Consider the following 56764-nt stretch of genomic DNA (forward strand, 5'->3'; position numbering starts at 1 on the left):
CTTCAGTACCCACAAGATGGCGGCGGCGTGGCGCCGGGTGAGCAGGGTGAGGCTGTCCTCGATCTGCTCGATCGCGGGCAGCGGGCCCTCCGGTGTCTCCAGGTACTCCTCGGCCCAGGTGACGATCACCGGCAGGATCGGCAGCAGGGCGGCGCCACGCTCGGTGTGGCCGTAGGTCACGTGCCGGGCGTCATGTTCGGCGCGCTCGACCAGGCCGGCGTCGCACAGTGACGTGAGCTTGGGGTGGAGCTGGCCGTCCCGGAGCCAGGGCAGTTTGGCCGCCAGCTCGCTGTAGCGCAGCGGCGATGCGGACAGAGCCAGGAGGATCCTCACGTTCCAACGCGGGGTGATCATGGCGAGGGCCTCGGTGACCCGTGCGATGTCGGCGTCGGTGTCAGGGGGCAGAGCGGTGGTGGCCAAGGGAGGAACTCCTGGGTGCTTGAAAGGGGGTCGCCTACGGGTCAGCGGCTGTGCACCGGGGCCGGCGCAGCAAGGGGCGGAGCCGGGGCAGGCGGTGCGGGAACGGACAGGACTGGCGTCGGGGCGGGGGCCGGGACGCGGGCCAGGCTCTGCAGGACGGCGGCGACCGAGGTGGCTTGGACGTCTCGGACGGCGACGGCCTCGGCGAGCCGGCGAGTGCCGTCGAGGAGATGGGAGACCTCGTGCGGTCCGATCTGCCGTTCGGGCTGGAGGAGCCGGGCGAGGTGGGCGCGGTGGACGTCGATGCTGCGCTCGGCCAGGGCAAGAGCTTCGTGCATTCCGAGCAGGGCGGAGAGCATGCCGGGCGGCTGGTCGCGTGCCTGGGCTTCGAGGTCGGCGAGCGGTGCGCCGTACAGGTCCTCGATCCGTCCGGCTATGTCGGTGGACGCGGGGCGGGGCAATCGGGGACTTTCACGGTCGGCGGGCCCGGGCCGCCCCGGCACGCGGGGGTGCTGGGGCGGCGGACGGGGACAGCGGTGCGGTGGCCCTGAGCTGCGTGGTGCGGACGGGCCGGGGCTGCTGGGCGGGCGGAGGCATGGTGCGCAGCAGTTCACCGAGGGCGGCGCGGTAGCCGTCACGGGCCTCCAGTGCTGCCTCCAGCCACTGTGCGTCGAAGCGGAGCTGATCCGCTGACAGATCACCCATGTCGCGGCCCGGGTCCATGTCCGCGTGCACGCGGTCACGGACACGTGCAACCTGCTCCTCCGTCAGAGCCAAGAAGGAGCGCAGCTCCAGAGCCCGGCCGAGAGCGGGTGAGGCATCCGGGTCGGCAGCCGCCTCATACAGCGCCGACACCGGGGCCCCGAAGACCTGTTGCAGCTCGTCGTCCACGCTGCTGGCCCTGTCCCGGCTCAATGGACGGACCATCCCGGCTGCCTCGCCGACGCCGGTGAGGGTGTGCCCGCAGGCCGGTGGGGGACGCTGGTTGGCACCGCCGGCCCGGTTCGGGGGCGCCGGCGGGCGAGCCGGTCAGCGGCGGGATCCTTGTGTCCTGGAGCGTCCGGGTCGAGCAGCCACCGTACGACCATGGCCCGGCCATCGCGCGTGGTGACGGCCGCGTTCACGCGGTGGGCGAGGCTCATCGTCGGGTCGTCGACCTCGCTGGGCTGGGTGTCCAGCGCGGCGAGAAGGTCGTCCTCCGCGCGGTCGAGCATGGACTGGGCTTCTGCGAGCAGGCCATGCCATTTGACGACGTCGGTGGCGGCAGGATTCGCCAGGGGCGCGGCGGCGACCGCGGCCTTCAGCCGGCCGATGTCCATGCCGAAACGCGCTTCGATCCGTTCGGTGAGGACGCCCAGGACATCCTTGACGTCATCGGATATACCGTCGGACAAAGCGAATACTCCTGTTCTGGGAATTCGGGTGGAGCGCATGCGGAAGTAGCCTCCGAGGAGACATAGGGATCGCGTGGCGCTGCGGGAGGGTTGTCCCGGCGGCTATAAGAGTCCGGGAAATCGGCGGTTTGGCTAACCGGCGATCGTCGGCTATGTTGCGCCGCCCGCGTCGGGCCGAGCACTCAGCGCGAACGGCCAGCCGAGCGCGAGGCGGGGGACTTCGCCACACCGGCCCGGCCCCTGGCGGCGGCTGTCGGACGGACCGGCGGGAGGGGTCCGGCCTCACCCATAAGGCGGTCCTCGCACCACTGCAGGGCCTCACCGACCGTGTCGAAGCCACCCTCACGCAGGGTGTGCGTCCAGGAGTCGGTATCGACCTCTTCGACCAGGACACGGAAAGCCGACAGGGCACTTTCGTCCAGCTCCCGCAGTGCCACGACGACGACCATGTCGTCCGGGTCGTCGCTGGTGTAGGAGTAGCCCATGGCGAAGTGGTCGCCGTCGCCGGCAAGGCGTCGCTCCAGAGCCCTCGTGGCCTCGTCCGCCGGTGGGGGGCCGCTCAGCTCCGGGTCGAGGCCGATGGCGTCGGGCGGGCAGCCCCGGTGGATGAGCCAGGACTGCGCCATCGCGGGCAGCGGCAGCGAGGTCTGGTCGAAGTCGAACGTCTTCTTCTCAGAGTCCCGTTGCAGATGGACGGCGAGCACCTGGGGCATGCCGGGGTGCCCCCAGGTCACGGTGCGGTCGAACAGGACGTAGTAGCTGTGCGGCCCGGCGTGGTGCTCGGCCAGGGGGACGAGCATGTCCTCGTGGATGGCGACCTTGCGGTAGAAGTCGAGGTACTTCCCCTCGTCGGCATCGAGGTCGTCCAGATCGAAGTCGACGTGGGGAATGGGGTTCCGGAACGGCGCCGGTTCGGCGGGAGACAACAAGGGCCTTTCGGAGAAGATCAACGCCGCTGCGCTGGAGCCGACGTCGAAGTGCCGGGTCCAGACGGCACCTTCGGTGCCTGTGTGGGGGTCCGGCCGGCGGCGACCAGCGCGGCTCGTCCCGTGTCGGTGAGTGCGACCGGCTGGCCCGCGTGCACGGGGTGACCTATGTCCCGGACGACCAGACCGGCGTCCTCCAACCGGAGCAGCTCGGCGTGCGGAATGCGCGTACCGGAGGCTGTCGTGACGCTCACTCGGCCGGTCAGAAGATGTTCGTAGAGCTTGGCACCGCCGGCGATGGCCAGCAGCGCCGCCTGATCGTCCGTCGAGAGCTGCTTCCCGTCTGGCGCTGCTGCGGCTTCGATGGGTTCCAGCGCGGCGCGTACCGCACGGGCGGCGGCGTCCCGCGTGTCGGCGGCCTCTGCCAGTTGTTCCACGGTGCGGTCGATACGTGTGAACAGGGCGTCTTCGACGTCGAACTCGCCGCTGGAGAGACGGTTGAGGAGGCGGAGGTAGAAGGTGACGCCGGTCTAGGCCGTGACCAACTCACGGTGCCGGTCGGACTGGCATGCGGCTCGTCGAGAACTACACGGTCGCGGTAGGCCCACAGCGTGTCGATGTCCTGGCCGGTGGCGGCTTCGATGTGGTGGTCGAGGGGGGAAATGGTTCGCAGAGCTGCAGGCAGTACGGGTGCAGGGGGCATGGGCGATGCTCCAGCGGGATCAGCGGGTCGGATGGTGCGCGGGGTTGGGCGCGGGACGGGGTAGGCCCGGTGCCGCGCTGCGCGGCGGGGCAGGCCGTGGCGAAGGAGTGCGGGGGATCAGCTGCGGGGAGCGGGAGCGGGCCGCGTGAGTGCGGGCGCTCAGCGGCCGACGGGTCATCCCCAGACGTCGGCCGACCTCGTCGTAGACGTCGTTGCCCGCGCGCGGCCGGATCGCGACCACGTGGATCTCCTTGAGGAGGGTGGATTCCGCGGGCGCCGGACGGACGGCGTAGACGACGCGCCAGTCTTTACGCGAGTCCACGAACAGCTTCCTGAAGCCCTCCAGGTCACCGTCCAGCCGTAGTCCGAAGCGCTGCGCGTTCACGACTTCCTGCAGGTAGGCGAGGGTGAGGTCGCGGATATCACTGGGCGCCTGGAGGAGATCGGTGAGCGCACGGGGGTCGAAGCTCAGTCCGAAGGCGGGCTGTCTCGCTCCGCTCATGACGCCGACTCGTCCGGCTCGGCGGGCCCGGCGGCAAGTGCCGTGGCGGTCGTCCCCGTGCGCACGGACGGCGGCGGGCCCGGCAGGAGACGGTGTGCGGGCCGGTCCGGCGAGATCATGCACGCCGACAGCGGGCCGCCCGGTGCGCGGATCGCCGCGACGGCGTGGGTGAGGAAGTCCCGATGCCACACGAAGAGGCCGGAGAGCCCGGATTCGGGGTCCTTGTGCTGCTGGTAGGCGAGCCACAGGGCATGGAGCCAGGCCACGACGTCGTCGTGCTCCTGCCACTGCAGGCACCACGGCGCCGCGGTGGTGACCTCCGCCCCGTAAACCGGGAGGAAGAAGTCATCGACCCAGTCGGACAGCGCATCGAGTTCGTCCTCGCGCTCCTCGCCGTCCAGCTCCAGGATCGGACGTGGCTCCGGCGGAGCGGCGGCCGGCAGGCCGCCGAGTCCCGGCATGCCGAACGCGGCGAACGGTGACCCGCTCGATGCCGGGGCCGAGGCGAGGTGGTCGAGCTGCTGAGCCTGTTGAGCCGACTGCTCCATGAGCCGCCGCACACTCGCCTCGATCCCTTCCAACTGCGGATCCGGAACACGAATCGGCTCCAACTCCCCTTCATCGGCCGGATTTACGGATTCGGGCATGGAGAAGTTCGGCCTCCTACAAGTCACGGAATGAGTGAGATGCCGGGCCCCGCGCGCGGTGCGTCCGGCGGTTTGCACGGTGCGCCGGCGGTCTTAGGCCGACGGCTGGGCGTGGGGACTCGCCTGCTGGGCGGCAGGCAAGGACGCGGTTCAGACGGTGAGAACCATGTCGTCCTGCGTGAGAGTCGAGCGGAGCGTCTCGGTGAGCCGCTCGGCCGCGATCGACGCATAGTGCTCGGTCTTCTCCACACCGATGAAGTCCCGGCCCTCCAGCAGGGCGGCCACGCCCGTGGAGCCGGAGCCGGCGCAGAAGTCGAGAACCGTGCCTCCCTCGGGGCTGATCTTGACCAGCTCACGCATCACCTCGACCGGCTTCTGCGTGATGTGCCGACGCTGCGCGCCCGAGGGCTGCGATGCCGAATACATGCCGGGCAGATAGACCGGGTTGCGGGAGCCGTCGATCGGCCCCTTACTGGCCCAGACGATGAACTCGCAGTTCTGGGTGAAACGGCCCTTCTGCGGCCTGGCCTGCGGCTTGTGCCAGGCCAGCACCCCGCGCCACAGCCAGCCGGCCGCCTGGATCGCGTCCGTCGTCGTGGGGAGCTGGCGCCAGTCGGTGAACAACAGCGCCGTGCCGCCGGTCCTGGCGAGGCGGTGGGCCTCGGTCATGATCTGCGTCAGCCAGAACGTGTAGGACCTCTGGTCCATGTTCTCGCCGGTGAAGTCGGCAAGGTCGTTCTTGGAGTCGGCGGAGGTGTACTTCTGCTTCGCGGAGCGGGTGGTGCGCTCCTTCGCGGTTCGGCCGCCGCTGTTGTACGGCGGGTCGGTGATGACGGAGTCGACGCAGCCGTCCGGAAGCCCGGAGAGAACGGCCAGAGCGTCGCCCTGGTGCAGGGAAAAAGGCAAAAAGGAACCCCGATTCGGGAGCGGAAATACGGAGGGGGGCGCCGCCTCGCAGGAGAGTCCTCGCGGGCCGGAAGCGGGCATGCAAAAGCCCAGGGCCGCAGACCGAGGAAGGCGAGGGGGAGTCCAAAAACTGTAGAGGCGAATCCGCCGACGACCAAGAAGTGCGCTGCCGGGGTGCCGGTTTCCGGCACCTCACGCCGACTTTTTGGTCAACCGCCGATCCCCGCGTACTGTTTTTGAACCGCCCGGCGTACACCGCCGCTGGCCACTCCCCCGCCACACCTCATGGAGGTGCCCCCTGCCCTGGCACACCTAGCTCACGGCCCGGCCGTACGGAACGAGCAGCAACTCACCGGTTCGGGCCGCCTTTGATCTCCCAATCCGGCTGCCGCGCCCTTGCGAGACGCCTCGCACGCGATACGCCGGACACCCCCCAAGGACACGTTTATGACGCCTCGCTGCCCACCCATGACCGAATTCCCTGACCGGCGAGCGGTCCGCTCGGATTGAAGGGGCTCGCCGCCGGCATCGGCGTCGTCTTCCTCTCCCCGATCCTCATCGCCGGCACCGGCATGATGCTGGCCTCCTCAGCCGACGCCGTGCGGAGCCACAGCTCCTTCAGCAACTGCCTGAGTGACATCGACAGCGACAAGGTCGCCGAACAGGTCGCCAAGATCCTCGACGGCGCCTCCGGCAAGGACGTGCACGTCGAGGGCCTGGACCTGCCCGCCGAGCAAGTCCCCAACGCGGCCACGATCGTGGCCGCCGGCCTCTCCCTGAACGTCCCCGCGAAGGGGCAGATCATCGCGCTCGCCACGGCGATGCAGGAAAGCAGGCTGCGCAACCTCGCCTACGGCGACCGCGACTCCCTCGGCCTCTTCCAGCAGCGCCCGTCCCAGGGCTGGGGCAGCGCCGAACAGATCCGCGACCCCACCCACGCCAGCGAGCAGTTCTACAAGCACTTGCTCAAGGTGAGCGGGTGGCAGCAGATGACCGTCACCCAGGCCGCCCAAGCCGTGCAGAAGTCCGGCCTTCCGGACGCGTACGCACAGTGGGAGAAGCTGGCCACCGCGCTGCAGGCCGCCATCGCGCGGACCTTCCCCGGCACCGGTGGCACCGACGGCCAGGACGCGGACCAGGGCAAGGAGCCGTCGACCGGTGCGACCGGCTGCGCGCCGGGCCAGGACGGTTCCGGGTTCGGCCGCATCCCCGAGGGCAGCGTCCCGAAGGGCTATTCGATCCCCAAGAACGCCGACCCGAAGGCACGCAAAGCCATCGCCTGGGCGATGCGGCAGCTCGGCACCCTCTACCAGTGGGGCGGATCCTGCACCGACGCGCACGGACCCGACCCCATGGGCCGCTGCGACTGCTCCAGCCTGATGCAACAGGCTTACGCCCACGCCGGCGTCACCCTCACCCGCACCACGTACACACAGGTCAATGAGGGCAAGGCGGTCTCCCCCGCGCAGCTAAAGCCCGGTGACCTGATCTTCAGCCGCGGCACCGCCAGCCGACCCGAGCACGTCGGCATGTACATGGGCGAGGGCCTCGTGATCGAGGCACCGCGCACTACCAAACCGGTCCGGATCACCCCGATCAAGGACTGGGCGATCCTCGCCGTCCGCCGCGTCCTCTGATACCAGCAACCGAGACCGCCACGACACACCATCTCCGAGCGAGATTCCCGAGAGTACGGAGAAGCCTTGATAACCCGCCACCGCGCCCTTGCAGCAGCCTCTCTGGGCCTGGCCGTCGCCGCCGGCGGCCTGGTCACCGCCACCACGGCACAGGCGTACGACACCGGTAAGACCACCATCAGCTGCAGCGCGGTCAACATCCGCAAGGCCCCGTCGAAGACGTCCACGGTCGTAGGGATCGGCTACCGGCACGACACAGTCGTCTACGACCAGTGGGCGTACAACAAGGCCCAGAAGACCTGGTACACGCGCGGCACGGTCACCCGGAAGTCCGACGGGAAGAAGGTCCGCGGCTACATGATCTACAACTGCGCGAACCCCTACGAGACCAACCCCGCGCCGAAGCCGTCGATCCCGAAGTAGTGCACCCGGCCACCGCCCCGGAGTATGACCCACTGTCCTGACACGAGCAGGGCAGTCTCCGGCCCGGTCGGTGTTCTCGCCCGGCCTCTGCACGCCGTCTGCGTGTCGTCGTACCCCAGGCTGCATGCCGCAGGTGTCTGCCAGGCCAGCCATTCCCGCACCGCTGTCGTGCTTCCTCTGCGAGGCAGTCGCCTCGTACCTCCCCCCTTTTTTCCCGTCGGCCCCCGCACGGCCTTCGTACGCAAGGAGTTCCTGCCGCACCTATGTCCGTCGCTCTTGCAGATCGCGTCGTCCAGCTCGCCTACGACCCAGGAATCTCGCCCAAGGGCGGTGGCCTGCCGGGTCTGAGCGTGCTGAAGAACGTCGTCAGCAGCATCAATATGTTCGGGATCATCGCCGTCGTCGGCGCCCTCGCCGTCTCGCTCGGTGTCTGGGCGTGGGGTCACCACACCGGCGGCCACCAGGCCGAGGCCAACGGCAAGAAGGGCGCGGTCGTGGCCGCCGGCGCCGCCCTCGGCCTGGGTGCCGCGAACGGCATCGTGACCTTCTTTTCCGGCCTGGGCTCGCAGGTCCACTGATGCGGACGCGATCCCCCTTCCGCACCCTGTCGTCGTACGGCACAAGGTGGTCTGCCAACCGGCGCATCGCGATCGTCGCCGCCGCCGTAGTCGTCCTGCTCGCCGCCGCCGGGGTGGTCGCCCTGCTGACCGGAGCCCGGAACAGCCGCCCGGCTCCGGACACCGCGGTGCCTGCGCCGTCCGGCAGCCCTTCCGCCTCCGATGCCGCGCCGAAGCCCTCGCCCGGATCCGGATCGGCGCCCAAGCCTCCGCAGATCGCCGAACCGGTCGCCTACGCCAAGGCCGCGGCCCGGATGCTGTGGTCCTACGACACCCGTGACACCAGCCGCGACCGGCAGCTCGCCGACATGCGCGCCTGGATGACCACCGAGCCCAAGTACACCGACTGGGCCTCGGTCTCCGGCCAAGTTCCCGATCCGCTCCTGTGGTCGCGGATGGCGGACCAGGACCAGCACGCCACCGCCCACGTCGCCGAGGCCCACTACCCCAGCGCGTTCAAGCAGGCCCTGGCCGAGGACCCGTCCGCGATCACGGAGGCGTACATCTACGTCGTCACCGTCAACGGCACACAGCAGATCGCCTGGAAGAAAGGCGGCGGCGGTGCCGAGGACCGGGCCGTGACTCTCGCCGTCCAGTGCCGCCCCGGTCACGACTGCACCCTGGCCGCCATCGCTCCGAGCGTCACGCAGTGACCCGCGCCTAACGACACGAAAGGAGAAGCAACTCCCCCGTGGGATTCTGTGATTACCCCCTGGCCGACAAATTGTGCACGGTCGGTGACGCGGTGGATTTCGCCTCGGATCCCGGCAAGGCCATCGGTGACTGGATGGCGAAGTCCGCCGGCGAACTGGCAGCCGCCGCAGCCGACCTCGCGGCTGAAGCCGTCGACACCACCACGAAGGTGGACCTGAACGCCGGATGGTTCCGTGACAACTACGAGACGCTGCTGCCACTGGGCCTGGTCCTGCTGGTCGCGACGTTCTGCGCACAGCTGGTCCGGGCCGCCATCCGGCGCGACGGGCAAGCGCTGACACAAGCGTTCACCGGCACCATGAGCGGCGTCCTGTTCGCCTTCTGCGCCATCTCGTTGACCACCGTGGCCATCGAAGTCGTCGACGCCGTCAGCGACGGCCTGTTCAAGGCCGCCCACCTGAGCATCGAGTCCGCTGTGCGCCGCATCGTGAAGGTGGATGAGATCGGCTCCCTGGCCGGTCTGGGCTGGCTCGTCCCGGTCGTCGCCGGGCTCGGCGCCGCCGTCGGCGCCTTCCTCTACTGGTGCGTGATGATGGTCCGCAAGGTCGGCATCCTCGTCATGGTCACCCTGGCCGTCTTCGCGTCCGCCGGCGGCGGCTGGGAAGTCGCCCGGCGCTGGCGCAAGGGCTGGATCGAAGCCACCGCCACCCTCGTGGTCTCCAAGCTGCTGATGACCGTGATCTTCGTGCTCGGCATCGCCGCCATGGGCAAGACAGAGGCCAAGGACGGCATCGCCGCCCTCGCCGACGTCATGTCCGGCATCGTGATCATGATCCTGGTGCTGCTGTGCCCGTACGCGGTCTTCAAGTTCGTGCACTGGGCGGCCGACGGCACCGACGGGGAGTCCATCCACCGTGCCGGCGGCGCCGGAGCCCAGATCGCCAGGGCGCACGCGGAGAAGGCAGCCCGAAAAGCCGCCGCTGCTGCGGCAACCGCCGCGACCGGTGGCGCTGCCGCCGGCGCAGGTGCCGCACCGCAGGGCCCCGACGCCGGCGGCGGATTCCCCGGCGATATCGCTGCCAACCCAACCGGCGGAGGCGGCGAGAGCGAGGAGGGATCGCAGAGCAGCGGAACAGGCGCCTCGCCCGGCGGCGACGCGGTCAGGTCCGGCGTAGAGAAGGCCGTCCAGCCCGCGCCCGTCAGCGTGTCCGGCGACACGAGCGGCCAGGTGGGAGGCAGCCCAGGACCCACCGGATCAGGCGCAGGTGCGGCGTCTGGGCCGAGCGGCGGATGGAAGTTCGCTCCGCCGACCACAAGCCCGCCACCGCAGGGTGCACCGCCGTCCTCCGGAACGCAGAACGCCTCGTCAAGTGGGGCAAGCGGCCCTCCGATGCCGCCTGCGACCGGCCAGTGACTCCCTGACCGACTCCCGGGGGCGGGAAGTGCACGCCCGCTCCCGCCCCCGGGTTCCACCCGCGCCCCAGGACCCGCCACTTGACTGATCTCCCCGTCGTCGCCCCGGTCACGGTGAAGTTCCCGCACCGGTCCCGCCGCGGCATCCTCCTCGGCCTCTCCTGGCCCCAACTCGTACTTGTCTCGTGCATGCTGGCGCTGCTGCTGATGACGGTGATCTCCACCGGACTGCTCGCCGCCGCCCTGGCACCTCTGTGGGCCACGGCCGGCGCGCTCGTCACGATCCGCCGCAACGGCCGCTCGCTGATCGACTGGGCACCGATCGCCGCCCGGTACGCGCACCGCCGCCACACCGGCCAGACGCTCTGGCTCGCCCGGCCCGTCACCCGGCCCCGGCAGGACGGCACCCTCCACCTGCCCGGCACCGCCGCATCCCTGACAGTGGTCACCCCCGGCGACTCCGCCAACGGCGCCGCGGCCGTCCACGACCCGCACCGGCAGACCCTGACCGCCGTCGCCCGCGTCACCAGCCGCGCCTTCGCCCTCCTCGACCCCACCACCCAGAACCACAACGTCACGACCTGGGGGCGCGCGCTCGCGGGCATCGCCCGCACCGGGCACATCACCACCGTCCAGGTGCTGGAGCGCACCGTCCCCGACAGCGGCGACACCCTCACCCGGCACTGGACCCACCACGGGCAGCCCCACGCCCCCGTCGCCGGCCAGATCTACTCCGAACTGGTCGCCTCGGCCGGACCCGCCGCCGCACCGCACGAGACCTACCTCGCCATCTCCCTCGACCTCAAGGCCGCCCGGCGCCTCATCAGCCAGGCAGGCGGCGGACTGCCCGGGGCGTTCACCGTCATGGAGCAGACCACCGCCTCCATCGCGCAGGCCGCCCGTACCGCCGGCCTCCAGGTCACCGGCTGGCTCAGCGCGCGGGAGATCGCCGCCGCCGTCCGAACCGCCTACGACCCGAAGGCCCTCTCAGCGCTCCAGCAGTGGTCCGAGACCGGCCGCGCCGAGTCCGACCCCGCAGCCGCCGGGCCCGTCGTCCAGGTCGAGGAGTACGACCGCCTCGCCACCGACAGCGCACGCCACGCCACCTACTGGGTGGAGAACTGGCCGCGCACCGAGACGAACGCCGGGTTCCTCCACGGGATCATGTTCACGGCCGGCGTGCGCCGCAGCCTCTCCCTCATCTACGTGCCGCAGGGACTCGAATCTGCGCTGCGGGACGTCCAGAGGAAGAAGGCGGCGATCATCGCCGATGCCAACGAGCGGGCCCGCCGGGGGCAGGTCGACAGCGAGGAAGACTCCGTCGAGTACGCCGACGTCAAAACCCGCGAGCGCCAGCTCATCGCCGGGCACGCGGACGTGGCACTGACCGGCCTGGTCACCGTCACCGCCGAGACCGACGCCCTCCTGGACGCCGCGTGCGCGCAGATCGAGACTCACGCCGTCACCTCCGGCGTCGATTTGCGTCGGCTCACCTACCAGCAGCCGGACGCTTTCGCGCTTGCCGCGCTCCCGCTCGCCCGCACCGCCCTGTGAACCCGCCACACCCGCGCGCACTGACCGTCGGCACTCCGGTTCAACCACAACGGGACGCCCCTCACTGCCCTGCCAACCGGCAGGAAGGATCACCACCTTGACCTCTGCCCTACACCCCGACGACGCGCACCCCTACCTCCGCGCCGCGAGCGCCGGAATACGGCACCACACCCGGTCCCTTGCCTCGCCGGGCGCTCGCCCGCCCCGGCGCGCGGACCGTCCGCACCTGGACGTGCTCCACGCCCACCTCACCGCCCTGCTCCACCTCCTGGACCACCTCGCCGAAACCACCCGGCCGCCGCACCCCACCGCCGGCCGTCACCTGGCCAGCGCACACACCCGTCTCTGGCAGGCAACCAGCGAGGTCCACTCCGCCTTCCACCTGCTGCCCGCCGACACACCAGCGGAAGATGCCGAGGCAAGCGCGTGCCATCCAGAACGGCTGCCCGAGGGCCCGCCCGTGCTGACGATCTGCCAGCGCCATCTCGCCGCGGGACACGTCGTCCGCCGCAGGACCACCCCCACCGACCTCCGCCCGCACACCACGGCCTGCGTGCGATGAGCACCACCCGCAAAATCGGGAGCCCCCGATGAGCCACCGGCCCTCCCGTCGCGCCCGCCGTGCCTCCGCCAGCCCGCTCTTCACTCCCCACGGCGCCGACCGCGCCAGCCGCAAGGCGGCCCGTCGCCAGCTCGCCGAGGCCACCGCCAAAGCCCGCGCCGAGGCCAGCAGCCACGAGAACGAGGGCACCGTCGCCGAGCACCGGATGCCCGTGGCGCTCTACCCAGTGGGCGGACGCCCCGGGCCCACCTCCGCTCGGGGGAACCGGCTGAAGCTCCCCGCCCACCGCATGACCACCGCCATCGCAGCCGGTGCCTATCCGTTCCTCGCCGAAGGCGGCCTCGGCGCCGAGGGTATCTACGTCGGCCGTGACGTCCACGCCGAAGCGTCCTTCGTCTTCGACCCGTTCGCTCTGTACGGCCGGGTCGAGGGGTTCACCAACCCGAACCTGCTGCTCGCGGGCGTGATCGGGCAGGGCAAGAGCGCGCTCGCCAAGTCCTTCGCGCTCCGGTCGGTCGCCTTCGGATACCGCGTCTACGTGCCGTGCGACCCGAAGGGCGAGTGGACACCGGTCGCGGAAGCCCTCGGCGGCCGGTCCGTCGCCCTCGGTCCCGGACTGCCCGGTCGCCTGAACCCCCTGGACGCGGCCCCACGTCCGGCGAGCGTGTCCGAGGCCGACTGGGTCGGCGAGATCCGCAAACGGCGTCTGCTCTTGCTCGGCTCCCTGGCCCGCACTGTCCTGGGCCGGGACCTGATGCCCATGGAGCACACCGCCCTGGACGTCGCCCTCGACGCCGTCGTCACCCACGCCGCCGACACGCACCGCACCCCGCTCCTCGGCGACGTCGCCGCCGCCCTGAACAACCCCCACTCACTCGACGACGCCGCCGGGATCATGGCGGGCCACCTCGGCAACGCAGCCCGCGACCTCGCTCACGCCATGCGGCGCCTGGTCCACGGCGACCTGGCCGGCATGTTCGACGCCCCCTCCACCGTCGCCTTCGACCCGAGCGCGCCGATGCTCACCATCGACCTGTCCCGCCTCGGCGGCAGCGGAGACGACACCGCCCTCGTCCTCGCGATGACCTGCGCGAGCGCCTGGATGGAATCAGCCCTCTCCGACCCGTCGAGCGGCCGGCGCTGGATCGTGTACGACGAGGCATGGCGCCTGATGCGGCACATCGGCCTGCTCCGACGGATGCAGGCCCAGTGGAAACTCAGCCGCGGCCTCGGCATCGCCAACCTCATGGTCATCCACCGGCTCAGCGACCTGCTCACCGCCGGCGATGCCGGATCACAGGGCCGGGCCCTGGCCGAAGGGCTCCTCGCCGACTGCTCCACGCGCATCATCTACCGCCAGGAGACCGACCAGCTCCACGCCGCGGCCTCCCTGCTCGGCCTGACCTCCGTCGAGATGGACGCCATCGCTCACCTCAACCGAGGGCGCGGTCTGTGGAAAGTCGCAGGTCGGAGCTTCATCGTGCAGCACTTCCTGCACAGCCACGAGCTGGCCCTCTTCGACACCGACGCCCGTATGCACTGAGAACAAGAGGCCCGTGACGTCCGACCTCCGACGCGACCTGATACCGAACGACGACGCCCTCCAGCTTATCGACGCACTCAACGCGATGAAGGAGCAACTGCGTGCTGCCGCCCAGGACTGGGAACTGCTCGACGAGAACGGACACGTACCAGCCGAGCCCTCGTACACCGCGCTGCTCCAACACGCGACCGACGCGCAGGACCTCTCCCGCGACGTCCTCGGACTCACCGCCGACTTCGCCCGGAGCCTGCACCGCGCCACCGGCATCGGCAGCACCGTTCTGAAGCGCCTCGGGACGGCGTCGACCATGTCGAGCCACGCAGCACCGCTCTTCACCCAGACCGCGGAGCACGCCCTGTCCCTGTCCCGGTCTGCCGACCCGACCGACCGGCACTATCTCGCGAACCGCATGGTCATCGACCATGCCTCGGCCCGTGCCTACCTGCGGCGCTCCTCGGAATCCCTTCGCGACGCGGCCAAGGAACTCGACGACCATCTGAGCATCCGACGCTTCCTCGCGACGCTCACCCGCCCGGCTGGACGGCCGGCGCCTCCGCCGCCAAGGCCGAGCAGTCGCCACCGCTGACCTCCCCGGCCCGGAGCCCGCCCACCCACGTCCCCAAGGAACACTCTGAACCGCCCCCCTCATTTCACCGACGCCGACTGGGCCGAGCACCAGCAGCGCCAGGCTGAGCAGGACGACCTCATGGCACAAGTCTGCTGCCGCGAAGCCGAGATGGAACACGATCTGATCGCCGGCGTCCCGCGGGAAAAGCCGTGGCCGCTGACGAGGCGAACTCCGTGACCACCCCGACGACTTCGCTCGCGCCGCTTCCCGACCACCGCGAGGTGAACATGCCGTGGTGGCAGGAGCTGTGGCGTCGCCACGCGCACATCACCACCCCGCTGCGAGCACGCGGACTCCTATGCGACATCGAGTTCGGCCTCAGCGCCTACATCGTCCGCGTTTCGCTTCCCGACGACAGCTACCTGATCATCAGCCCGCCGCAGGAGCCTCCCTCCGAGCGCCCGCCCGGCGACCCCGAGGGCTGGATCGTGACCCGTGAACATCCCGACGGCCTGGATTGCTTCGAGGTCCTCTACGACTCGACGCCCTGCGACGACCCCAATGCCTCACAGCGACCCGAGGCCCGCCACGGCGCCAGCGCCCAGCCTCTGGCCGAGGCTATCGACCACCGTCTCGACCAGCTCGGGCTGCTGCCCCATCCCGCCTCGCCCCCAGCCGGCGGACCCGGCCTGCAGCACCTGCCCAGCATGCCCACCGCCCCGGCACAGGGAATCAGCCCTCCGTCTCCCCCAGCCCCTCGCCCTCCCCGGCACTGACCAACCCATGCCGATAGCGGGCAGCACGCCCCAGCGACCTTGGAGTTCCTCCTGCAACATCCCGATTTCGAGCTGTACGACAACGTCGGTCGCACCGCGGAGCAGATCCGCGCCCACCAGACCGGGGCGGCCACTACAGACGACCTGCACCGATGGGCCAAGCGCGATGCGGAAGCCTTCCACGCCCGACACCCACTGACAGGCGCGCCCTTCCCCGTCCCGGACCTGAGCGCGTACCGGCAGGCGTTGGACTCCGCCGACACGCCGGCAGAGTTCAGCACCGTCCTCAACGCGCTGCTGGACGCGGTCGAGCCGTTCTTTGGCGAGGTCATCGATCACTTGGCTCTGGCCGCCCGCTGGCAGAACCAGAATCGGGGCGCTGAGCGCGGATCTCCGTCGTGGCTGCTGCGGGATGCCGCAAGCAGGGTCTCCTCCGCCCTCGCCATGGCGGCCGAAGCCGATCTGCGGATCCTTCGAGCCCACTACGATCCGCCCCCGGACATCAGCGCGTTCGTGGCCCGAGAACCAACTGGCAAGACCCCACCGCCTACTCCGCCTCCCCCCCGCACCGCCAGTCAGCCGCAAGCGCTGACCGCCCTGAGACCCATACCCTCCTCTCCACGCTCACATGGCTGGCCACCATCGGCATCGCCGAAGTCAGCGCCTGGCGACCGGCCGTACTCACTGCTCCCCCATACGCCCAGCAAGTCCTTGGAGACCTTTATCCGTACCGCTCGTCGCTTCCTGCCCCTGCTGACCGGCGCCGCCTGCCTCGCCCTGGCCCTCACCAGCTGCGCCGACGCGGACGGCTCCGCCCGTGCCCGGCAGTCGCCCAGCACCAGCACCGCCCCGAAGCCCTCGCCCGCTCTCCGTGCCACCCAGGCCCGCGACGTCATCAGCCGCTATTCGAAGATCAACAACGCGGCCAACGCCGATCGGAACCGGCGTCTGCTCGACACGGTCGAGGACGGCCCGCTGTACGCGATGTCCGTCTCCGGCTACACCGAGGCCGAAGGTCTCCCTGCCGCGGACCGCGAGCCGTACAAGCAGTGGTCCTACGACTCCGCGCACGCCAAGCTGTACATCCCCCGCATGGCCGCCGGACAGGACCGGTGGTTCGCCGCAGCCCTCTCGGACAAGAAGGGGAAGGCCCCCTCGCGGCTGGCCGTGTTCGCCGAACGCCCACAGCACAAGCGCTGGGAGATGGTCTCCGTCGTCGACCTCGACAGCCCTGACCTGCCGGCCATCGCCCTCGACCACGACGGATACGCGACAGCCGTGGCCACCGACGGCAACAAGCACCTCGGCGCGGGAACCGAACTGCTGCGGGCAGCGATCGTCGACAACTTCGCCACCGGGGGCACCAACACCGGGACGAAGGTCTTCGCCCCGACCAAGGCGAGCAAGCGACAGATCAAGATCCACGACAAAACCGGCACCCGCTTCGGAGACCAGGGCACCACCGTCTTCGCCGGTGTCACCAACCGCTACACCGATGCCTACGCTCTGAGGACCACCGATGGTGGCGCGCTGATCCTTTTCTCCCACGCGCACACCCAGACCGACGCCGTCGCGCACTCCGGGCTGCAGATCAACCCCGGCAAGGACGACCGGGCCTGGCTCCACGACGTGCCGCGCACCTCCATCACGTACACGTTCGTGTGCAACGACGCCGTCACTGTCCCCGCGAAGGCCGCGCCCTCCCGCCTCATCGGCTACACCTGCGCCCGCACCGACGCCTCCGGCCCGCCGGTCCCGACATGGACGGACCGCGCGTAGATGCACCCGCGCGCCACCGTGAAAGCCGCCGAACGGCCTCCCCGCGCGCTCGCTTCGGAGAAACCCCTGTCCACACACTCCTTCATCGCCCGCCCCACCACAGGTACGGGATACACGGGCATCCACGTCCAGCTCGACGGCGTACCCAGCCACCAACTCCCCTTGCTCCTGGCCGCCTACCAGTACAAGTTCGGCCGCAACGTCGAGGCCATGTCCCGGCACCTCATCGACGACGTCGCCGTCGGATGGGACGAACTCGGCACCGATCTCCTCGACGGCGCCCCGCCGGCGCTCGTGAATGCGCTGACCGGCGGCGCGCACTGGCCCGGCCGAACCCTCGACCACCTGGTCACCCGGGACGGCTCCCCGCCGGTCCGCATGTCGGTCACCGACACGACCGCCGACGAGCAGGACATGCAGTGGGGATACGTCCTGCACAAGGAGGGTGTCGAGGTGATCAGCCTCCTGCACGAGGACATCGGCCCGATCGTGAGCTGGTCCACCGACCCGCGTACCGCCTTCAACGACCACCCGGCGGCCTGGTCCTCCCTCGACGCCCCGCCCGCCATACGGGCACCGCGCGAAAGCCGGCCTCAGAGCACGCCTGCTGTAGCCACGGCGCAGGTCAGCCCTTCGCGCCCCGCCGCCCGCCGCTAGTTCGCCCGCCACATCCCGGAGACACTCCTGTCGACCAGCTCCTTCATTGCACGCCGCACCAGCGACGGCTACAGCGGCATCGTCGTCCACTACATAAGCCAGCCGAGTCACAAGGTGCCCCTGCTCCTCGCCGCGTTCCAGTACCGGTTCAACCGTGATGTGGATGCCATGGCACGCCACCTCATCGACAGCGTCAGGCTGGGCTGGGACACCCTGGGCACCGATCTCCTTGACGGTGCACCGCCCCCGCTGGTCACTGAGCTGACCGGTGGTATGCAGTTTCCCAGCAGGGCTCTCGACAACTTCCTGATCACGCCGGACGGCTCCCCGCCCGCCCGCGACACCATCACCCCGCAGTCCGCCGCTGAACAGGGCTTCGAGTGGGGCTACGTCCTGCGGCCTGCGGGCATCGAAGTCACCAGCGTCAGGATCCAGGCGGGCTGGGGCCCGCTCGTCGCCTGGGACACCGACCCCCTCACTCGCTTCAGCGATCACCCCGCCCACTGGACCTTCGATAGACCGGCTCCAGTGATTGCGGCCGCCGGCACCGTACGGCCCGCCAAGCCCGCATCCGACGCCGCGTCCCGGCGTAACACCACACGCCGTTGAACCACCCCGCGCCGCGAAGACCATGACCTAGCTGCACCCCTGATCACGGTGGTCGTCGCAGCCCGCCTGCGCGGGGACCGCGTCAGTTACCTGACCGCCCCGAGGGCCCAACTCGCGCTCGCAACCAGCCCTGCAACGCCGCCCGCGGCCACCATCGCACCAGTGCACCGTTCAATGCTCACCCCAAGGATTCCCTTCTGCCTGATCACTTCGGCTCCGGCCCCACGTACTGCTCCACGCCGCCAGCCAACTTCCCATCGTCTGCCCGGCCGGCTCCTCCGAAGCCGACATACGCTCCGGCCGGCTCCAGGACGGCCATGACCGGCAGGCGGTCCCGATGACACCTGCCAACAGGTCGACCCACAGCGACGCCTTGCCGACAGCTGCCGAACTGGCCCACCGAGCACGTGACTTCCGCTTGCGGATGGCGGTCATCGACTGTGAGACCGAGGCTGCGCTCGACATGTCACGCGACCGCTACGGCCGTACCCTCCACGCGGACGCCGCAGCGACAGCACGAGCCGATCGCGACAAGGCGGCGGCGGAGGCGTACACAACCCACCTCGCGCCGCACGCCGAGGCACTCCTCGATGCCGCCCGCCTGGCGCTCGACAGCCTGCCGCCTGCCCGGCACCTGGCCGGGTGGCGGGCCGTCCTGGACGGCCTGGCTGCCTCGGCCGCAGTGATCCGCCATGCTCTCGACCACCCGGCCGACCCCGGCTCACCCGACGAACGTGCTCAGCACGCGTCGCTGTGGCCGCACCTCACCGCCTGGGCGGACCACGGCTCGATCGCCAGCGACCTTGCCGACCAGCACGACGGCCGGCACACCCATTCGCTGACCGGCGAGGAACAGCAGAGGTGGACCGAGAAGGCCCTGGCTGCGCAGGGGCGCGGTGAGCTGGATCTGATCGAGTCGTGGTACGCCGCCGACGGACGCCCGATCACCCTCGCCTACCTGGTCGAGGACGACGACTCGACGGTAATCGCGCTGCGCGGTGACCCGGGGGTACCGGGCTGGCAGGTGATCGGGCACTTCCCCCACGAGCACGAGGCCGGCCAGGTCCTGCCCGCCCCGGTCCCGCCGGGCGTGCTGCGCCCGAACGTCTCCCGGTTCAACCGTCCGCCGTCAGCCCCGGAGCTGTCCCTGCAGGACCTCATACGCGACGTCGTCGAAGGCCACAGTGCGGGTGACGCCTCCAACGCCCTTCTCGGCGCCGTCCAGCGCGGCTACGCCGCTGGCCCGATGGTCCGCCTGCAGGAACTCCTGGAGACGAGCAGCCAGTTCGCCAGCGCGCTGGAAACCGCGCAGGGCCGTCAGATCGGCGCACGCCTCTCTGCACTGGGCCGGCAGATCGAGTTCCTCACCCGCGAAGTCGAAGAGGCGGCCGAGGACCTTGGCGCGACCGTCGCCGTCCTTCCCCCGCACCGCACCCCCGTGCTGCGCGCCCGCCAGCGCCCAGCCGTGGACACCACACCGCCCACGCCGCCGCCCCGCGCTGGCACGGCCGCCACCCGTCGCTGACCGCAACCATCGTGGTCCAGCCACCCACCGTTGATGTGCCAAAAGCTCCGGGCCCGCCTCGCCTTCGCCCGACACCCCACCGCTTTCCCGCCACCTCCGATAGGAGATCTGCCGTGCCCGAAGCTCCAGCGGAGCCGTTCATGCCGATCCGGCACGCCATCACCGGGGAGATCACCACCACCAGCTATAACGCCGCCGCCCGCCGGATCCTGCTCCAGGACGGCTTCGAGGAGGCGCCCGGCTGCGCCTGCCGAACGACGGAACCCGGTACAGAGCAGACGTACGCGCCTTCTCGGCAGCCAGCGAGCTGCTCGTCGCTGGCCATCCCATGCCCCTGGGCCGAGCCCTCGGTCGGCCGGTGAACGCCGACGGTACGCCCCGGTTGGCCCGGTCGCCGATGTCGGCACCGTCCGTGATCCCTCCGAGAGCGTCCAGCCTCTCCCGCGCATCGCCAACCCCGCCCGCACCCGCACCTGTTGAAGGACCCTCGTTTTGACCACACCCGGACCGCCTACCAGTCCAGCGCGTACCAAGGGCGGTGAACTACGGGCCAAGGTGGCCCGGGTGCTGGCCGACCGGCCGGCGGACACGCTCACCATCGGGGACATGGCCAGGCAGCTGGGCCACTCCCACGGCGCCGTCCGCAACGCCGCCCTCACTCTGGTGCGACGCGGCGAGGCCGACCAAAGCGGGACCGGTCAGCCGGAGTTCCGTGCGAACGCGAAGACCGCCGCAGCCGCGCAGACCGCTGTGATCAGCCCGCCGGGCACCCACGCTCCCCGCGCCCAGGCGGCCACGGCCCGCACGACCATTCCCGCAGCAGCCACACCGAAGCAGAGCGGCCCGATCCGCCGCGCGGGGGGTCAGCTCTACTACCCCCGTGAGCTGGCTGATCTGCCCGACGTCGAAGCTCTGAATCGCTTGCGCGACGCCGACGTGCCGGTGCTGCTCTACGGACCTCCGGGCACCGGCAAGACGAGTCTGGTCGAGGCGGCGTTCCCGGACCTGCTCACCGTCGCCGGTGACGGCGACACCACCGTCGGCGACCTGATCGGCGAGTGGACGCAGGCCGATGGCGGGGGTTACGAATTCCAGTACGGTCCGCTGGTTACCGCGATGACCGAGGGCCGCGCCCTGCTGATCGACGATGCCACCTTGATCTCGCCGAAGGTCCTGGCGGCGCTGTATCCCGCGATGGACGGGCGCAGGCAGATCCAGGTCAAGGCCCACAAGGGCGAGACCATCAAGGCCGAGCCGGGCTTCTACGTGATCGCGGGCCACAATCCCGGCGTCCACGGGGCGGTGTTGACGGAGGCGCTGTCGTCCCGGTTCAGCGTGCAGATCCAGATCGGCACGGACTACGACCTCGCCAAGGCGCTGCGGATCGATGCCCGGGTGGTCCGGGTCGCCCAGAACCTCGCCCACCAGGTCGAACTCGGCGAGCTGGGCTGGGCCCCTCAACTGCGGGAGCTGCTCAGCTACCAGAAGACCGAAGCCGTCCTGGGCACGAAGGCCGCACTGGCGAACCTCGTCGGCATCGCTCCTGTAGAGGATCGCGACGCCGTCGCCGCCGCCGTCATCAAAGCTGTCGGCGTCAAGAACGTCGCGCCCCTCACCCTCGGCAAGCAGCTTCCCGCCACGGCCGTCCGGCAGCCCCCAGGCAGCACCGGCTCCGCACAGCGGGGCCGCTCGCGATGAGCGCCCACCACCACGTCCAGTCCCCCGCCATCACGCCGGACGACGACGCCGACCTCGCGCGCTGGGACGACGACGGCGCCCCGCCCGCGCAACCCCGTTCCTCCCCGGCCGCGTGGCTGCGCGTGGGAGCCGAACTCGGCGACCGTCTGGTCGCCCTCTCCGGCCGCCAGGACCTTCTGGTCACCTGCCGCCCCGGCACGCGCAGCGGCGCACCGGCCGCGTTCTTCCCCACGCTGGGCGAGGTCGAGTTCGACGCCCGGCTGTTCGCCCCGCTTCAGCCCCACGAGATCCATCCGCGGATCGTGGGCGACGAGGAGCGGTATCCCGCCGCCTGGGGAGTGTTCGTCCACGAGGCCGCGCACGCGGCCCACTCCATCTGGACGGCGCCTGCCGGAGCGGACCCCCGTGTCGTCGAGGCCGCGCTCCTGCTGGAGGAGAGCCGCGTCGAAGGCGCACACCTGACCACGCGGCCCACGGACCGCACGTACCTGCGCACCAGCGCCCGAACCCTGGTCATGCCCGACATCGCCCACCCCACCCTCCAGGGCATCGAGCACGCCGCCGGCGTGGCAGCCCTGATCCTCGGCCGCCGTGACGCCGGCATCCTGGACGCCGGCGAGACCCGGGCCGTCGCCGATCTGTGCGAACAGGTGCTCGGCGCAGACCTGCTGGCCACCCTCACCCGCATCTGGACCGCAGCCCACCAGTGCGCCGACCACGACGCCACGACCATGCTCGCGCACGGTCAAGAATGGTGCGACGCTCTGGACGCCGCTGCCCCCGCCCTGCCCGTGCCGGAGAACCTGGCCGATCTGCTGTCCGGCGCCGTGGGGGTCGTCATGGACAGCACCGCCGCCACCGACGCCGCCGACCTCGCGGCACAAGCCGCAGCGACCAACGCCATGGCCACCCGGTCAAGATCACAGGCCAACGACCGCGCCCAGCAAGCCAGTCGGCAACGCCAGGCCGCCGCCACCGCGAGGTCCGTCTTCAACTCCGGCGGCAGCACCGTCACCCCCGACGGCACACCGGCGCCCCACAGCAACCCGGTCACCGGCACCCGCAGCCCCACCGCCGCCGAGAAGAGCGCCGCCGCGCGCCTGAGCCGCGCCCTGCGTGCCGCCGCCTACCGCGAGCGGACCGAGGAGCGGACCACCAGCCCCACCCCTCCCGGGCGCCTCAACATGCGCGCGGCCCTCGCCCGCGACGCTCAGCGCGCGGCCGGATCGGTCCCCACCGCGGAACCGTTCACCCACACCCGCCGCCGGAACTCCCCCACCCCACCGCTGCGTGTGGGGATCGCCGTCGACGTCTCCGGCTCCATGCGTGCCGCCTGCGCGCCCGTCGCGTCCGCCGCGTGGATCGTGGCACGCGCAGCAGCCCTGACCGACCCCGACTCCCGCACCGCCACCATCGCCTATGACAGGCACCTGACCGCATTGACCCGGCCCACCCACCGAGCGCCAGAGCGCGTGACGACGTTCGATGCCAAGGGCGGCCACCACAACCTCGGCGACGCCATCGACGCGCTCGACCACGGCCTCGAACTCAGCCGCCCCGGCGCCGGCCGCCTCCTTGTGATCGTCACCGACGCCATCTACACCCCCGACGAAACGGCTCAAGCCGTCACCCGCGTCAAGCAGCTCACGACCGCCGGCTGCGCCGTACTCCAGCTCACCCTCACCGCGCGGTCCCGCCACTTGCCGGGGACCACCTTGCTGCACCTGCCCCAGCCCTCCAGCGCTCCCGCCGCCATCGCCACGGCAGCCACAGAGGCCATCCGCAGGACACGCTGAAACGACGAAGAAGACAGAAAGCAGAAACAACCACATGGCAGTCCGTACGACCTGGAAGATCGCCCACAGCTGTGGACATGAAGTCACGCACAACCTGTCCAACCGACCGGCCGACCGGCGCGCCGGATATGCCCGCTGGCTCGAAGGCCGCGACTGCACCGACTGCTGGAAGGCCGCTCGCGACTCCGACACGGAATCCAGGGAAGCCTGGCTCACCACCAAGCGCGCCGAGGAACAGCAGGCCGCCCGCGAGTGGGCCGAGCAGTTCGACATGCCACCGCTCGAAGGACCCGAGAAGGCCCTCGCCTGGGGCGAGCGCTCCCGCCACCAGGTCGTCACCGCCGCGTACAGCGCGCTGGTGAGCGAGGGTACCTGGGACGAAGCCGACTGGGCCGTCCTGGAAGACCAGATCCGCACCATCGCCCGCGCTGGCTGGTGGATCGACCAAAGGGACGCTGAGGGCTCTGACCTGCCCGAACTCCTGGAGGCCGCCGCCTCGGACGACATCGGGACGGAGAACCCGTTCCACTGACGGCGGGGCAACATAGCCGCAGAACGCCGGTTAGCCAAACCGGCGTTCCTGCGGACCATTGATGTTCCCACCCCGCCAAGCAATCGCGTGGAAGGAACTCATGTCCCAGCCCCCTCCCACCCCGGCGTTCGCGCCGACGCCCGACCCGCTCACCCCCGACCGGGACATCACCCACGCCCACTTCCAGGCCGGTGACACCGTCGTCGTCCTCAAGGGGGTGGTCGGCGGTGAACTGTGGGGCGACGCGATGCACGTCGTCGCCCCGTCCTGGCACACCCCGACCGACGAGGACGGATGGCGGCTGCGGGATGCGACCGGCGGTGCCCAGTCCTACGTCACCGCCCACCCCCGCTACCTCGTGCACCTGACACGCCGCTGCCCGGACTGCCTGATTCACCTGCGGGCCATGGAGGAGCTGCTCCTGGCACGGTTCACCGACCGCGACGAGCTGATCGACTGCGGCTGGTACACCACCACCGCCCTGGGCCAGCTCGTGCACATCGCCGACATCCGCAGCCGCCGGTGACGGCCGCCCGGCACAACGACCACCGATCCCCGAAGAAACGTTCCCCTTGTCCCGTACCGACCGCTTCCTGGACGTCCGCCGCGATCCGCACTCCGGCGAACTCCTCGCCCGCGGCGGCGACATCGAGGCGCACAGCATCCTTGAGCGTGCGGGTTTCATAGCCGTCGTCCGGCTCCACGAGTCCTACCATCGGGCCCCCGCCGCCCTCGCCAAGGACGACGAGGCCCGACTCGCCACCAACGCCGTCGCACGCCTGCGGGCAGCCGGGTACCACGTCGACTGCGACCCGCTCTTCGACTCCGATGCCCGGCCCGTGCGCTATCCCGCCCTCGGCGCCTCGGTCTCTCACCTCGCAGAGCAACTCCGTGAAGCCACCGACACCGACGAAGCAGCCAGCATCCTCACCGAACTCACCGCCCCACACGACGGCGTCCTGGCCGGACTGGAGGACACCCTCGGCGCACTGGCGGAGTTCTTCGACAGCCTCGGCAATCCGTCCGACCCCTACACCGCCCGGCGCCTGCGCTACCTCGCCGACGAATACGTACGCGTCATCCACTCCGACCTCACGCACACCCGCGAGCGGCTGGCCGACCAGTACACCCCTCACCCCGGCCGCCGGGCCTGCACCCAACAAGTCCCCGACCACGAGACCGAACGCTCCGCGGTGTGCGCCTGCCCACCACCGCCGCGTGCGCTGCCGGCCCCGGCGCCACCGCCCCTCAATGCCGCCCGCCTGCGCCGCTGACCCCACTGCAACCGCCCAAGGACACCATGCACGACCACGACACCTCCGAGCGCCTCGCCTCCTACGCCGACGTCCTCGCCGGTGAACTCCCCGACTCCTGGACCAGTTCCTACCTGGTACCGGATGCCAAGGACGACCTCGCCGAACTCGCCGACCGGATCTGGGACCTGGACCTAGTCGCCGCCTCCCTCGCCGAGCACCCGCTGCAGCAGGCCGCCGTCCTGAGCCGACCCGACGGCGCGCAGCTCGTCATCCTGGACCGGTACGACGAGCGTGACGGGTTTCTTGTCGCCGCAGTCGCCCCGCTCGCCCTGCCCGACGAGGCGTATCGCGCCGTCCGCGAACCCAACGGCATCGCCCTGGCCGACGATCCGTTCCTGGGCGCCGAGCAGGTCGCCGGCGACCTGCTCGCCCGCTACGACCGCGCCCTCACCCAGGTCCGCCACATCGCCCTGAGCCACATCCAGCCCTCCCAGCCGGACCGGGTCGTCCTGACCTGGCAGACGGACGGCAGCATCGCCACCGCCCCCGCTGACGACCGATCCAGCGCTGTCCTCGTCGCTCACGGCTTCGTCCATGACCCGCAGAGCGGCATCTACCGCCTCAGCGGTGACGACACCCAGGCCCAGGCCCGGACCCTGCGCGAGATCGGCCCGCGCCTGGAGGCGCTCGGCATCAGCACCGCTCTGCAGCATCCCGCGGGCCCCACCGCGCCGACCGCCGCGCCCGCCACCGCGCCATCCGTCCCCGCCCACTCGCGCGCGACAACCGCCCGGTCCCGGTGACACACACAGAGCCCGACTTCTGGGTGCTGGAATACGTCACGATCACCAAGGAGTGGCTTCGTTCACGAGATCGGGGCAGCGAGTGTTCACGACTTTGAGCAGCACGAGCACGGGCTTCTGTTCGAACGCTGAGGGTCGGCGATGCGGCCGTAGAGCGCATGTGAAGGCACTCGATCCGGTCGAGTTCGTCGAGAACGCCACATCTTTGGACGAAACCGCTTCATGATCGACAGGAGCGCCCTGCAGCGGCAGGGCAGTCCCGATCGCGACAGACGGAGGTCACCATGGCGGAGGCGAACGCGGGTAAGGAGTACACCGAACTCTCCAACCCGGTCCTGGCGCCTGTGCCCGGCAAGATCGAGGTGGTCCATTGGTTCTGGTATGGCTGCGGACACAGCCATCGCTTCGCATCCGCAGTGGGCCCATGGACCGACAAGCTCGCCAACGATGTGGCGTACCGCCGGCTCCCAGTGATGTTCAACGACTGGGCGGAAGCTCACGCGCAGATGTTCTTCGTTCTGGAAGCCAGCGGCGCAGAGGACAAGGTGCATAATGCCGTCTACGACGCCATTCAGAACCGGAGGTTGCTTACTGATCCCCAGGATCAGGCCGACTTCCTCGCCTCGCAGGGCCTCGACAGGGCCAAGTACCTTGCCGCTTACCGCTCTTTCGGCATCCAGAGCCGGGTACAGCAGGCCAAGCACCTGGCCAATGTTTACCAGATCACCACGACTCCCTCGATGGTTGTTAACGGTAAGTACCGGTTCGACCCCGGGATGACCGGCGGCTACGACCGCACCCTGAAGGTGGCAGATCAGCTGATCTCCAAGGAACGCACAGCGTAGCCAGAGCAGACAGCCTCACCCCGGTGTGCCCGGTGCCCCGCCTTCCGAAGGAGCCGGGCACACCGCTGCACAGGCGCGGCAGCACCACAGGCTGCGACGCTGGCCCACCCGCCAGCCCGCTCTCGGACGACGAGCTTGGTGTTCGACTCCTCCTAGTCTCCAGCGCCTCCCAAACTGAGGCTCTGGCACAACTTCTGTGGAGTGGCACCGTGTGCGCTTCTGAACACTTGGACCACCCAGCTGAACTGCCAGATTTGGTGTGCGGAGCGCCCGAGGCGCTGAGCGACGGACGGCCTCCACAGAAGTTGTGCCAGAGCCCAAATTGATGCACAACTGCTGCCAAACTCATGAACAGAGCCACCTCCACGACCATCACCGACGCCCGCACGCGTCTGGCGACCCGCGGTGCGCAGGCTCTGTGCACCCCTCAAGGCGCCCGCCGCGGTCCCGGCACCGCGGCGGGCCCGCCCACCTCACCACCCCCGACCCGGAGAAGCCCGTAGCGACCCGCAACCCCCCACCGATCAGCAACCGGCTCAAGCCCCGACTCGCCACCGCCCTCTTCCGCCACTATCTGCGCGCCTGCATTCCGGCCAGCCCCGACCGCACCTCCCCGCTGGCCGGCGGCAGTCCGGAGCCCGTCGTCGCCGAGACACAGCGCCTGGGGCAGCACCACCCCTGACCGTCCACCGCCCCGGAGGAGCATGTCCCACCCCACCCCCTACCCACTGAGACAGGCCGACGAGATCACCCGCCAGCTCGGCCAGCTCGCCGACCACCTCTCTCAGCTTCCCCCGCCCCAGGCCGCACAGGTCATCGCCCGCGTCCTCGACCCGGACAAGGGAGTCCTCGGCGGCATCACCCACCTCGTCGCCACCAGCAGCATGTTCGCCAAGAACCAGGCAGAGCAAGGCGCACTCCCCGCGGAAGTGTGGCTCGCCCTGGGCCGCGCCTCGAACGAACTCGGCGACATCAGCCTCGACCTGGACGAACACAAAGACACTCTCCAGCGCGTCGGTACCCAGCCCGCCGCCACGGTGGCGAAAGCCCCGGCACCCGTACCGCTCGTCGTACGGCGCCACCGGTGAAGACGAAGCAGCGGCACGGCCGGGGACCCGGCGAGCAGCACCCCCTCCCCTGCGTCGTGGACGGCGTCCGCGACCTGTACGGCAGTTCGCCGGCAAGCGAGCAGGAGTCCTGCCCGTGCCGCTGAGCGAACGACAACTGGCTGCCTTCGCCGACAAGCACGCCTGGCAGATCCCCTTCGACACCAGCCCCCGCCATCTCGCCGGTCCCGGCGACGCACGGCACATCACCCACGGGCTGGCCGTCGCCGGATGGCAGCGCACCTCCGACCCGCTCAGCCCCGAGATGGTGCTCACCAGTCCCGACCACCGCTACAGCCTCGGCTTCGATCCGGGAGCCGGCATGTTCGCCTGGTGGCGGCTGTGGGCGGAACCCACGGACACCGAACACGGCTGGTACGCCTCCTTCGGCGAACTCGCCCCTGCCGAGATCATCAGTGGCCTCACCGACGCCCTCGTCACCTCCCCGCCCCCAGCAGAGACCGCTCCCCTGGATTTGCTCGACGCTGCGGGTTGGCTCATCGACGCCCAGGGCGCGGCCAGTTCGCCAGACGGAACGTGCCGCGTTGAGCGGCGTACAGAAGAGCGCGACGACTCCGAGGTGTCCTGGCACGTCGAGGTGCGCGATCCCGACCGAGGCCGCTTCGGTCCCCGCCTGTGGGAGGCACGGTTCGCCGCCCGGACACCACGGCCACTGGTCAACGCCGTCGTCACCGCGCTCGCCGACCGCAGCCCCCTGCAGCGCGGCATGCACGATCGCACCGCCCACTACAGCGTCGTCCAGGAGCCCAGCCCGCTCACTCCCAAGCAGGTGGTCGAGGCACACACCGCCCGGCTCGACGCGATCCGAGCCGGGGCGCGCGCCGCCCGGCGACGACACAAGAACCCCGTGACGGCCCCGGCCCGCGTCAGCACGGCACGGCCGGCCGTTCGCCGCTGAACCGACAGGACTACTCCCATCCCCCCTTTCGACCACCACGCCCACCGCGTCTTGCTGCGCCACCTCGACCACTACGTGCGGGACAGCAAGAAGATCCTCGACGCCTGGGACACCTATTCCGACGAACACACCAACCTCGACGGCTGGCCCTACGACGACCACGCCTACGGCCTGCGCCAGAGCCGGCGCGACGCCGACACCGCCGAAGCGTTCGAGCCGCTCCGCTACGGCGCCCGCCTCCTGCTGGCCACCGCCGAGACACAGCTGGCCCGGCTCCCGACGAACCTGATGCAGACTCGCTGGGTCTATCAGCTGGGCGTCCTGCACACGGCGTTCGACCGGCTCGGCGAACTGCACGAGCAATGGCTGCTCGCCCGCGACGCGCTCCCCGCCGGCGCCGCGCCCGGCACCCCGGACTTCGACGACGCGCTCGCCGAACACCACGCCGAATCGTGGAGCTACCTCGACGACTGGGCCACCCACGGCCACGCCCTCCGGGAGATCAACACCGCAGCCCGCAAGGCCCCTTCTCCCCTGGCCGCCGCATCGGCTTTCCTACCCGTCCGGCCAACCGCGGCCCGGAAGTGACCATGCCCACCACTCCCGCGACCGTCGAGGTCGACTTCATCACCCCGCGCCACCTCGCCGGCGGCGGTGACCCCGCCTGGATCACCGTCCCCCTCCACCGCGCCTGCGGATGGAGCCACGGCGACGACCCCCTGATGCCGCGCGTCCTGCTCTCCAGCCTCGACCAGAAGGCCCTCCTGCGCCTGGAGCCCGGCCCCGACGACCAGTGGTGGGCCCTGCACCACGCCGCCGAGCCGCACCGGCCCGCCTGGCACGCGAGTTTCGGCGCCCGCACCCCCGTCGAACTGATCGCCGCCGTCACCGACACCCTCACCGACCCGGCCCCGGCCGCCGACGTGCCGTGCGATCCGTACGAAGCGCTCCGGCAGGCCGGCTGGACACGGTACTTCGACGACGGCCTCGTCTCCCCCGACAGCACGGCGTACGTCGAGCGTCCCGGAACACCGGCCGATCCGGAAGCCTGGTTCTTCACGGTCACCCTCGGCACACGCCGGAAGAAGGTCTGGCAGGCCCGACTCGGCGCTCACACCCCGCCGCACCTCGTCGCCGCGTTCACCGCCGCGCTCGCCGACCCGAAGCCCTTGCTCCGCACCGGCAGCGGGCGCAGTCTGCCGAGCCTCGACCCGAACATCGTCACCCGCAAGACCACCGACGTACTCGCCGTACTCCTCGCCGGGGCGCTGGAAGACCGCGTCCAGTCCCTCGCTGCCCGGCGCCCCACCCCGCCAGCGGTCCGGACCCCGGTGCGGCAGGCGCAGCCCAGAGCCTCCCGCAGCCGCTGACCCTCACCTCGCCGCCCGGAAACCTCCAGCCCTTGCCCTCTTCCTCTTCCAGCAGCAATACCGACGGATACGACCTCGTCCTGCGGCTCCTGCTCGGCGTCCTCGCCGTCGTCGTCCCCCTTGCCCACCTGGCCTGGCTGTCCGGGAACATCGCTGCCTGTCTCACCGGCACCAGCTGGGCCCCCTACCAGCCGACCAGCGCTCTGCTCCACCCCGAACGGGTCTGGCCCACCACAGGAGAAACGTCCCTGCTGATCGGCGCCCGCATCGTCCCCGTCCTCCTGCTCCTCGCCCTCGGGACAGGGGCCGGCGTCCTGTGGGCCCGGTACAAGAACCGAAACGGCGGGCGGAAGAAGACCATCGCCGACATGGCCAAGGCCCGGGACATCGAGCCGCTGATGGCCAAGGCGATCACTGACAAAGCCCGCTCCCTGCGCCCCAGCCTGAAGAACACCAAGCACATCGCCGCGAAGGAAACCGGCGTCCTCCTCGGCAACCTGCAGGGCAGCCGCCACGAGGTGCGGATGGGGTTCGAGGACGTCGCCGTCGCGATCATGGCCCCCCGTTCCGGGAAGACCACCTCGCTCGCCATCCCCTCCATGCTCGGCGCCCCCGGCCCCGTCCTGCTGACCTCGAACAAGGCCGCCGGCGACGCCTTCACCACCGCCTACGAGGCACGGGAGCGGGCGGGGACGGTGTGGACCATGGACCCGCAGCAGATCGCGCACGCCGCACGCGAGATGTGGTGGAACCCCCTCGCCTCCGCGACCACCTTGGACGGCGCGAACCGGCTTGCCGGACACTTCCTCGCCGCCTCCGTGGACGCCTCCCAGCAGGGCGACTTCTGGTCGAAGGCCGGCAGCAACATTCTGTCCCAACTGCTGCTGGCCGCGGCGCTCGACGAGCGCCCGATCACCGACATCATGCAGTGGCTGGCCTTCCCCGCCGACCGCACCCCGCTCGACATCCTGCGCGACCATGGCTTCGCCGCCGTCGCCGCTCAGCTCAAGGGCACCGTCGAAGGGCCGCCCGAGACCCGGGACGGCATCTACGAGACCGCCCGGCAGTACGCCGCCGCGCTCCTGAACGCGGAGATCGCCGCGTGGGTGACCCCGCAGAAGGAGGTCCCGGAATTCCGGCCGGAGCAGTTCGTCACGTCCACCGACACGCTGTTCCTGCTCAGCAAGGACGGCGGAGGCGGAGCCTCGGCGCTGATCGCCGCGTGCGCGGACTCGGTGATGCGGGCCGCGACCGCCCAGGCCGAACGCGCCGGCGGTCGCCTGGACCCGCCCATGCTGGCGATCCTCGACGAGGCCGCCAACGTGTGCAAGATCAGCGACCTGCCCGATCTGTACTCCCACCTCGGCTCCCGCGGGATCATCCCGATCACCATCCTCCAGTCCTACCGGCAGGGCCAGAAGGTGTGGGGAGACGCGGGCATGGACGCCATGTGGTCCGCCTCGACCGTCAAGGTGATCGGCTCCGGCATCGACGACCCCGACTTCGCCGACAAGCTGTCCCGCCTGATCGGCGACCACGACGTGGAGACCACGTCCACGTCGCACTCGGAGTCCGGCAAGAGCACCTCGGTGTCGATGAGACAGGAACGGATCCTGCCCGCCGACGCGATCCGGGCCCTCCCCAAGGGCACGGCCCTGTGCTTCGCCACCGGCATGCGCGCCGCCATGCTCGACCTGCGGCCGTGGTACCGCGAGCCGGGCGCCGAGGACCTGTCCGCCGCCTCCGCCCGCGCGTCGCAGGCGATCACCGCCCGCGCTGTCGCCAAGCACACGCCCACGCAGTCCGGCTTCGGGAAGGCCGCGTGAACAGCACCCCGCTGCATCTGGTGCCGGTCCGCTCGCGCCAGGCGAAGGAGTTCGTGCGGACCTGGCACCGCCACCACCCGCCGCCCGCAGGGCAGATCTTCGCCGTCGGTGCCGCCGACGAGAGGGGCATCCTGCACGCCGTCGCCGTCGTCGGCCGGCCCGTCGCCCGCCACCTCGACGACGGCGCCACCCTCGAAGTCACCCGGACCGCCAGCGACGGCGCACGCAACGCCAACTCCCTGCTCTACAGCGCATCGTGGCGTGCGGCGAAGGCTCTCGGATACCGGCGCCTGGTCACCTATACGCAGGACGGCGAGAGCGGCGCGTCCCTGCGTGGCGCCGGCTGGCGCCTGATCGCCAGCCGCCCGCCGAGGGCCGGATGGCACACCCCCTCCCGTCCCCGGACCGGCCACGGCAACGACCACGTCGCCCGCTTCCTGTGGCAAGCCCCCGATCAGCCGTCGGCAGACAACCTGCCCAGCACCTGACAGACCCCTGTACCAATCTCCCGGCGCACCGTCCGGATCGGAGTAGCCCTGCTCATCATCGACTTGACCGAACACACCCGCCTGCTCGCCGAGGTATCCCCCGCCCTGAAGGACTTGTCCGCCGAGACCAGACGCATCCGAAAGGGCGAGATCGCCAAGCCCGTGCGCGAGATCGCGCCCCTCAGCCTGCGCGTGCACGAGCTGGCAGCGCAGTGCACACGCCAGGTCCACGACCTGTCGGTCAGCCAGTACCCCGCGATGGAGGGCGGCGCCGAGTCCCTTGCACACCTGGCCGGCGCGTGCGCCCAGATCTCGCTCGCCGCAACACTGTGCAACCTCGCCATCCACCACCGCACCGAGATCCTGCTGTCCGAGGACGCCGACCCCACTCCCGCGGCCAGCGCCGAACAGCTTCGCCTCGCCGGTGAAGAGATGCAACGCGCCGCAACCACCTATCGCACCGTGGCGCAGCAGCTGTCCCGCCGCCTCGCTTCCGCCGCGCCCCGCCCCCAGATCCTGCACCGCGGATCGCGGCAGGCCCCTGCGAAGCCGATGGCCCCGGCCCCAGCCCCGGCCCCGCGGAATGCCCCGACGGTCCGGCGGCCGGCATGACTACTCCGCCCGGCGCTGGCCTCCTGTTCGACGTGGCTGCCCCGCCGACTCCGGTCGAGCGGCTGCTGCTGCTCGCCGACTTGTACGTGCAGCACAACGACATGCTCGACCGGCTCGTACGGGCCAAGTCGCTGCCGTCCGAGCCCACTGCGCACGGCGGCTCTGCGCAGCGCCTCGCCACCGCGACCTGTACCGCCGTCAAGGCAGTCACCGATGAGCGCCTCTTTCGCAGCCAGGGCCTGTCGGACTCGGTGCTCCGCCTCCAACAAATCGCATTCCTGAGCAGTGCCTCCGCAGACCAGCAGCTCCCCGTGGCGTGCACTCTGACCGCCTTGGCACCCGAAGCAGCGATGGGCTGCGCGGAAGTCCTCGCCTTCGAGATCCGGCACCGCCGTGGGAGCACCCCTGAAGCTCCGGACCGTCCGCTGACCAGCACGCAGCGCGACGCCTTGTGGGAGATCGGCTGCGGGAACGTCGTGGCCACCAACTCCCTGGGCCGGCAGTACGTCCACTACCGGGACGAGCGCGTGCTGATCGGCACGCTGCGGGAGCTGGAAGCGGACGGTCTGGCCGAACGCGTCCCGAAGTCCGCGCCCTCCGCGTACATCGGCGGACCGCTGCAGGACCGGGTCCGCCTCACCGCCGCCGGCACCATCGCCCTGGCTGCCGCGATCAGCCGCCCTCCCACCGCCAGGACTCCAGGTACAACCCCTGCGTCCGTGCCCGCCGCCGCGAAGGAAGCCACCCGAACCCGTTGAACGACCCTCCGGAGCCGCGCCACACCATGCCCCCGCTCGACCTGGCCGAACAAGGACGACAACTCCACGCCCTGGCCGCTGACTTCGATGCCCTGCACACGCGTGTCCGGGACGTCTCCTACACCCCCGGCACCGACGCGCTACAGAAGATCAGCCCCCTCCTGCTCAAGGCCCAGGAAATGACAGCCGCTGTCCTCGTCCGTCTGAGCACGCTCGACTCCAGCGCCTACACCCCCATCGCCGGCAGCCGCTCCAGCCTGGAGTGCCTGGCCTCGGTCGCGGTCGCCTCCACCCTGGCCGGCAGCGACCTCGCCAGCGCACTGCTCGCCAGCCCCTACGACGGGGCGCCCTCCGACGGCTCCCCCGCGGACGGCGCCCCGGCGCGCACCGCCCGCCATACCGCGGCCCTGACGAAAGTGAGCGGGCGCCTCGCCGACGCCTGCCACCAGCTCGACCGGAGCGCAACCGGATGCCGCGACGCCGCCACTGCCCTCACCCACGACCTCCGCGCCGCCCGCGACACAGCCGGCCCGGCCCAGGAGGCTGCCGTCCCCGCTCTGACCGACACCCAGTACGACGCCCTCAAGTCCCTCGCCCCCGGCAACGGAATGCTGTACGAGGGGGCGCGGCGAGGGCCGGGTGTGATTCGTGTGGCGACCGCGGACGGCACCCGTGTCTCGATCGCCACCTTCCGGGCCCTGAACAAGCGCGGGCTCGTCGGCCGGGACATGACCACCCGGCTGTCGCGCGGGCAGAAGATCACCGTCACCAAGCTGGGACACCAGGTTCTGGCCAGGCCACGCCCCACAACCGCAGCCGGCCCCGCTCGGACCTCCTCCACACCTTCTGCAGTGCGCGGCGCTCGCCGGTGACGCACTTCGCGCCCCAGGACCGCGTCCTGGTCTCACCGCGCTACGTGGCAGGCGCCGGAATCGACCGGCTCGCCGACGCACTCAGCCCGCTGATCCACCTCTTCGGCTGGCCGAGCGAACACGACCCTGCGGCCGGACGCCTCACCGTCACCAGCCCTGACGGCAGCCTGTTCGTGACCTTCAACTCCTCCCACGCACACGGCCCGTGGTGGTCGATTGCGCACCACGAGCCGTACTGGGAAGCCCGGTTCGCCCGGCAGACGCCGATCGAGGCCATCGCCGCCGTCACCCAGGCCCTCCCTCAACTACTCGACGACGACCGTCACGCCGAACGGATTCCACTCACGACCAGCACGCTCGCCGAGATCGCCGGCCTGAACCACTGGCGTCATGAAGGCGGTGGCAACTTCACCTCGCCCGACGGCCACTGTCGCCTACAGCACACCGCGGGCAAACAGCCCCCGTGGCACTTCCGGCACCACGTGTATGACGGCTTCGACACCCACTGGGACGCCTCCTTCACCCAGGACGCCCCCGAACAACTGGTCGCCCAGTTCTTCGCCCACCTCGCGACGACCGCTCCAGTCGAGCGCGCTTTCGGTGACGTGCCGCACCTCGTGCAGGACCTGGACGCCGCGGTCATCACACCCGTCCGCGGAGCCGTCGTGAACCCGCACGTACACCATGCTGGCGCCCAGCTCGACCGTGCGATGCGCCGCCGCTGAACGGAACCCTCCACCCCTGATGACCAACCCGACCGTCCCCGCCGAACACCTTCTCACTCTCGCCGCGGACTTCACCCGGCACAACGACGCCTTGGCCGCGATCCGGCTGACCTCCTCCGACCCCGCCACCGCCACTGCCCTCAACCAGTTGGCCGACCTCACCCAGCACCTGAGCGACTCCGCGCTGCACATCGGGGATGTCCTCAACGAGCAGTCGATGCACCACAGTCCCACGATCCTTGCCGTGTACGCGCGGGTGAAGCAGCTCGCTCAGCTGACCGTCACAGCGGCCGAACATCTCCAGATTGCCGCGGGCATCCTGGACATCACACACGCCGGGATGCCCATACACGACGACGCTCTGCCCCTGACCTCCCAGGAAGCCCTGGATCAGGCCCGCAGCCGCCTCACCCTCGTGCGGGACCTGACCGCCCTGGGTGCCAAGGACGCGCTGGCCACCGCCGAGCTGTTCGTCGCTGAACGAAGCCGTCGAGGCGCCCGCCCGCTGCACCAGCCGCCTGCGCTGTCCACCGCTCAAGACGCCGCCCTGCGTGCCATCGCCCAGGGCGAGGTGACGATCACCGACGACAGGCCGATCATCCGCAGCAACGACGTCCGCGTCTCCATCAACACCATCCGCTCCCTCGAATCCCGGGGCCTGGTGATACGCGAGCCATGCCTGCTGCGGCACCACGACGAGCGGGTCCACCTCACCGCCGACGGGTCCCACGGCCTGGCCGCCGCCTTTGGCCTTCCCCGACCCCCCGTCCCCACCGCCGCCCGTCCCGCGGGCCGCCCGGCCGCGACCGCAGCACGCCCAGCCACCCGTTGAGCCGCGTCTCTCCCCAGACGTCGCGCACCCCTGCTAGTCCCCTTCCGACCTGCATGACCCGAGACCGTCTCCCGCTGGCACCCCACTCTGGCCGATTAGACCCCTTGGATCGCCGTGTCACTTATGGACATCCCTGATGTGTTCATCGGGTCCACCGACGACGGACACACCTTCGTCGTGCTGAACCGCCGCCTCCGCGAAGCCGACCGGCTGCTGACCGATGCCGGTTTCCTCGCCCGCGAACATCTCGGCCGCGCGCTCTACCTGCTTGCGCCGGGCACCCCACAGGACGTGCAGGAGCGCGCAGGCGCCGCGGTGTACGGGCTCCTCGCCCACACCCACGACCTCGTCGACCTGTCCTGGACGACCCGCTGGAGCCCCGACCATCCAGTGGACGACCCGGACCTGCAGATCCAGTTCGGTGACGGCAGCGTGGCCGTGAGCGCCAAGACCACCGCCGCCCGTTCCCTCCTGGAGCAGCACGGTTTCATCCTCACGGCAGACGGCTCGTCGTACCGTCTGCGGGACGGGCTGGACGAGCGCGGGCTGCTCGGCGCTGTCACGGCCGCCGAGACGCACGCATACGTCCACGGTCTCAGCGCCCGCGTCGGCCTCGGCATCCCCACACCCACCGACATCCCTCCAGCGGGGCGCCGACGTGCTGCCGCCACCGGCCCACTGCCTGCGCCGCCGGCGCGCCGACGCACTCGCTGACCCCCTACACAACGTTGATCGCTGCCGCCCCGACGGGAGTTACCACGTCCTCCGACAACCCAACTGCGCATGATCTCGCTCGCGCCCTCGCCGATCAGCTCCACCCGGGTGCCGCACCCCGGGACGTGACCGTCAGCTTCAGTGCCCGCCGGCAAGCCCCCGTCGAGTACCGCGACCGCGGTCGGGGCGGGCCGGTGACGATCTACGCCCAGGCCCTGCACGCCGCCCTCTACGGCCTTCCCGCAGACGATGTGCCACTGCCCGCCGCCTTGGACGCACTCTTGCAGGCCATGCACGCCACGACTGCCCCCGAGCAGGAGACCGCGGTTCTGCGGCAGGTCGCCGAGCAGCTGCGCAACGCCGCCGAGATCATCCAGCGCTACCAGTACCGAGCCCAGTGGGACCGGCTCCCCGCCGATGTCGCCAAGCAGCTCCAGGACGCCCACGAGCAGGCCGAGCAGATCGCCCGGGCCCTGGACCGCGTAGCTCCCGCCTTCAACAGCCAGCCCACCACGGATCCCGTGCCCGGCCCGCACCACAGTCACAACCGCAGCACCGCCGCCCCCGCGACCACCCCGACTCCACCGGCCCGACGCCGCCGCTGACCCCCGGCAGCGTCCCACCGCCGGGAAGGGCATCACCCCCCTGACCGCCTCCGATTCCCTGCACGCACTCCTCACCCAACCCCGTTGTGCGCTGGTCGTGTTCGTACCCGCCGGCCTGCACCCGCCCACCGCCGAGCGGCGCCACCTCGACCAGATCACCGACGCAGGTGCTGACGTGTTCGAAGTCGGGCTGGCCCACCACAACGCTCACCTCGACGGACCCGTCATCCAAGCGGCCTACCGCCGCGCCCTTGGCCGCGGGCAGGTCCTCGACCGCACCCTCCGTTCGGTCGAGTACGCCGCTGGACTACGGCCGACCGTCGTCATGACCTACTGGGAGCCCGTCAGCAGGCACGGCCCCGAGCACCTGGCCCGCCAGTTCGCCGACGCCGGTGCGGCCGGCGTGATGGTCGTCGACCTCCCCGAGCACCAGGCAGAGCGCTGGCGGACCGCAGCGAAGGACGTGAACCTCCAGACCCCCCGCCTCGTGCGACGCCACAGCGCCGCCACCGAACTCGCCACCGTGGCCATCGGTGCGTCGGGGTGGCTTTACGCGCCCGCCAGTACGGCCCCCACCGGCTACCGCGGCCCGCTCCACATCCCGGCGCTCGCCGACTTCACCCGACGCCTTCGTGCCGCGAGCCCCCTGCCCGTCGTGTCGGGCGTGGGGATCTCCACCCCAGCCCTCGCGGCACGCGTCGCCCCGCTGGTGGACGCCGTCGTCGTCGGCACCCCGATCGTCCGCGCTCTGACCAGCCACCCCGAGCAGGCCGCGGCGCTGACCGCCGCATTCGCCCAGGCCCTGAACCCACACCCCGCCACAGAGACCCGTGCCTGACTCCACCAACCCGGACCCGCACCTCGCCCGGATCGCGTCCGAAGCGTCCGCGCTGCAACACGCCCTGCGTCTTGGCCCCACCGACCGTACCTCCGCCCTGGCCACGCGAATCAACGACGCCCAGCAACTCGCCAGCACCGCCCTGAGGCTGTTCCTCACCCTCGGCGCGCAGGCGTCGCCGCCCACACCCGCGGACCTGCTGCACCTTCACCAGGTCGCGCAGATCGCCAAGGCCGCCCAGGACGCCGCCGCCGAACTCGCCGCCGCCCTGGCCCGCGGGGTGGAGAACCAGCGCCGGGCCGACACGGCATCCGGTCGAGTCGTCCTGATCGGGCCGACACCACAGCAGTTCATCGCGTCGGCCGCCGACCTCCTCGACCCCATCCCCGCCCTCTGCCACGGCATGTCCCGCGACCGGCAGTAAGAACGCCCCGTTTCCCTACTCTCAGGACAGACCATTTCAGATCAGCCCAGATTCCGCGCCCTTTCCCTGGGTGCCGGAGTTCAGTCCAGCACGCTCCTCGCCCTGTCAGCCGAGGGAATTCTCCCCAAAGTCGACTACGCAATTTTCGCCGACACCGGATGGGAACCCCAAGCGGTCTATGCACACCTCGACCGCCTTGAAGAGGAGATAGCCACACCGGCCGGAATACCCGTACTCCGCGTGTCGGCCGGAAATATCCGCCAGGACGCCCTGGACCCGGATCACCGGTTCGCCTCCATGCCGCTCCATATCCTCAACCAGGACGGGCGGCCTGGAATGACCCGACGCCAGTGCACCGGGGAATACAAGGTGAAGCCGATCAAGCAGAAGGTCCGCGAACTACTCGGATACCCCTATCCCACACGCATCCCAAAGGGGGTGTTCGTCGAACAGTGGGTGGGAATCTCGACCGATGAATTCCACCGGGCCAAGGACGCCGACGTCAAGTACATGCGCAACCGGCACCCGCTTCTCGACATGTCCTGGACCAGAGCCGACTGCGTACGCTACCTGACCTCGCTCGGGCTGGCCGATACGCCGAAATCGAGCTGCCTGGGATGCCCTTTCCACGGAAACGCCCAGTGGCGGCATATCCGGGACACTTCCGCGTCCGAGTGGGCGGACGTCGTCGAATTCGACGAAGCGATCCGCCAGGGCAATGCCCGCGCCAACGCCTCAGGCAGCCAACTGCTAGGCGAGGCGTTCCTTCACCGCTCCCGTGTCCCGCTGAGCCAGGCACCGATCGACCACGTCACAGCGGCCGAGCGAGCCGCCCAGCAGATCAGCATGGACGAGGCAGACGTCCTGGAGAACGGCGTCGAGGACGGCTGCTCCCCCTGGGCCTGCCGCGGCGACGCCGACGCGCTGACGCAGGACAGCTTCGGGCTGGCCACGTGATACTCGACCTCTTCGCGGGGCCCGGCGGCTGGAGCAGAGCACTGCACGTCCTGGGCGCACGCGACGTCGGGCTGGAATGGGACCCATGGGCGTGCAAGACCCGGACTGCCTCCGGACAGTGGACCATCCGTACCGACGTGGCGATGTACCCGGTGTGGCCGTTCGTCGGCCGCACCCGCGGTGTGATCGCGTCCCCGCCGTGCCAGGCGTGGAGCATGGCCGGCAAACGCCTCGGCCTGCTCGACCAGCCGCTGGTGCATACGGCGGTCGAGGACCTGGCCGCCGGTCGCGACACCCGCGACCGTCTTCTCGCCGCGTGCCGTGACGAGCGCTCCCTGCTCGCGGCCGAGCCGATGCGCTACCTGTACGCGTTGAACACGGTGGGCGAGCCCGACTGGGTGGCCATGGAGGAGGTCCCGGACGTCCTGCCCCTGTGGAAGCAGTACGCGGCCGTCCTGCGCGGGTGGGGGTTCTCCGTCTGGTGCGGGATTCTCAACGCCGCCGACTTCGGGGTCCCGCAGACCAGAAAGCGGGCCATCCTGCTGGCCTCCCGGGTCCGTACGGCGCAGCCGCCCACGCCCACGCACGCCCAAGTCGCTGAGCCGGACTCGCTGTTCGGTCCCGGCCGCGCCCGCTGGGTCAGCATGGCCCAGGCCCTGGGTTGGGGGGCGACCGACCGGCCCGTTCCCACCGTGTGCGCGGGTGGCGGGCCCGGCGGCGGACCTGAGCCGTTCCCGTCGGGCTCCCGCAAGACGCTGTCCGACGCCCGGGAGCGCGGCACGTGGACACCCCGCCCGGACAGGACGGTCCGGCAGTCCCGTGGAGATCGCGCTGGACGGGCGGCCAAGCACAGCAGACACGGGCGCCGTGCCGCCGACGCTCACGCGCAGACCTGCACTGCGGAGGCCCCTCGCTGGTCTTGGTCCCTGCGCAGCAACAGCCAGGCCAACGCCACCGTCCGTCCGTTGTCCGAGCCGGCGGGGACGCTGTTCTTCGGGCACCGTGCGAACGAGTGCACCTGGGTCGCCGAACCCGCCTCACCGCCAGCCGAGGACACGGACCCGTCGGCAGTGCCGGATCCGATCCGGATCACCGCCCAAGAAGCTGGCCTCCTGCAGACCTTCCCCGCCGACTACCCCTGGGCCGGGAACAAGGGCCAGCAGTTCTCGCAGATCGGCAACGCCGTCCCACCGCTGCTCGCCGGCCATCTCCTCGCCCCGCACCTCGGCTTCCGCCTCGACCCCGACGACTTCACCCTCGCCGCCTGATGCCCCACACCCCCGAAACCGACGAAGACCACGACCTCGATCTCGACGCCAGCGCTCCACCCCAGCCGGTGTTCCACGTCGAGCAGGCCCTCCTCGGAGCCCTCCTCCTCGACCCGCGCCGTCTGAACGACGTGAACGGCATCACCGCCGACTCGTTCTCCACCGCCGCCCACACGGCTGTGTTCGCCGCGATCAGCACCCTGCCGCCGCCCAATCCGGCCGAGCACGCAAAGAACACCGCCTGGCTCGACCTCGTGCTCGCCACGGCACGCCAGCAGGCACGCGGGCTGACCGCCTCAGACCTGCACGCACTCGTGCAGGTCTGCCCCTGGCCCCGCCACGCACCCGCCTACGCCAGGATGGTCGAGGCCGAACACGCCCGCCGACGCCTAGCGGCAGCCGCAGAACACCTCGCGCACGCCGTCCACGACGCCTCCCTTCCCCACCCCGTCCAGACGGTGCTCACCGAGGCCGACACGCTCGCCACGGTCGTGGAAGACATCGCGGCCCGCTTCCCGCCGCGCGCAGGCGTCCTGCCCCGCACCCCGGCTCCGCCGCCACCTGCCGCACCGGACTACACGCAGGCCATCGAGGAGGAGCGACTCCTGCTCGCCACCGCCACCGCCTACCCGGCGGGCATCGAAACCGTCCCGTGGCTGCTCCCCGGCGACCTCGTCATACGGCTGCACGCCGGCCTGTGGCAGTGCCTGACCGCCCTGGCCCGCCGCCAGGAGCCCGTCGACCCCGTCACCGTCCTATGGGAAGCCCAGCAGCGCGGCCTCCTCGACGACGGAAGCGACCCCGGTGAAGTTCTGCGGACGCTGGCCGAACCGGCGGCATCCGTAGAGCACTGGGGCGAACGCGCCCTGGAGCGCTCCCTCCTGACCACCGCCGAACACACCGCCCAGCGCATCACGGCGTACGCCGGCGACCCGGCGAACACCCCCTTCCAACTCGTCGTCGGCGCCCGCCGCGCCCTCGCCGACATCGGCGCCGTCCGCACCCGCTGGCAGCACGCCACCACACCTGCCCCACCACCGCGTCCGGCGCCCACCACCCGCGCCGGCCCACCCACCACCACGGCCACGCCGACCGCCCACGCCACGCGAGCAACCCGCTAGCACTCCACAACACGCCGGTGGCCGGACCCGAAGGCCCGGCCACCAGACGAGACCCCCACATGAGTACCGCCATCGACGCCCACGTCCGCCTCGACACCGACCTCACTCCCCCACCGTCCTAAAGCCGTCCTGACCGGCAGACAGGCCCACATTGGCCTCGTGGCCCCTTCCGGCTGTGGAGTGGAGCGTTGCCAGCAACGTCCTGGTCCTGGCATGCATCGATCACGAAGAGCCCCACTGGGCCAAGGACGCAGCCGAACACCTGCGGGCCGAAGGCATCGCCCTAGAGATGCCCCCCGGCTTCAGGAGGCCATGGACGAAGAATGGACCTGCGCCGGCTACCCCACGGACGCGGGAGCGTGCAAAGTCGAATGACGCAGGGAGAGTTCGCGGCGGGTCAGGGCAGGGGCACTCCGCCGGTCACGTTCATGATCTCCCCTGTGATGAAGCTCGCGGCCACGAGGCGAGGAAGACGTAGGCGGGTGAACACGACGTCCGCGCCCTCGCGGGCGTAGGCGAGGGCGACGGCGCGGCCGATTCCCGAGTCGCCCCCCGGTCAGGAGCGCCCTGCGGTCGGTGAGCCGGCCGCTGCCCTCGTAGCTGTCCTCGCCGTGGTCGGGCGGCGGGTCCATGCGGCCGGTCCAGCCGGGGTGCTGCTGATCCTGCTCAGGGAAGTCGGGCTGGGCGTACTTCTCGCGGGGGTGCCGGGGCCCATGGTTCGTCATCGTCGCTCCACTCCCTCGCTCCCGGCCGGCGCCGCCGCCTCGCGGTGCGTCTTCCTGCGATGATCCTGTTTCGAATCAGCTCAGCGGATCCGTCGTCTCAGTGGTCGGCAGGACGCTCCTTTTCGTGGCTGGGTGACTCCGAGGCGTCGTCTCCGTCCGCCAGGTCGCTGGGCTTGGGTCGGCCGGGGGTCTGCGCGACGGGCGGTGTGGGCGCGGTGATCGTCTGCGCCTTGTCGGAACCTGGACGCACGCTCGGTCGGGAGCCCCGCGCGGGACGCGTTCCAGTCTTCTCTTCGTCTTCGGGAGCTGTCATGGGGTCAGAGTTCCCGATCCCTGCCACCCATAACACCCGCTCGCTCCACTGTCGATCATATGCCTGGCACGCCCGCCATTCGCACCAGCACAACCCGCCCTGACACCAGCAACGCGGGCGACGGCTACGGGTGGAGCGAACCGAAGAGGAAGGGCCGGGACAGCGTGACAGTGACCGTACGACGGGAACACAACGCGCGCCCGGCTGAGGGCCGGCCGACTGCAGACGCGGCACACTGCGTTGCGGTGTTCAAGCTGTTGCGGCCGGGTCCGCGCCCGAAGGCGTTGCTCCTTTTCGGGGGAAGAGCCGATCTGAGGGGGGACAGCGACCTTCGACCAGCCCGAAGGGGCGTCGCGAGGGGTGCGCGGTCGATATTTATGCTGGGCGGCGCCTGTTGATGGTGGCCGTGCCGCAACGACGAATCCCCCCGTGTCACGGGCTGGGTGCCCGTGGCCCGTCGATGGCGATCAACAAACTCGTGGCCGATCAGGCCAAAGGAAGTCGGCTTCGCACCCGGCAGCGCCTACCGCCCCCTACGTCGACTGATGACGACAACGGTCACGATGACTGCGATCGCCACGAGGAAGAGGATGAAACCCACCACGCCTCCGGGTGTCGAGTGAGCCCGCGCAAGAGCCTCGTGTCCCGGCATTTTTCATTCTCCCCTGTTTCGGGTGCTGCTGTTCCGGTCACGAAAAGCGAGCCACGCGCCGATGACGATGACATCACACACACCTGCGACCAGCAGAAGAGGGAGGGCGGCGCCCCAACCGACTTTGGCGCCGAGGTAGGCGGCGAATGCGTACCAGACAATCGATGCCAGAACTGCAATCCAGGCATCTCGCTTAATGGCTGCTTGACTGCCGTAGGCACTTTCTAAGAAGCGCGACAAAATACCCCCTCGTCGCAGGCCGCCATGGAAGCGGCGGCCCGCAGTGTTTTCTACTCGACTTCCGCATCCGCGAATCCGTCTACCCCGTAGTATCACTACCCCTCCGGTATGGGCCGATCTCCTCTCCGTCGTCAATTGGAACAGCGAATTTCGCGCCGTGTCGGGAGGCCGGTGGTCAAAAGCTCAAGATCAGGGCTGGGATGGCGTGGCGGAGAGTGTGAAGGCGATGCGGGTGCCGGGGCCGCTGGTGGGCTGGAGGGCGATGGTGCCGTCGTGGTACTCGACGATCTTCTTGCACATGGCCAGTCCGATGCCGCTGCCGGGATAGCTGTCCTTGGTGTGCAGGCGCTGGAAGATGACGAAGATGCGGTCGGCGTACTCCGGGTCGATCCCGATCCCGTTGTCGGTGACGGAGAAGTTCCACGTCCCGTCGTCCCGGGAGACGGCGATGTGGATCTCCGGGGCGCGGTCGGGGGCGCGGAACTTCACGGCGTTGGCGATGAGGTTCTGCCAGAGCATGCCGAGCTGGGTGGCGTCTCCGGTGACGGTGGGCAGGTCCTCACGGGTGACGCGTGCGCCGGACTCCTCGATGGAGAGGCTGAGGGTCTCCAGCGTCTTGTCGACGAGGGTGTTGAGGTCGACGGGTCCGTCGTTGTTGTGGACGCGGCCGATGCGGGAGAAGGCGAGCAGGTCGTTGATGAGGACCTGCATGCGGTTCGCGCCGTCGACGGCGTAGGAGATGTACTGGTCGGCGCGGGCGTCGAGCTGTCCGGCGTAGCGGCGCTGGAGCAGCTGGGTGAAGCTGGAGACCTTGCGCAGGGGTTCCTGAAGGTCGTGCGAGGCGATGTAGGCGAACTGTTCCAGTTCCTCGTTGGAGCGTTTGAGGTCGAGGGCCTGTTCGTCCAGGAGGGAGCGCTGCTCCTCGCTGACGGCGAGTTCGTCGGCCAGGCGGCGGCGCATGGATTCGATGTCCGTGCCGAGCTGTCGCAGGTCGGCGGGGCCGGACGCGGCGATGGCGTGGGTGAAGTTGCCGCCGGTGACCTGACTGGCGTCGTGGCTGAGCCGGGCGAGCGGGCCGGTGACGCCACGGCGCAGCCCCTCGAACGCGGCCACGGCCATCAGGACGATCACCAGCGCGATGGCGGTGAAGATCCAGTTCCGCAGCCGCTGGGCGTTCCGCAGGTCGGCCACCGCGCTGGTGCGGGCGTCGAGAAGGCGGTCCTGCTGGGCGGTCATGGCCTGGCGCAGGTGGTCGAAGGCGGCCTTGCCCTCCGTGGCCCGGTCGGTGGCCAGCGGTACGGGGGCGCCCGCGGGGGCCTGGGAGACGGGGGTGGCGATCCGCTCCTGCCACGTCCGTGCGCGGTCGAGGACGGTCTCCAGGTCGGCCTGGCCGCGCGTGTTGCCGGCGAGCAGCTGCCTGAGCCGGTCGGCCGCCGTCTTCTCGTCGGTGAGTCCCTGCCGGTAGGGCTGGAGGAATTCTCTCTGGCCGGTCAGGCCGTAGCCGCGGATGCCGGTCTCCTGGTTGACCAGTGCGATCTCCAGGCGGACGGAGTTGGTCAGCGAGGGTGAGCGGGCGTTGACGAGGTTGTCGGTGATCGAGGTCGTCCGGCTCAGGGTCCACACGCCCAGTCCGCTGAGGGCGGTCAGGAGAGCCAGGGCGTAGCTCACACTGACCTGTAGCCAGCGGCGCGTCGTCCAGTGTGCCGTCGCGCCCTGCCGCGCCACGGGCTTCGGTTGCGCCTGGCCTGCGGTCATCTCGTGTGCTCCTCGTTCGGATGTCCGCCTGACGTGCACGCGGCGTGCACACTTTAGCGCGGCGACAACGATTGTTGTCACGCGCTCGGAACAGGCCCTAAAGTGTGCGCATGCCAGGCATCCACTTCTCCTTGCGGATGACCGACGCCGAGATCGGCGACCTCGCAGCCATCGAGATCGACGACCTCGTCGCACGGCTTGTCCCGGAGGTATTCGCACCCGTACTGGGCCGCGTCGACTACACCCGCGAGCAGGCGACGGCGCTGGCACAGCTGCATCTGCTCACCTATCTCCGCCAGGCCGTGGACCTGCTGGAAGTGAAGGCCGCTCACGCCGCCGCCGACGCCGGCGCCGGCTACCCCCAGATCGGCCGGGCCTCCAACATGACCCGGCAGGGCGCCCGCCGCCGCTGGCCCGGCCTGCTCCAGCAGCCGCCTGTACCGGACGTCGGCATCCCAGATCACCGCCCTACCCGCCCCGAAACCGGGAGTTCCTGATGATGGTCGCCCCTGCCCGCCCCTACGACGTCCTGCTCGTCGAGGACGACGAGGCCGACGCACTGCTCATCCAGGACGCCCTCGAGGCACGCGGAGCTCGCCGCCTCACCCAGGTCCAGGACGGCGTCGCCGGTCTCGAATACCTCCGCGACCGGGCCAACCCCCGCCCGGACCTGATCGTCCTGGACCTCAACATGCCGCGCATGAACGGCCGTGAGCTCCTCGCCGTCATCAAGGAGGACGAGGACCTGCGCACCATCCCGGTCGTCGTCCTCACCACGTCCTCGGCCCCCGAGGACGTCACCGGCGCCTACCGCAAGCACGCCAACGCGTACGTCACCAAGCCGGTCAACCTCGACGACTTCGAACGCGCGGTCCAGAGCATCGACATGTTCTACCTGGAGACCGCCACCCGGCTCCCGCGCCCCTGATCGCCCTACACTCTCGGTAGCCATGCTCCGGTGCCCGCCCTCTGCGGCGGGCACCGGACGCACCGAAGCCGTCTGGCTGTGTGACGTCGATCGGGCCTGGACGAGCCCGCCGGCACGGCACTTGCGCGGCCGCAGTGACCGGTCGGCACGACAGCTGACCGGTGAGGGTATTCCCGCCTGGGCTTTCGGCACCCTGTTCCCCATCGGTCGACAGTGGCGCCCAGTCCTGATCGGCGTCCACGTCACCGCCGCTTCAGGCGCGGCCATCGCCCTCATGGGCCCTACGGCTCCGGCACCCCGCTGCGCATCCCGGCCGAGCTCCGACCCGACCGTATTGGGCAACTCACGCTCGCCGCCCGTGTACAGCGCCGCTCTCACCTCCACGCAGGCCGCCTCATAGACAGTGGCCGCGAACGTTGACCTTCTCCTGCCTGCCCGAAGACGCCTGGGCGCGCTCCGTCGACAGTACGTGTGCCAGACCCCGACACGACACGCTACGCCCCGCGCGGAGCCGGGTCCCTCAAGCGGCGCCGGGATACAACTGGCGTCAGGCCCTGTCCGATCGTGGACTGGACCGCACTCAGACGAGCCGGCGATTCCCGGCAGGATGTGAAGGGCACGAGTATGGCCAGCGGCACCGTGAAGTGGTTCAACGCCGAAAAGGGCTACGGATTCATCGAACAGGACGGCGGCGGACCGGACGTGTTCGCGCACTACTCCCAAATCTCCGGCAGCGGGGGGTACCGCGAACTCGTCGAGGGCCAGCATGTCGTGTTCGACGTGACTCAAGGCCCCAAAGGTCCCCAGGCCGAGAACATCGTCCGCAGCTGAGTTCATCCGGAGACAATCGGCACGGTACGAGGCGGCCGGAAGTTGTGGCCGCCTGAAGACGTGGGGCCAGGTGACCAAGAGCGAGGCCCCTGGCCCCACGTACGTCGGGCGCACGACCGGCGGCCGCGTCCAGTCCATGTTGGTACCCAGCCGCGTCGGGGCAGCAGACCGTCAGTGGCTGCTCGGCGTCCCTGGCCTGCATCGGCTGGGGTGTCGAAGTGAATACTCTGGGTGACGATGACGGGCTGTCGAGGGATGTCCGCGGACGCTTATGCGTGCCGGGTTCGGTCTGGCGTCGTCCGACGAGGACGCTGATGAACTGCGGGTGCGCCAGGAGGCGAGTTGCGTCGACGTGATGTGGGAGCCCGGATCCGGTCTTGCCCCCGCGGGTCGGCTCCAGGCAGGGAGTGAGGGCATGCGCTCGGCTCCGCGTCACGCGCTGACGTGGTCCTGGCGCAGGCCGGTCACGCTGTCCACGGTGTCGCTCCGGTCGCCTGCCATACCTCCGTCGGCCTAACCGGTCCTGCCGTGCCTACTGGCTGGTGAGCATGCCTTCACGGAGGCGGGCCAGGCAGCGGGACAGGAGGCGGGAGACGTGCATCTGGGAGACGCCGAGACGTTCGCCGATCTGGGCCTGGGTGAGTTCCTCGACGAACCGCATGTGGATGATCTGCCGGGCGCGTTCGTCGAGTTCGGCGACCAGCGGGGCCAGGGCGTGAAAGTCCTCGACCAGTTCCAGAGCGGCGTCTTCCATGCCGATGAAGTCCTGCAGGGCGCTCTCGCCGTCCTCGCTGCCGCCGATCGCGGCGTCCAGGGAGGCGGAGTTGTAGCCGTTCGAGGCCAGCCGGGCCTCGGCAACGTCGTTCTCGGAGAGGCTCATCAGCTCCGACAGCTCCTTGACCGTCGGTTCGCGGTCCAGGCGGCTGCGGAGTTCCTCCGTCGCCTTGGCGAGCTGGACGCGGGCTTCCTGGAGCCGGCGCGGGACGTGGACGGCCCAGGTGGTGTCGCGGAAGAAGCGCTTGATCTCGCCGACGATGTAGGGGATGGCGAAGGAGGTGAACTCGGCCTCGCGGGAGAGCTCGAAGCGGTCGATGGCCTTGATCAGGCCGATCATGCCGACCTGGACGATGTCCTCCATCTCGTCCGCGCCGCGGCTGCGGTAGCGGCCGGCCGCGAAGCGCACCAGGGACATGTTCATCTCGATCAGCGTGTTGCGGGCGTAGCTGTGCTCGTGGGTGCCTTCCTCCAGCAGCGCCAGCTGTTCGAAGAACAGCCGGGAGATATGGCGGGCATCCTTGGGCGCCACCTTGGAGGGGTCGGCGACCTCGGGCAGGCTGGTGGTCCGCGTACCGGATGCCGTCATGCTCATGGACGCCATGCTGTGTCCCCTCCAGAAAGTCTCACCAGTCGCCGCGGCCAACCGCAACCGGTCGGCGCCGAACGCGCGTCTACCCTCTCCCCCCACGCTCACACCCACGACGGCCCGGACAATCTTCCGGGACCGGGCCGTGGCGTCCCCGGCGACTTCGACGTGCTGCCGGGGGACCTGGAGGTGTCCCTCGCGCGCGTGGATCTGCCGGGCCGCGGCGAGGTTCGCCTCCCACAGTGCGTCCCGTGACCGGGCCGTTCCCGGCACCGGCTCACCCTCTCCTGGGGACTTGATCCCGACCGATTCCACGAGCCACTGCCGGGCGGGCGCCAGCCGCTCCCATCCGGCCCGCTGCCCTGCCGTCCACGGGCCCAGGGATCGCCGCTGAGGATGTCGATGTGCATGCCGCCCGTAGACGTACCGATCCGTTTGGGCGCGTCCAGGACCACGCCGGATCCGCGGCGAACGCCTGATCCTCGGACAGCCTCACGGGCAACCGGGAGCCCGCATCAGGACCCTCCAGCAACCCCTCTACCGCCGAACCCGCGTCCTCTCCCTGGCCGATGCCGCTGAGCCCGGCGACGCACCACCTCGGCGGAGACGACGTCCCACCCTTTCGTGGGACGGCGCTGTTCGATTTTGAGTAGCTAGCATTCCGTGCACGCCGCCCATGAAATTTCATGACGGGTTTTCACGGGGCTCCCACCTGGGCCGACCCGCAGGCTGCGAAACGGAAACAGAAATAGGATCATCGAACAGATGGGAAATTTTTTCGATGCAGAACTTCACAAACGGGACGCCTGCGAACCTGATGCCGGGGCAGTGGGTGAAGAGCCGCAAGAGCGAAGCCAACGGCACGTGCGTCGAAGCCCTGAAGCTCCCGCAGGGCAGCGTGGCGCTGCGGAACTCGACCGACCCCGGCGGGCCTGCCCTGGTCTTTACCGCCGACGAGATGGATGCCTTCCTCGACGGTGCGAAGAAAGGCGAGTTTGATTCCTTCGCCGTCCTCAACCAGTAGCATGGGAATACAAGTTCGGGCACCACTCCCCGCGTCCGGCGTGTCATCATGCGGATGTGGCACTTCGGTAAGGAGCAAGCGTGTCCTCGGACTTGAATCCGGTTGTCCGTCTGGCCCGGTCCACCGGGCCAGACTGGACGAAGACGGCGGCAAACATCATGTTGGGCCGCACGGTTAGAGAGCTACGCGAAGAATCCGGCCTGACCCAGAAGAGTCTTGCGCAGGCGATTCATGTCTCGGTCTCGACGATCAATCGTCTGGAAACTGCAGAGACGACACCCATGCGTCGCACTGTCGATGCGGTGATCAACGTCTTGGAGCCTGACGCAGACACCCGGGACACGCTCAGCGTGCTGCTCTCACGAGCCATGGAGCCAGAATGGTTCCAGCACCGGTTCAGCGACTGCACGCCGGAGTACCTTCACCGCCTACTCGGCCTTGAGTCGATGGCCATCACCATCACGACGTACGATGTACGTCTGGTCCCCGGGCTGTTGCAGACGCCGGGGTACACCGAGCACATCATCCGCACGGGTCTGCACCTCAGCGAGTGGGACGGTCCTGAGGTGGAGTTGCGTCTTGCCCAACGCCGTGAGCGCCAGCTTCGGGTCTTGGGGCAGCCCGACCCACCACAATGTGTCGTTGTGATGGATCAGTCGGTACTGGTCCGGAAGGCCGGCACCAAGAACGTCATGCGCGAGCAGATGACCTACTTGCGCGAGATGTCAGATCTGCCGCACATTACGATCCGTTTCGTGCTCTCCAGCCGGATGATCGCGGGCAACGCGGCGGCGATGGCGGGTTCCATGGCGCAGCTGGAGTTCGGCCGCGGCGGCCTGCCTGGCTTCGTCTACGCCGAGCAGTACGAGAAGGCCGACTACTTCACGAGGCCGGCCCCGAAGCGCAGGGACCCCAACAAGCCTCCGACACCGAGGCAGAACGACTACGAACGGCACCTTCAGCTGCTCTTGCGGATCCAGGGCGAGGGATGCGCTTCACCGGCGAAGAGCCGACGCATGCTGGACAAGGCCATCAAGCGCTACTCGTAACGCTTCGTCCTGCCCTTGCCGCCTACCGCTGGGGCGGCACCATGCCCAGCCCTCCGTACTCTGTCCATTCAATGCTGCGTTGGCGCTGGTGAAGCTCGGAGTCAGGTCGCCAGTCACTCACATCGACGAGACCTGGCTCCAGCGCGACGAGGTTTGCGAACATCTCCTCGACGTCTGCTTTCTCGCGTACGCGCCCCCAGTTGTCGTGAGTCTGGGCTCGCATAAGTTCGGTGACATCATCGCGGACTTGCGGGTCGTCGCTGACAAGTTGGCACACGACGACGAAGCTGCCGGGCGCGAGCCGGTCGATGACCCTCTCGACGAGCTGCTTGGGGCCGGCGCTGTCGGGCAGGCAGTGCAGCACGGAGACGAACAGGGCGGCCACCGGCTTGGAGAAGTCGATAAGCCGGTTCAGGTCCTTGTGCGCGAAGATTCTCTGAGTGTCTGTCATGTCGATGGGGAGGATCGTGGTGTTGTCGTTCTCGTCCAGCAGTGACTGGCCGAGTGCCAGCACGACGGGATCGTTGTCGATGTAGACGACGCGAGCCCCGGAGTCGACTTCCTGGGCGATCTGGTGCACGTTGCGTTGCGTCGGCAGGCCCGAGCCGAAGTCGATGAACTGCCTTATGCCGTGCTCGTGGGCGAGTACGTGCACCACGCGTTGCAGAAACCGGCGGTTGATGAGCGCGATCTCGCGCGATGTGGGCGCGACTTCCAGAAGCATTTCGCATGCTTCCTGGTCGACTTCAAAGTTGTTACTTCCGCCCAGTAGCCAGTCGTACATGCGTGCCGCGCTTGGCACCGACAGATCGACCACACGGTTCTGCTCCGCCAACGGACGTGTCCCCTCGCCGTTCCCGCCGCGTTCGATGTGTGACTGCCCATCCTAGGAGGGCAGACGCCAGCGCACCACCACCTGTAGGGGTGAGAGGTGGCGCGTGGTGGCGAAAGGTAGCGGGGCGGCGCGCCCGCCATGGAGTGTGCGTCCAGGGCGCGTTCGGAGGTGCGCGTTAGAGGGCACCCCTGGTGGCCAGGTGAGGGTGAATCCGGCGGGCAACTCGAAGGGCGGCCTCGACGGCGGGTTGCTCAAGTCCCATGAGCTCGGCTGCCTCACCGGAGGTCAGTCCGACCCGCCAACACAGCAGCGCGCTGTCGGCGCTGGTCACAGGCAGGCTGCTGTACAGGGCGGCTGCACCGGTGACGTCCTGGGGCTCGGCTTCATCGGCCTGACGGCTGACCTGGCAGCGCAGTTCCGCCCAGACGACCGCCGCGAGGCGGGGCTGAATCAACAGCCACTCCCAGCGCTTGAGTGCGAAAGACAGCGTGGCCCGTACGACAGCCGTCACGTCCGCTTTCCGCACAAGCCTGGCCTGGGCATAACTGTCGTAACGTGGCTGGTTTCGTTCAGCGAAAGCGCTGTAGCCGAGCAGCGCGGCGCCGAGAGAGGGCTTCTTCCACGCGGCGGGGTGAGCCGATGCGTCGATGGGCGGCACACTCGATCGAGGGGTGGAGAGCATGAGGGCGCTCCTCAGACGTGCAGGGTCTCTGCTTTGATCGCGATGCTTGATGCCGCTCGTTGGACTGGCCAGCGGCAAGAGGGCCCCGCGACCTGACGGGCGCGGGGCGGAAACGGGGGGCTACTTGCTCCCACCCCAGGTGACTTGCACGCCGGCATGCCAGGCGAAGCCGAGCAGAGTGACGACGAAGGCGGACTCGGTCGTGTCGACAACGGTGTCCGTGATGAGGGTCCACGCGAGGGTGAACGCGGCGAGGAGGGCACTCAACCGGACCATGACGAGGCCGCCGGGGGCATCGTGAAGCTCCGCGCCAGTGATATTCAAGCTGATACCGTGAAAGTACCCGGAGGGCAGCTGCAGGCACCCTCGGCGAGATGGTTCGAGCATTTTTTCGTTTCCTTCGGACTTATCGTCCCCGGGATCGTGGTGACGCACTTTCCCGGGCGGGCCCTCGATTCTGGGGCGTGAAGTAAAACTACCGCGCCACAGAAGGGGTTCAGGGTCGTTACGTCCCGCATGAAATCTCATTCTTGTCGCACTTGCCGGTTCAGTCGGATGTGCTCGAACACCAGCATCAATCGATCGCAAAGCGAAACCTAACCGTACGTGGCGGTCGTTCTCCTGCGAACCGGACCAAGTCCCGCGCCAGGGCCTCGGCGTAGTCGGCGGGCGTCCATTTCTTGATCACATGAGATGACGAGAGGGAGAGCGGGCGGTTCCTGCTCATGTCCATTGCGCCTCGGAGCCGTTGCGTCTCCTCATACCGTCGGGTGGAGCGAGCCGACTGCGCTAGGAGATGATCCCGTGCGTGGCTGAAGAGGCAGGTACAGACGCGGACGACGCTTGTGCATGGGCTGAGCGACTGGGTTGGGCGTTCGGGCTCATAGCAGAGGATCCCGCTGCGAGAGGTGCCGCGCTCGTCCATCTTGCGGAGGCCCAGAGTAAGGTCACGGATGCGCTCGCCCGGTCCAACGAGATGTGGCTGCTGACGCGGCCCCTGGGAGTGGCCGAGCAGTACCAGGAGTCGGCCTTCCTGCAGGCACGCCGGAGACACCAGCAAGCCCAAAAGCGTTCGCTGCCTGATGGGGTGTGGGGTGGTCCTGTGGACGGGGATCTGGCGGCGTGGCCGGGGCTGCCCTATGTCCTGCTCTTCCTGGAGTGGGAGGCGAGGTACCCGCTGGAATGGACCCAGCATGCGAAAGCGTGGGGTACGAAGCAGAACCTGATCCGGAGGGTGGCCCGCGCTCGCCACGAGGAGGCGACCAAAACGAAGCTCACTGACCTGGTCGAGATCGTCGTCCACCGGGCGTATCGCTGCAAGGACCGCGAATACATGCGGGTTGCCCGAGCTGTCGACAACGCTGATCTACGGGGCAGGCTCGATCGGGCTGCCGATGCGGACAATCCTTGGGCCCGGTGCCATGCCGGGTATGTGCTCTGGCTCCTTGACCGCCCTGACCTGCCGAATACCCGTCGTGTCTGGCAGACCTGGGTGGCAGGCGAGGCTGCAGCGTTGCTGTGACCGGGCACGATGCGAGGAAGGTTCCCGTGATCATGGAGTGCTCTATGCCCCGTGACCTGCCTGGAAGACCGTGCCTGCCGACGCATCCCTGATTCCGCCTGCCCGTGACCTGCTCCGCGAGCACTTCGACGTGGGGCCCGGGGAGGTGCCCGGCCTGCTGGAGTGGCTGGCTCGGGTGCCGGATCCACGCGATCCGCGCGGCGTGCGCCATGCCCTGGCCGTCGTCCTCACACTGACCGCCTGCGCGGTGCTGACCGGCGTCACCTCGCTGCTGGCAGTCGGCGAGTGGATCGCGGACGCCCCGCCCCACGTGCTGGAGCGAATCGGCCTACGCCCCGATCCAGTACTGCCCCGGAGGCTGGTGCCCAACACTGCCAACTCCTGCTCCCACCACACCCCCCACAGCGGCTGCGTAGGTGATGGCTCCAGTTTCTGCTCGACCCGACACCGAGCTCCTGCGGGAGGTACTCCCGCTGGATCCCGGTGCGCAGCACGTGCAGGATCCCGCACAGCACCGCCCGGTCCGGCAATGGCTTGCGACCTGGATGCCGGAACCCGCGCTCACGCTGCGGCAGCAGCGGCTCCAGACGGTCCCACAGTTCATCCGACACGATCCACGGCGACTTCCCCACACCGGACTGAACGCTCAACTCCCCTCCCGAACACGGCAGCCAGGACTGATCCACCTCATTACGTTGGCCGCTGTTAGCCTGGTCAGGGCCTTGTTTTCAGATGTTGATGTTGAGGTCGGAGCCGAGGCTGGCGATGGCGCGGTAGGTAACGGGCAGGCGGTCGCCGCGGTGGGTCCAGCGCGTCAGTTGCTTCCAGCGTTTGTGATCGGCGAGGGCGTGTTCGACGGTGATGCGGTCGCAGGAGTGCCCGTGGCGGTCGCGTTCCCACTGTTCGACTCTGTCGGGCAGTGCTCCGGGCCGTGGTTTTCTGGGTGGTGTGATGGCCTGCCCGCGGTGGTCGCGGCTCAGTCCGTAACCGTCGTCAATCGGACGCTGATCCGTCCCCACTCACCTCTCTCCGTGGCTGCGTACGACTTCTTTCATCTTGGCCACGGCGAATCCCCAGCCCTGCTCGACGGTCGGTTTGGCCGGGACGGCGATCTCGTCGGGGTTGGTGAGGACGTCGAGCAGGACCGGGCCCGGTGTGCCGAGGGCGCGTCGCACGGCGTCCTCCACCTCGGTGGGGTCCGTCACGCGGATGCCGGTGATGCCCATGGCTTCGGCCACGGCGGCGAAGTCGGGGTTGTCGAGCACGGTGCCGAACTCGGGCAGACCTGCCTGTTCCTGTTCCAGTTTCACCATGCCCAGGCGACGGTTGTCGAAGACGACGAGCTTGACGGGAAGACGATGGGTCTTCAGGGTCATGAGGTCGCCGAGGAGCATGCTCAGTCCGCCGTCGCCGCAGAAGGCGACGACCTGCCGCTCGCGGTCCAGGCACTGGGCGCCCAGTGCCTGGGGCATCGCGTTGGCCATCGAACCGAGGTTGTAGGAGCCGATAAGGCGGCGGTCACCGCGCATCTCGACGAAGCGCGAGAGCCACACCGTGGCCATGCCTGTGTCGGAGGTGAAGACGGCGTCTTCCGCAGCAAGCCGGTCGACGGCCGCGGCCAGCGCCTCCGGGCGGATGTCGTGGGTGCGGTTGTCCAGCGCTGAGCGGATACGGCCCACGAGCCCCTTGTCGTGCGACGGGTCGGCGAGCCGGGCCTGTCCCGTGCGCCACTGGTCGAAGTGCTCGCGTGCCTTCTCCAGGTGCGACCGGTCGCGGGCGTCCTCGGTCCCGGCGGGTGCGCTGGTCAGGCGGTCAAGCAGCTCGCGTACGGTGGCGCCGGTGTCGCCCACCAGCCCGACGTCGACCGGTACCCGGCGGCCGATGTGGGTGGCCTCGGTGTCGACCTGGATGACGGTCCGGCCCTCGGGATACCAGTCCCGGTAGGGGAAGTCGGTGCCGAGGAGCAGGAGGGTGTCCGCGTCGTGGAGGGCCGATGCGGCGGCGGGGTTGCCGATCAGTCCGGTCTGGCCGACCTGGAAGGGGTTCGTGTCGCCCTCGAAGCCGGCCTTGGCCTTCAGCGTGAGCACCATCGGCGCGGCCAGGCGGTCGGCGAGGGTGAGGACGTCCTCGCGGGCTGCTCGGGCTCCCTCCCCCACGAGCAGGGTGAGGCGTTCGGAGCGGTCGAGGATCTCCGCGGCCCGACGGACAGCCGACTCCTCCGGCCGGCTCACCGGGCTGTTCAGGGAGAGCCGGGCCGGACGGTCGGCGGTCAGTTCCCGGTCGCCCAGGTCACCTGGCACGGTGAGGACGGCGACACCCTTGCGGCCCAGTGCGTGGCGCACAGCCGTCTCCAGCATCTGCGGCAGCTGGTCGGGCGAGGTGATGGTGGCGCGGAAGACGGCCACGTCGCTGAAGAGGGCGTCGTTGTCGACCTCCTGGAAGAAGTCGCTGCCGATTTCGCTGACGGGTACCTGGCCTGCGATGGCCAGGACCGGGGCGTGGCTCTTGGCCGCGTCGTACAGTCCGTTGAGGAGATGGACGGATCCGGGTCCGACGGTGCCCATGCACACTCCGAGAGTGCCGGTGAGCTGTGACTGGGCGCTCGCGGCGAAGGCCGCCGCCTCCTCGTGCCGGCAGCCCACCCATTCGAGGTCCTCGGTGGTGC

Annotated in this window: 63 protein-coding genes and 4 pseudogenes (2 of these 67 only partly in view); 49 read left to right on the forward strand and 18 right to left on the reverse strand. The window is 69.8% G+C overall.

The features are described from left to right. From ACIQOE_RS07310 to ACIQOE_RS07350, 9 genes are all read right to left on the reverse strand, one after another. A protein-coding gene (locus ACIQOE_RS07310; protein ID WP_401410218.1) for a winged helix-turn-helix transcriptional regulator crosses the window boundary here: on the reverse strand, positions 1–420 show its beginning. It extends 423 nt beyond the left edge of the window; 420 of the gene's 843 nt are visible here — the first part of the coding sequence; its start codon is at positions 418–420; its stop codon lies beyond the left edge, outside the window. Positions 421–461: 41 nt separating this feature from the next. Next, positions 462–881, reverse strand: coding sequence for a hypothetical protein (locus ACIQOE_RS07315; protein WP_401410220.1), 420 nt, complete (start codon positions 879–881; stop codon positions 462–464). A gap of 10 nt (positions 882–891) precedes the next feature. After that, entirely contained in the window at positions 892–1335 is a 444-nt protein-coding gene (locus ACIQOE_RS07320) for a hypothetical protein (RefSeq protein ID WP_401410222.1), read from the reverse strand. Further along, a complete protein-coding gene (locus ACIQOE_RS07325) occupies positions 1332–1814 on the reverse strand; it encodes a hypothetical protein (RefSeq protein WP_401411518.1) in 483 nt (160 codons plus the stop codon). The genes ACIQOE_RS07320 and ACIQOE_RS07325 overlap by 4 nt, the downstream gene beginning before the upstream one ends. A 182-nt stretch (positions 1815–1996) precedes the next feature. Next, a complete protein-coding gene (locus tag ACIQOE_RS07330) occupies positions 1997–2743 on the reverse strand; it encodes a hypothetical protein (RefSeq protein ID WP_401410224.1) in 747 nt (248 codons plus the stop codon). Between the two features lie 17 nt (positions 2744–2760). Next, entirely contained in the window at positions 2761–3177 is a 417-nt protein-coding gene (locus ACIQOE_RS07335) for a hypothetical protein (protein WP_401410226.1), read from the reverse strand. 285 nt (positions 3178–3462) lie between these two features. Further along, positions 3463–3945: a hypothetical protein gene (locus tag ACIQOE_RS07340; RefSeq protein WP_401410228.1), complete on the reverse strand. Its 483-nt coding sequence runs from the start codon at positions 3943–3945 to the stop codon at positions 3463–3465. Further along, complete coding sequence (locus ACIQOE_RS07345) at positions 3942–4493, reverse strand: DUF4913 domain-containing protein (RefSeq protein ID WP_401411520.1); 552 nt, start codon at positions 4491–4493, stop codon at positions 3942–3944. Before ACIQOE_RS07345 ends, ACIQOE_RS07340 begins: the two co-directional genes overlap by 4 nt. A 249-nt stretch (positions 4494–4742) precedes the next feature. Then, on the reverse strand, positions 4743–5498 hold the full coding sequence (locus ACIQOE_RS07350; RefSeq protein ID WP_401410230.1) for a DNA-methyltransferase: 756 nt from the start codon (positions 5496–5498) through the stop codon (positions 4743–4745). A gap of 506 nt (positions 5499–6004) precedes the next feature. Between ACIQOE_RS07350 and ACIQOE_RS07355 the strand changes: the two genes are divergently transcribed. The 42 genes from ACIQOE_RS07355 to ACIQOE_RS07560 all read left to right on the forward strand — a co-directional run bounded on the left by ACIQOE_RS07355 (position 6005) and on the right by ACIQOE_RS07560 (position 42180). Continuing rightward, on the forward strand, positions 6005–7135 hold the full coding sequence (locus ACIQOE_RS07355) for a C40 family peptidase (RefSeq protein WP_401410232.1): 1131 nt from the start codon (positions 6005–6007) through the stop codon (positions 7133–7135). A 66-nt stretch (positions 7136–7201) separates the two neighbouring features. After that, positions 7202–7558, forward strand: a complete 357-nt coding sequence (locus ACIQOE_RS07360) for a hypothetical protein (protein ID WP_365567851.1) — start codon at positions 7202–7204, stop codon at positions 7556–7558. Between the two features lie 263 nt (positions 7559–7821). After that, a complete protein-coding gene (locus ACIQOE_RS07365; RefSeq protein WP_365567854.1) occupies positions 7822–8136 on the forward strand; it encodes a DUF6112 family protein in 315 nt (104 codons plus the stop codon). Next, positions 8136–8828 (forward strand): hypothetical protein, encoded by a 693-nt coding sequence (locus tag ACIQOE_RS07370; protein ID WP_401410235.1) that lies wholly within the window; start codon positions 8136–8138, stop codon positions 8826–8828. The genes ACIQOE_RS07365 and ACIQOE_RS07370 overlap by 1 nt, the downstream gene beginning before the upstream one ends. Positions 8829–8866: 38 nt before the next feature. Further along, positions 8867–10243, forward strand: coding sequence for an ATP-binding protein (locus tag ACIQOE_RS07375; protein WP_401410237.1), 1377 nt, complete (start codon positions 8867–8869; stop codon positions 10241–10243). An 80-nt stretch (positions 10244–10323) separates the two neighbouring features. Further along, entirely contained in the window at positions 10324–11796 is a 1473-nt protein-coding gene (locus ACIQOE_RS07380) for an SCO6880 family protein (protein ID WP_401410239.1), read from the forward strand. A 97-nt stretch (positions 11797–11893) separates the two neighbouring features. Further along, positions 11894–12358: a DUF6238 family protein gene (locus ACIQOE_RS07385; protein ID WP_401410240.1), complete on the forward strand. Its 465-nt coding sequence runs from the start codon at positions 11894–11896 to the stop codon at positions 12356–12358. A gap of 28 nt (positions 12359–12386) precedes the next feature. Beyond that, a complete protein-coding gene (locus ACIQOE_RS07390; RefSeq protein WP_401410241.1) occupies positions 12387–13901 on the forward strand; it encodes a VirB4 family type IV secretion system protein in 1515 nt (504 codons plus the stop codon). 13 nt (positions 13902–13914) lie between these two features. Beyond that, the gene (locus ACIQOE_RS07395; RefSeq protein WP_401410242.1) at positions 13915–14487 is read left to right on the forward strand and encodes a hypothetical protein; all 573 of its coding nucleotides are present in this window, start codon (positions 13915–13917) and stop codon (positions 14485–14487) included. Between the two features lie 191 nt (positions 14488–14678). Then, entirely contained in the window at positions 14679–15245 is a 567-nt protein-coding gene (locus tag ACIQOE_RS07400) for a hypothetical protein (RefSeq protein WP_401410243.1), read from the forward strand. Between the two features lie 711 nt (positions 15246–15956). Next, positions 15957–17024 carry a hypothetical protein gene (locus ACIQOE_RS07405; RefSeq protein WP_401410245.1) on the forward strand — a complete coding sequence of 356 codons (1068 nt, stop codon included), beginning with the start codon at positions 15957–15959 and terminating at the stop codon, positions 17022–17024. Continuing rightward, positions 17025–17681, forward strand: coding sequence for a hypothetical protein (locus tag ACIQOE_RS07410; RefSeq protein WP_401410247.1), 657 nt, complete (start codon positions 17025–17027; stop codon positions 17679–17681). A gap of 168 nt (positions 17682–17849) precedes the next feature. Beyond that, positions 17850–18290, forward strand: coding sequence for a hypothetical protein (locus ACIQOE_RS07415; protein ID WP_401410249.1), 441 nt, complete (start codon positions 17850–17852; stop codon positions 18288–18290). A 337-nt stretch (positions 18291–18627) separates the two neighbouring features. Further along, positions 18628–19815 (forward strand): hypothetical protein, encoded by a 1188-nt coding sequence (locus ACIQOE_RS07420; RefSeq protein ID WP_401410251.1) that lies wholly within the window; start codon positions 18628–18630, stop codon positions 19813–19815. 140 nt (positions 19816–19955) lie between these two features. Further along, on the forward strand, positions 19956–20177 hold the full coding sequence (locus ACIQOE_RS07425) for a hypothetical protein (protein WP_401411522.1): 222 nt from the start codon (positions 19956–19958) through the stop codon (positions 20175–20177). A 193-nt stretch (positions 20178–20370) separates the two neighbouring features. Then, entirely contained in the window at positions 20371–21513 is a 1143-nt protein-coding gene (locus ACIQOE_RS07430) for an AAA family ATPase (protein WP_401411524.1), read from the forward strand. After that, on the forward strand, positions 21510–23309 hold the full coding sequence (locus ACIQOE_RS07435) for a hypothetical protein (RefSeq protein WP_401410253.1): 1800 nt from the start codon (positions 21510–21512) through the stop codon (positions 23307–23309). Before ACIQOE_RS07430 ends, ACIQOE_RS07435 begins: the two co-directional genes overlap by 4 nt. A gap of 34 nt (positions 23310–23343) precedes the next feature. Continuing rightward, positions 23344–23841 carry a hypothetical protein gene (locus ACIQOE_RS07440; RefSeq protein ID WP_401410255.1) on the forward strand — a complete coding sequence of 166 codons (498 nt, stop codon included), beginning with the start codon at positions 23344–23346 and terminating at the stop codon, positions 23839–23841. Positions 23842–23941: 100 nt separating this feature from the next. Continuing rightward, entirely contained in the window at positions 23942–24367 is a 426-nt protein-coding gene (locus tag ACIQOE_RS07445; RefSeq protein WP_401410257.1) for a hypothetical protein, read from the forward strand. 46 nt (positions 24368–24413) lie between these two features. Further along, positions 24414–25115, forward strand: a complete 702-nt coding sequence (locus ACIQOE_RS07450) for a hypothetical protein (RefSeq protein ID WP_401410259.1) — start codon at positions 24414–24416, stop codon at positions 25113–25115. Between the two features lie 26 nt (positions 25116–25141). Next, positions 25142–25900, forward strand: a complete 759-nt coding sequence (locus ACIQOE_RS07455) for a hypothetical protein (protein WP_401410261.1) — start codon at positions 25142–25144, stop codon at positions 25898–25900. A 284-nt stretch (positions 25901–26184) separates the two neighbouring features. After that, positions 26185–26745 (forward strand): thiol:disulfide interchange protein DsbA/DsbL, encoded by a 561-nt coding sequence (locus tag ACIQOE_RS07460; RefSeq protein ID WP_401410263.1) that lies wholly within the window; start codon positions 26185–26187, stop codon positions 26743–26745. Positions 26746–27163: 418 nt separating this feature from the next. Further along, positions 27164–27427: a hypothetical protein gene (locus ACIQOE_RS07465; protein ID WP_401410265.1), complete on the forward strand. Its 264-nt coding sequence runs from the start codon at positions 27164–27166 to the stop codon at positions 27425–27427. Positions 27428–27449: 22 nt separating this feature from the next. Continuing rightward, complete coding sequence (locus ACIQOE_RS07470; RefSeq protein ID WP_401410267.1) at positions 27450–27833, forward strand: hypothetical protein; 384 nt, start codon at positions 27450–27452, stop codon at positions 27831–27833. Beyond that, positions 27830–27958: a hypothetical protein gene (locus ACIQOE_RS07475; protein WP_401410269.1), complete on the forward strand. Its 129-nt coding sequence runs from the start codon at positions 27830–27832 to the stop codon at positions 27956–27958. The genes ACIQOE_RS07470 and ACIQOE_RS07475 overlap by 4 nt, the downstream gene beginning before the upstream one ends. Then, positions 27949–28770 (forward strand): DUF317 domain-containing protein, encoded by an 822-nt coding sequence (locus ACIQOE_RS07480; protein ID WP_401410271.1) that lies wholly within the window; start codon positions 27949–27951, stop codon positions 28768–28770. The genes ACIQOE_RS07475 and ACIQOE_RS07480 overlap by 10 nt, the downstream gene beginning before the upstream one ends. Positions 28771–28821: 51 nt before the next feature. After that, positions 28822–29358: a hypothetical protein gene (locus ACIQOE_RS07485; protein ID WP_401410273.1), complete on the forward strand. Its 537-nt coding sequence runs from the start codon at positions 28822–28824 to the stop codon at positions 29356–29358. 2 nt (positions 29359–29360) lie between these two features. After that, positions 29361–30140, forward strand: a complete 780-nt coding sequence (locus tag ACIQOE_RS07490) for a DUF317 domain-containing protein (RefSeq protein ID WP_401410275.1) — start codon at positions 29361–29363, stop codon at positions 30138–30140. A gap of 32 nt (positions 30141–30172) precedes the next feature. Continuing rightward, on the forward strand, positions 30173–31966 hold the full coding sequence (locus ACIQOE_RS07495) for a type IV secretory system conjugative DNA transfer family protein (protein ID WP_401410277.1): 1794 nt from the start codon (positions 30173–30175) through the stop codon (positions 31964–31966). Next, complete coding sequence (locus ACIQOE_RS07500; RefSeq protein WP_401410279.1) at positions 31963–32454, forward strand: XF1762 family protein; 492 nt, start codon at positions 31963–31965, stop codon at positions 32452–32454. Before ACIQOE_RS07495 ends, ACIQOE_RS07500 begins: the two co-directional genes overlap by 4 nt. 63 nt (positions 32455–32517) lie before the next feature. Next, entirely contained in the window at positions 32518–33066 is a 549-nt protein-coding gene (locus tag ACIQOE_RS07505; RefSeq protein ID WP_401410281.1) for a hypothetical protein, read from the forward strand. Between the two features lie 32 nt (positions 33067–33098). Next, on the forward strand, positions 33099–33824 hold the full coding sequence (locus tag ACIQOE_RS07510) for a hypothetical protein (RefSeq protein WP_401410283.1): 726 nt from the start codon (positions 33099–33101) through the stop codon (positions 33822–33824). Then, positions 33821–34696, forward strand: a complete 876-nt coding sequence (locus ACIQOE_RS07515; RefSeq protein ID WP_401410285.1) for a hypothetical protein — start codon at positions 33821–33823, stop codon at positions 34694–34696. Before ACIQOE_RS07510 ends, ACIQOE_RS07515 begins: the two co-directional genes overlap by 4 nt. Then, positions 34693–35421 carry a DUF317 domain-containing protein gene (locus tag ACIQOE_RS07520; protein WP_401410287.1) on the forward strand — a complete coding sequence of 243 codons (729 nt, stop codon included), beginning with the start codon at positions 34693–34695 and terminating at the stop codon, positions 35419–35421. Before ACIQOE_RS07515 ends, ACIQOE_RS07520 begins: the two co-directional genes overlap by 4 nt. A gap of 19 nt (positions 35422–35440) precedes the next feature. Continuing rightward, positions 35441–36253 carry a hypothetical protein gene (locus ACIQOE_RS07525; protein WP_401410289.1) on the forward strand — a complete coding sequence of 271 codons (813 nt, stop codon included), beginning with the start codon at positions 35441–35443 and terminating at the stop codon, positions 36251–36253. Positions 36254–36376: 123 nt separating this feature from the next. After that, positions 36377–36967, forward strand: coding sequence for a hypothetical protein (locus ACIQOE_RS07530; protein WP_401410291.1), 591 nt, complete (start codon positions 36377–36379; stop codon positions 36965–36967). 290 nt (positions 36968–37257) lie between these two features. After that, positions 37258–37572 (forward strand): hypothetical protein, encoded by a 315-nt coding sequence (locus ACIQOE_RS07535; RefSeq protein ID WP_401410293.1) that lies wholly within the window; start codon positions 37258–37260, stop codon positions 37570–37572. A gap of 58 nt (positions 37573–37630) precedes the next feature. Further along, positions 37631–38410: a tryptophan synthase subunit alpha gene (gene trpA / locus ACIQOE_RS07540; RefSeq protein WP_401411526.1), complete on the forward strand. Its 780-nt coding sequence runs from the start codon at positions 37631–37633 to the stop codon at positions 38408–38410. Continuing rightward, positions 38403–38834 (forward strand): hypothetical protein, encoded by a 432-nt coding sequence (locus ACIQOE_RS07545; RefSeq protein WP_401410295.1) that lies wholly within the window; start codon positions 38403–38405, stop codon positions 38832–38834. The genes trpA and ACIQOE_RS07545 overlap by 8 nt, the downstream gene beginning before the upstream one ends. Before the next feature lie 66 nt (positions 38835–38900). Then, positions 38901–39791: a hypothetical protein gene (locus ACIQOE_RS07550; protein WP_401411528.1), complete on the forward strand. Its 891-nt coding sequence runs from the start codon at positions 38901–38903 to the stop codon at positions 39789–39791. Next, complete coding sequence (locus ACIQOE_RS07555) at positions 39788–41059, forward strand: DNA cytosine methyltransferase (protein WP_401410297.1); 1272 nt, start codon at positions 39788–39790, stop codon at positions 41057–41059. Before ACIQOE_RS07550 ends, ACIQOE_RS07555 begins: the two co-directional genes overlap by 4 nt. Further along, positions 41059–42180 carry a DnaB-like helicase N-terminal domain-containing protein gene (locus ACIQOE_RS07560; protein WP_401410299.1) on the forward strand — a complete coding sequence of 374 codons (1122 nt, stop codon included), beginning with the start codon at positions 41059–41061 and terminating at the stop codon, positions 42178–42180. The genes ACIQOE_RS07555 and ACIQOE_RS07560 overlap by 1 nt, the downstream gene beginning before the upstream one ends. A gap of 475 nt (positions 42181–42655) precedes the next feature. Here the strand turns inward: ACIQOE_RS07560 and ACIQOE_RS07565 are convergent. Beyond that, positions 42656–42905: pseudogene (locus tag ACIQOE_RS07565) on the reverse strand (NAD(P)-dependent dehydrogenase); the annotation flags it as partial. Between the two features lie 1394 nt (positions 42906–44299). Then, entirely contained in the window at positions 44300–45865 is a 1566-nt protein-coding gene (locus ACIQOE_RS07570) for an ATP-binding protein (RefSeq protein WP_401410301.1), read from the reverse strand. Positions 45866–45975: 110 nt separating this feature from the next. Between ACIQOE_RS07570 and ACIQOE_RS07575 the strand changes: the two genes are divergently transcribed. From ACIQOE_RS07575 to ACIQOE_RS07585, 3 genes are all read left to right on the forward strand, one after another. Next, entirely contained in the window at positions 45976–46362 is a 387-nt protein-coding gene (locus ACIQOE_RS07575) for a hypothetical protein (protein ID WP_401410303.1), read from the forward strand. Then, positions 46362–46793: a response regulator gene (locus ACIQOE_RS07580; RefSeq protein ID WP_401410305.1), complete on the forward strand. Its 432-nt coding sequence runs from the start codon at positions 46362–46364 to the stop codon at positions 46791–46793. The genes ACIQOE_RS07575 and ACIQOE_RS07580 overlap by 1 nt, the downstream gene beginning before the upstream one ends. A gap of 624 nt (positions 46794–47417) precedes the next feature. Continuing rightward, on the forward strand, positions 47418–47624 hold the full coding sequence (locus ACIQOE_RS07585; protein ID WP_392076635.1) for a cold-shock protein: 207 nt from the start codon (positions 47418–47420) through the stop codon (positions 47622–47624). A 532-nt stretch (positions 47625–48156) separates the two neighbouring features. Here ACIQOE_RS07585 and ACIQOE_RS07590 read toward each other — a convergent pair. Beyond that, positions 48157–49002: an RNA polymerase sigma factor SigF gene (locus ACIQOE_RS07590; RefSeq protein WP_401410307.1), complete on the reverse strand. Its 846-nt coding sequence runs from the start codon at positions 49000–49002 to the stop codon at positions 48157–48159. A gap of 766 nt (positions 49003–49768) precedes the next feature. Between ACIQOE_RS07590 and ACIQOE_RS07595 the strand changes: the two genes are divergently transcribed. Together ACIQOE_RS07595 and ACIQOE_RS07600 are read left to right on the forward strand one after the other, a co-directional pair. Next, positions 49769–50011 carry a DUF397 domain-containing protein gene (locus tag ACIQOE_RS07595; protein ID WP_392074946.1) on the forward strand — a complete coding sequence of 81 codons (243 nt, stop codon included), beginning with the start codon at positions 49769–49771 and terminating at the stop codon, positions 50009–50011. Between the two features lie 80 nt (positions 50012–50091). Continuing rightward, positions 50092–51060 carry a helix-turn-helix domain-containing protein gene (locus ACIQOE_RS07600; protein ID WP_401410309.1) on the forward strand — a complete coding sequence of 323 codons (969 nt, stop codon included), beginning with the start codon at positions 50092–50094 and terminating at the stop codon, positions 51058–51060. Positions 51061–51082: 22 nt separating this feature from the next. Here ACIQOE_RS07600 and ACIQOE_RS07605 read toward each other — a convergent pair whose 3' ends face one another. From ACIQOE_RS07605 to ACIQOE_RS07615, 3 genes are all read right to left on the reverse strand, one after another. Then, positions 51083–51895, reverse strand: coding sequence for an SAM-dependent methyltransferase (locus ACIQOE_RS07605; RefSeq protein WP_401410311.1), 813 nt, complete (start codon positions 51893–51895; stop codon positions 51083–51085). 175 nt (positions 51896–52070) lie between these two features. Further along, positions 52071–52577, reverse strand: coding sequence for a hypothetical protein (locus tag ACIQOE_RS07610; protein ID WP_401410313.1), 507 nt, complete (start codon positions 52575–52577; stop codon positions 52071–52073). A gap of 120 nt (positions 52578–52697) precedes the next feature. Beyond that, a complete protein-coding gene (locus ACIQOE_RS07615; RefSeq protein WP_401410315.1) occupies positions 52698–52964 on the reverse strand; it encodes a hypothetical protein in 267 nt (88 codons plus the stop codon). Between the two features lie 421 nt (positions 52965–53385). Here ACIQOE_RS07615 and ACIQOE_RS07620 point away from each other — a divergent pair, with 421 nt between their 5' ends. Beyond that, the gene (locus tag ACIQOE_RS07620) at positions 53386–54099 is read left to right on the forward strand and encodes a hypothetical protein (protein WP_401410317.1); all 714 of its coding nucleotides are present in this window, start codon (positions 53386–53388) and stop codon (positions 54097–54099) included. Between the two features lie 145 nt (positions 54100–54244). After that, a pseudogene (locus ACIQOE_RS07625) lies at positions 54245–54424 on the forward strand (transposase family protein); the annotation flags it as partial. Positions 54425–54536: 112 nt separating this feature from the next. On the opposite strand, the pseudogene ACIQOE_RS07630 reads toward ACIQOE_RS07625, so the two are convergent. From ACIQOE_RS07630 to ACIQOE_RS07640, 3 genes and pseudogenes are all read right to left on the reverse strand, one after another. Next, positions 54537–54770 (reverse strand): annotated as a pseudogene (locus ACIQOE_RS07630) (transposase); the annotation flags it as partial. Positions 54771–54827: 57 nt separating this feature from the next. Then, a pseudogene (locus ACIQOE_RS07635) lies at positions 54828–55097 on the reverse strand (IS5/IS1182 family transposase); the annotation flags it as partial. A gap of 21 nt (positions 55098–55118) precedes the next feature. Beyond that, on the reverse strand, positions 55119–56764 hold the 3' portion of the coding sequence (locus ACIQOE_RS07640) for a thiamine pyrophosphate-dependent enzyme (RefSeq protein WP_401410319.1). 109 nt of this gene lie beyond the right edge of the window; 1646 of the gene's 1755 nt are visible here — the last part of the coding sequence; its start codon lies off the right edge, out of view; it ends in the stop codon at positions 55119–55121.

The organism is Streptomyces sp. NPDC091282 (assembly GCF_044757385.1).
Lineage (GTDB): Bacteria > Actinomycetota > Actinomycetes > Streptomycetales > Streptomycetaceae > Streptomyces > Streptomyces gramineus.

What these genes read in the sequence shown, in the direction of transcription:
- ACIQOE_RS07340 (WP_401410228.1), bottom strand. Translation starts at nt 3,945, where the DNA reads ATGAGCGGAGCGAGACAGCCCGCCTTCGGACTGAGCTTCGACCCCCGT.
- ACIQOE_RS07345 (WP_401411520.1), bottom strand. Translation starts at nt 4,493, where the DNA reads ATGGAGCAGTCGGCTCAACAGGCTCAGCAGCTCGACCACCTCGCCTCG.
- ACIQOE_RS07365 (WP_365567854.1), top strand. Translation starts at nt 7,822, where the DNA reads ATGTCCGTCGCTCTTGCAGATCGCGTCGTCCAGCTCGCCTACGACCCA.
- ACIQOE_RS07370 (WP_401410235.1), top strand. Translation starts at nt 8,136, where the DNA reads ATGCGGACGCGATCCCCCTTCCGCACCCTGTCGTCGTACGGCACAAGG.
- ACIQOE_RS07390 (WP_401410241.1), top strand. Translation starts at nt 12,387, where the DNA reads ATGAGCCACCGGCCCTCCCGTCGCGCCCGCCGTGCCTCCGCCAGCCCG.
- ACIQOE_RS07410 (WP_401410247.1), top strand. Translation starts at nt 17,025, where the DNA reads ATGCACCCGCGCGCCACCGTGAAAGCCGCCGAACGGCCTCCCCGCGCG.
- ACIQOE_RS07415 (WP_401410249.1), top strand. Translation starts at nt 17,850, where the DNA reads ATGGCACGCCACCTCATCGACAGCGTCAGGCTGGGCTGGGACACCCTG.
- ACIQOE_RS07420 (WP_401410251.1), top strand. Translation starts at nt 18,628, where the DNA reads ATGACACCTGCCAACAGGTCGACCCACAGCGACGCCTTGCCGACAGCT.
- ACIQOE_RS07425 (WP_401411522.1), top strand. Translation starts at nt 19,956, where the DNA reads ATGCCGATCCGGCACGCCATCACCGGGGAGATCACCACCACCAGCTAT.
- ACIQOE_RS07435 (WP_401410253.1), top strand. Translation starts at nt 21,510, where the DNA reads ATGAGCGCCCACCACCACGTCCAGTCCCCCGCCATCACGCCGGACGAC.
- ACIQOE_RS07440 (WP_401410255.1), top strand. Translation starts at nt 23,344, where the DNA reads ATGGCAGTCCGTACGACCTGGAAGATCGCCCACAGCTGTGGACATGAA.
- ACIQOE_RS07445 (WP_401410257.1), top strand. Translation starts at nt 23,942, where the DNA reads ATGTCCCAGCCCCCTCCCACCCCGGCGTTCGCGCCGACGCCCGACCCG.
- ACIQOE_RS07455 (WP_401410261.1), top strand. Translation starts at nt 25,142, where the DNA reads ATGCACGACCACGACACCTCCGAGCGCCTCGCCTCCTACGCCGACGTC.
- ACIQOE_RS07460 (WP_401410263.1), top strand. Translation starts at nt 26,185, where the DNA reads ATGGCGGAGGCGAACGCGGGTAAGGAGTACACCGAACTCTCCAACCCG.
- ACIQOE_RS07470 (WP_401410267.1), top strand. Translation starts at nt 27,450, where the DNA reads ATGTCCCACCCCACCCCCTACCCACTGAGACAGGCCGACGAGATCACC.
- ACIQOE_RS07490 (WP_401410275.1), top strand. Translation starts at nt 29,361, where the DNA reads ATGCCCACCACTCCCGCGACCGTCGAGGTCGACTTCATCACCCCGCGC.
- ACIQOE_RS07525 (WP_401410289.1), top strand. Translation starts at nt 35,441, where the DNA reads ATGACCAACCCGACCGTCCCCGCCGAACACCTTCTCACTCTCGCCGCG.
- ACIQOE_RS07530 (WP_401410291.1), top strand. Translation starts at nt 36,377, where the DNA reads ATGGACATCCCTGATGTGTTCATCGGGTCCACCGACGACGGACACACC.
- ACIQOE_RS07535 (WP_401410293.1), top strand. Translation starts at nt 37,258, where the DNA reads ATGCACGCCACGACTGCCCCCGAGCAGGAGACCGCGGTTCTGCGGCAG.
- ACIQOE_RS07560 (WP_401410299.1), top strand. Translation starts at nt 41,059, where the DNA reads ATGCCCCACACCCCCGAAACCGACGAAGACCACGACCTCGATCTCGAC.
- ACIQOE_RS07570 (WP_401410301.1), bottom strand. Translation starts at nt 45,865, where the DNA reads ATGACCGCAGGCCAGGCGCAACCGAAGCCCGTGGCGCGGCAGGGCGCG.
- ACIQOE_RS07575 (WP_401410303.1), top strand. Translation starts at nt 45,976, where the DNA reads ATGCCAGGCATCCACTTCTCCTTGCGGATGACCGACGCCGAGATCGGC.
- ACIQOE_RS07580 (WP_401410305.1), top strand. Translation starts at nt 46,362, where the DNA reads ATGATGGTCGCCCCTGCCCGCCCCTACGACGTCCTGCTCGTCGAGGAC.
- ACIQOE_RS07585 (WP_392076635.1), top strand. Translation starts at nt 47,418, where the DNA reads ATGGCCAGCGGCACCGTGAAGTGGTTCAACGCCGAAAAGGGCTACGGA.
- ACIQOE_RS07590 (WP_401410307.1), bottom strand. Translation starts at nt 49,002, where the DNA reads ATGGCGTCCATGAGCATGACGGCATCCGGTACGCGGACCACCAGCCTG.
- ACIQOE_RS07595 (WP_392074946.1), top strand. Translation starts at nt 49,769, where the DNA reads ATGCAGAACTTCACAAACGGGACGCCTGCGAACCTGATGCCGGGGCAG.
- ACIQOE_RS07610 (WP_401410313.1), bottom strand. Translation starts at nt 52,577, where the DNA reads ATGCTCTCCACCCCTCGATCGAGTGTGCCGCCCATCGACGCATCGGCT.
- ACIQOE_RS07615 (WP_401410315.1), bottom strand. Translation starts at nt 52,964, where the DNA reads ATGCTCGAACCATCTCGCCGAGGGTGCCTGCAGCTGCCCTCCGGGTAC.